We start from the raw sequence: 55,136 nt of genomic DNA on the forward strand, positions 1-55,136 counted from the left end.
CTCTGGGGATAACAGGCTGATACCGCCCAAGAGTTCATATCGACGGCGGTGTTTGGCACCTCGATGTCGGCTCATCTCATCCTGGGGCTGAAGCAGGTCCCAAGGGTATGGCTGTTCGCCATTTAAAGAGGTACGCGAGCTGGGTTTAGAACGTCGTGAGACAGTTCGGTCCCTATCTACCGTGGGCGTTGGAAATTTGAGAGGATCTGCTCCTAGTACGAGAGGACCAGAGTGGACGAACCTCTGGTGTTCCGGTTGTTTCGCCAGAAGCATTGCCGGGTAGCTACGTTCGGATGGGATAACCGCTGAAAGCATCTAAGCGGGAAGCCCACCTCAAGATGAGATTTCCCTAAAGAGCCGTTGTAGACGACGACGTTGATAGGTTGGGTGTGGAAGTGTAGTGATACATGTAGCTAACCAATACTAATTGCTCGTTTGGCTTGACCATACAACACCCAAGTGGTTTTACCCACTGACTGTGTTGATTGGTAATATGTAAGATGAACCTTAATCTTGATTTAGTAACAAACAGACTCATACCGCGTTGTTAATCCTTTTACGCTGACGACAATAGCAAGATGGAACCACCTGATCCCTTCCCGAACTCAGAAGTGAAACGTCTTAGCGCCGATGGTAGTGTGGTTCGCCCATGTGAGAGTAGGTCATCGTCAGCACCTTATTTTAAACCCCTCTTTGCAGAAGCAAAGGGGGGTTTTGTTTGGGGGGTGATAAAGGAATAATAAAAGAATACCTACAATAGACTGATTTTGTAGTACTTAATGAAACCCACTATTTTGTGATCTATTTTTGATCAATCGTGATGGTGCATTTACATAAATCTGACATGGGCATTATTTGTGTTTATTTTTATTATAATTTAGGCTCTGTTATCTCAAATAATACCTTAAAAAATAAAATCAGTTTTTTGTTTTTTATTACTATGAATTGTGTTATATTTAATAAGCTGTGATAAATAGTTAATGTAATAAATTGGTTTTAGATTCAAATAAGGCATGACCCATGAAAAATACCAACAAAACAATGAACAACACACGGCTTGGCACAGCCATTTTATCAATACTCGTTTTATTACTATCGTGGTTGCACACCTCTGCCCATGCAGAGCCAATGGGCATATTACCAAAGGGTGAAGGTGTTATTTATCAAAATGAATTGGGCATTCAAACGGTGCGTAAAACTTTTAGTAAAGACACCCCGATGAAGCGTCATAATCACCCAAACGACATTGTTACCTTGACTGTTACCAATGGTTTGGCACAGGTGTTATTAAATGGTCAAGAAGCACATACGCTGTCTTCAGGTGATGTGCTTATTTTTGATGGCAAGCATGACATTGAAGGCACCTTTTTAGAAACGACAACGGTGGTGGTAACCTTAGTATCCAAAGATAAAACCGCAAACAATCACTTAAATCCAGCACATCACCATCATCACGCTCATTAAAACACACCATAAAAAACAGCAGTAAAAACACGCCAAGCTCATCAAAAGCTTGGCGTGTATCTGTTATGACTGTTTATGGTTTATGAGTGTTTATGGTTTATGAGTGTTATGACCATCATTCAACTGGCTCATCACCATAATACTTAACCCCAATCTTAATGGGTTCTCGTCCTTGGCTACGGCGAAAATTATTGGTATCACGCAGTGAGTAAGCACAGCCACAGTATTCTTGTTGATAAAAATGCTCTCGTTTGCTGATCTCAATCATGCGATTACTGCCACCGCCTTTACGCCAGTTAAAATCCCAATATTCAAGGTCATCATAAGGGGCAGCGGCACGATGACCACAGTCATTGATTTGTGCCATGTTCTTCCATCGTGAGATGCCCAAAGAACTGGTTATCACATTAAAACCATTTTCATGGGCGTATAGGGCGGTGCGTTCAAATCGCATGTCAAAGCACATGGTACAGCGGCGACCTCGCTCAGGGTCTTGCTCCATGCCTTTGGCACGGGCAAACCAGTTATCCATGTCATAATCAGCATCAATGAAAGGAATGCCATGCTTTTGGGCAAAGGCGATGTTTTCGTTTTTGCGAATTTCGTATTCTTTTTTGGGGTGAATGTTGGGGTTATAAAAATAAATGGTAAATTCAATGCCACTGGCAAGCATCGCCTCCATGACCTCACCTGAACAAGGGGCACAACATGAGTGCAGCAGCACTTTTTTATGTCCATTTGGTGGGGTTAAAATGGGGCGGTCAATGGGGGTGAGTGTTGGATAATCACAGGCTTTAGCAATTGCCACAGGTGTGTCTGTTTTCATGTCAATAGTACTCATTGATGTGTGTGATTGGTTTTGTTTGGTTTTTTAGCGATTGTAAATTTGGCTTTTTATTTAGCATTATGGGTCTATTATGCTGGTTTTTTACCGATTAAGCAAGACTTTATCATTCGTATTGTCTTGGGTGTTGATTTATCACAGACCCCAAATGATCATACAACATAAAGCGATCAATTGACCAGTTTGGTTTGTCAAAGTATGTGGCTAACTATGATTTGGCTTGAGGGTTGTTGTGGTGTTTAAAATAGTCACTTTAATCTGACAAAACTGTTTTGATTTATCGTGAAACTATATAAAAATATTGTTTTTGGCTGTCGTTTTTGGAAGGGTGTTTAATTTTTATGCTATTTATTCTACCTGCGAATTACCCATAAAATCTGTGAAATTGATGGCGAAACATTGTCAGATAAGGTAAAATATTCTGTTATCTTATTTTATTTTCTTTTGATAAGCGCTTTATATGACTGCAAAAAAACCAACCGATATCTCTCATATTCGTAATTTTTCTATCATTGCTCATATCGATCATGGTAAGAGTACTTTGGCCGACCGCTTTATTCAAGTTTGCGGTGGTCTGTCAGACCGTGAGATGCAAGCTCAAGTGCTAGATAGCATGGATATCGAGCGCGAACGTGGAATTACGATCAAGGCACAATCGGTAACTTTGTACTATAATCATCCCAATGGCGAAACATATCAACTCAATTTTATTGATACGCCTGGCCATGTGGATTTTAGTTACGAAGTATCTCGTTCATTAGCGGCTTGTGAAGGTGCGTTGCTTGTTGTTGATGCTGCTCAAGGTGTTGAGGCTCAAAGTGTTGCAAATTGTTATACAGCGGTAGAACAAGGGCTTGAGGTTTTACCTGTTTTAAATAAAATTGATTTGCCCCAAGTTGAACCTGAGCGAGTGATTGAAGAGATTGAAGATATTATTGGTATTGAGGCTGTGGAAGCACCAAGGGTATCTGCTAAAACAGGGGTTGGTATCGAAGAATTATTAGCAACATTGTGCGATGTTATTCCTGCACCGACAGGAGATCGCGAGGCACCGCTACAGGCTTTGATTATTGACTCTTGGTTTGATAATTATTTGGGTGTCGTGTCATTGGTGCGCGTGCGTGAAGGTCAGGTCGCCAAAGGAGATAAAATCTTCATCAAATCGACTGGTGAAACACACATTGTCACCTCGGTTGGGGTTTTTACCCCAAAATCCCTAGAAACGGATGTGCTGCATGCAGGCGAAGTAGGTTTTGTGATTGCAGGGATTAAGGACATCCAAGGCGCTCCTGTGGGCGATACCATTACGCATGCCAAAACACCAGATGTAGAAAATATTCCAGGATTTCAAAAAGTTACGCCTCAAGTCTATGCAGGAATGTTCCCGATCGATTCCAGTGATTTTGAAAAATTTCGTGAGGCTTTACAAAAGCTTCAAATTAATGATGCAGCGCTATTTTTTGAGCCTGATACTTCTGAGGCCCTGGGATTTGGTTTTCGCTGTGGATTTTTGGGCATGCTGCACATGGAAATCATTCAAGAGCGGCTTGAGCGTGAATATGATCTTGATTTGATTACGACAGCACCATCGGTCATTTATGAAATTGTCAAGAAAAATGGTGATATTATTTATGTGGATAACCCATCCAAACTACCTGATACAGGTGTCATTGCTGAGTTTCGTGAGCCGATCGCTCGTTGCCATATCTTGGTACCTCAAGAATATTTAGGCAATGTCATTACCTTGGCGATTGAGCGTCGAGGTGTACAAGTGGATATGAAATTTATGGCACGGCAAGTGCAGGTTATATTTGATATCCCAATGGGTGAGGTTGTGATGGATTTTTTTGATAAATTAAAATCTGCCAGCCGTGGTTTTGCATCGTTAGATTATGGTTTTGAGCGTTATGAAGCGGATAAATTGGTGCGTGTTGATGTGCTGATTAATGGTGAGAAAGTCGATGCGCTAGCGATGATTTGCCATCAAGAACATGCACGCCGCCGTGGTAATCAGTTGGTTGAAAAAATGAAAGAGCTGATTCCTCGTCAAATGTTTGATGTGGCGATTCAGGCGGCGATCGGCAGCCAAATCATTGCCAGAAGTACGGTTAAAGCCATGCGTAAGGATGTTTTGGCAAAGTGCTATGGTGGCGATGTCAGCCGTAAGAAAAAATTGCTTGAAAAACAAAAAGCAGGTAAAAAACGCATGAAGCAGGTCGGCAGCGTCGAAATTCCACAAGAAGCATTCTTGGCTGTTTTGAAAGTTGACAGTTGAGTTTTTGATCGTGTATCGCTGCATAAAGCTTGGCATAGTTGCCGTAGGAGAATTTGGTGAATTTTGACATTAATTTAATAATCGTACCGATAACTTTGGCGTTTTTGGTGATTTGGCTGGTGGATAAGCTTGCCCTAAAACAACATCTCGCCGTCAAGCAGCATGACAAAGCAGTCAAATTTGCCGAAACTCAATTTTCAATGCATCAGCAAAGGCTTGAGTCGGCTTTGGCAAGTCATGGCATGCGTGCCGATGCCCAAAGTTATACGCCTGACGCTCACGCCCCAAGTGATGTGCAAGCAGCTTATCAGGATTATCAGGCAAGCCGTGTGAAGCTTGCCACCTTACAAGGCAATCCTGCCGGCGAAACAAAAGTGGTGCGCTGGGCTTATGAGTTTTTGCCTGTTTTATTGGCGATTGTGATTGTACGTGCATTTATTGTTGAGCCGTTTAATATTCCATCATCTTCTATGGTACCAACTTTATACACAGGCGATTTTATTATTGTCAATAAAGCAGCTTATGGGCTTCGTTTGCCAATTACACATACTAAGATTTTGGATACGGGTAGCCCTAAACGAGGCGATGTTGCCGTTTTTCGTTATCCTGTGAATGATAATATTTATTTTATTAAGCGCGTGATTGGCTTGCCTGGAGATACGGTAAGCTTTAATCGTGGGGTGTTGTCGATTAATGGTGAAAAAGTAGGAAGTGCAGCCGCAAATTATCAAATGCCAAGTGCGTTATTGGATAAAATGATGCCTAATATGATTCATGGTCAACTGCTTAGCGATGTAGACCGAGCAAATTGGGGGCGTCAAGAAGAACATTTGGCACGCTATCAAACCGAAAATTTGGGCGGTCATACTTATACGGTCAGATATTTGGCTGATATGAATTCGTCAGCACAAGCACCATTTTTGATGGCGCATTCTAAAGAATTGGCTGCTTCTGGTGGCGAGCGTTGGTCGATTGAGGTACCTAAAGGGCAGTACTTTGTGATGGGTGATAATCGCGATCGTAGCGATGATGGGCGTTTTTGGGGCTTTGTGCCAGAATCCAATCTGTCGGGCAAGGCAACTTATATTTGGATGCATAAAGAGCCAGGTTTTAAGTTGCCAAATTTTGAGCGTAATGGTGCCATTGATTAAATGATCCGGAATTGACTGTGAATAACAAAACCTCAAAAATCACCAAAGCACCAAAATCAGCTACTAAGACGCCTGATCAGCTACCATACTTTACCAACTTTGAGCAAGGATTACCCGTGCTTTGCGCTAAGCTTGGATATCAGTTTGTAGATAGCTCGCTGCCACGCCGCGCCTTGACCCACCGCTCGTATGACCCCAAACAAAGCTATGAGCGACTGGAGTTTTTGGGAGATGCGCTTTTGAGTTTGATTATTGCAAAAGCATTATTTACACAGTATCCTGAGCATGATGAAGGCAAACTTACGCGGATGCGGGCGACTTTGGTGCGCCAAGAAACGCTCGTTCAAATCGCTGATCGTCTTGAGCTGTCGCGGCACTTGATTTTGGGCGTTGGTGAGCGTAAAGGCGGCGGTCGCCACCGGGCATCAATTTTGGCGGACGCAGTCGAGGCGCTCATTGCTGCTGTGTATTTGGATAATTTAAAAAGTGATGGTGAGGATGTCGTCAATCGCATGGTGATGGATTGGTATAAAGATTTGATCACAGAAGTGGGTCAAGAGCAGGTGCTCAAAGATGCCAAATCCCGCCTACAAGAGCTACTTCAGGGCAATCGCTTACCATTACCAACCTATGAACTTATCCAGACCCTAGGCAGCGCACCTAATCAAGTCTTTGTGGTGCAATGTCGCTGCGCCGTGGCAGATGTCAGTCCAATCACAGAAACGGGCGCCAGCCGCCGCATTGCTGAACAAAAATGCGCTGAAAGAATGATTAATCAGTTAAATAAATTATCACTTAACAATTAAATTTGCTTTAAGCAGGTTAATTGAAAAGCAATCATAAGGAAAAATATGTCTGACGATACTAAAACTCACAACAATGAAGACACCATCTCGGCGTTTTTTGAAGGTCAATCAACGCCGAAAAATGAGTCTTTTAAGGCGGGTTTTGTCGCGATTGTTGGGCGTCCCAATGTCGGCAAATCGACGCTCATGAACCATCTGCTTGGACAAAAGCTGTCCATTACTTCTAGAAAGCCGCAGACAACCCGTCATCGCATTCATGGCATCTTAACCGATGAAAACATGCAGATTGTGTTTGTTGACACCCCGGGCATTCATAGTAAAGAAGTGCGCGCCATCAATGAGCGGATGAATAAAGCAGCAATCTCTGCGCTGTCAGATGTGGATGTGGTGCTGTTCGTGGTCGATGGGCTTCAATGGCGAGAAGACGATCTTTTGACGCTTGAGAAATTGTCTGCGACCAATTTGCCAGTTATTTTGGTAATTAATAAGGCAGACACGATCAAAGATAAAGCCCAGCTACTGCCCGTGATCGAAAGCTTTAGTGAAAGTTTTGAGTTTGTAGATATTATCCCTGTTTCTGCGCTTCGCCACCATAATCTTGATCGCTTGCAGTCTGTCATTGGCGAATATCTGCCGGTCAGACCTGCAATTTTTGATGCTGAGCAAATCACTGACCGTTCAGAGCGTTTTTTGGCATCGGAGATCATCCGTGAAAAAATCATGCGTGCTTCGGGTGATGAAGTGCCTTATGATTTGACCGTACAGATTGATACCTTTAAGGATGAGCCTGCGCACCGCGATCCAGAAACGGGCAAATGGCGTAAGGCGGTCACATTCATTGATGCCACAATTTTTGTAGAAAGAGCGGGTCAAAAGTCGATCGTCATTGGAGATAAAGGCGCTCGTATCAAACAGGTGGGTATTGACGCTCGTAAAGATATGGAAGTGCTGTTTGATCGCAAGATCATGCTCACGCTTTGGGTAAAAGTGAAGCGTGGCTGGAGTGATGATGAGCGTGCGCTGAACAGTTTGGGCTATTAAGCCAAACTAAGCCAAACATTTTGAGACAGATTTATGCGTGCCACTGCGCTTAATGGTTATTTGATTCATCAGCGCCCCTATCAAGAAAAGCGAGCGATTTATCAATTTTTTTCGTATGAGCAGGGGGTGGTGCATGGTGTTGGTGCGCGTGGTATGCCTTTATTTGCGCCAATTTGGCTGATGTCAAGTGGCGCAAAATCATTAAAAAGTTTTAGTCAAATCAGCTTGGGATTTTCAGGCGAATTTGCGCAGCAGCTAAAAACGCAGTCAAGTGAAGACACTTGGAATCAGGCAAGTTATGGCTTGACCACGGGGCGAGTCCAGTATGCGCTTTTATATATGAATGAAGTGCTTTATAAGCTGCTTGATACCGAAAGTCCTTGCCCTGAGCTGTGGCAAGTGTATCATGCCAATACTGCCAAACTTCACGCACTTGATCGGCTGTCATTGTCACTGGCAGATGAGATGCAAGCCATGAAGCTTTACTTACGAAGCTTTGAAAGGGCGCTATTTTCAGAACTTGGAGTGGGGATGGATTTTTATGTTGATGGGCATGGGGCACCGATCAATGATGATGCCATTTATTACTATATCCCTCAAATGGGCTTTGTTTTGGATCACATTGCACTGACTCAGACCGATCGCCAGATTAAGGTCGGTGGCGCTTGTTATACAGGCGCCCAGATTTTACAGATGGGTGCTGCGATAGATGATCCAGAACTTGCCTTGCGTTTTTTGAATCAATTTAGCCAAATTCAAAAGGAGCTTTTGGATGATTTGTTGGGCTATCAGCCCTTGCACAGCCGTACATTGTGGCAACAAAGTATCCAGTATTTGCAATAGCGATTAAATTTATTAAGGAATATGATGAACGAACCATTATTAGGCGTTAATATTGACCACATTGCCACATTAAGAAATGCGCGCGGCGTGGATTATCCTTGTCCTATTGAAGGGGCACTCATCTGCGAGCAGGCGGGCGCATCGGGGATCACATTACACCTGCGCGAAGATCGTCGGCATATCCGTGATGCCGATGTGTATGAAATGGCTCAGCGGCTCAAGACTCGCATGAATCTTGAGATGGCGGTGACGGAGGAGATGCTTGGTATCGCACTTAAAGTGCGTCCGGCGTGGGTGTGCCTTGTTCCCGAAAAACGCCAAGAGCTCACCACCGAAGGCGGGCTTGATGTTGTCAATTTACCAAATTTTCAAGCATTCATACACAGCCTTCAGCAGGCAGGCATTCAGGTGTCTTTATTCATCGATCCAGATTTGCATCAAATTGATGCTGCAATTGCTTTGGGTGCCAATGCCATCGAGCTGCATACCGGCACTTATGCCCATGCCACTTTACAAAATGATCAAACCAAGATTGACCATGAGCTTGAGCGCATTAAACAAGCAGCCGCCTACGCGCAAGCAAATTCTTCGCTATTGGTTAATGCCGGTCATGGCTTAACGCGTGCTAATGTTGCAGCCATTGCTCAAATTGATGGTATCCATGAGCTAAATATTGGCCATGCATTGATTGCTGATGCCGTGTTTATGGGTCTTGAGAGTGCAGTGAAGGCGATGAAGGCAGCCTTTACGGAAGGTAAAATGATAAATAATTAACCCTTTAGAAAGAAAATCGTAAACAATGATGATTGTTGTGTAATATTATGTATTTTTATTCAAAAAAAGGTTGTAAATAAATTCATTTACCATTAAGCTAAGCCTACAAGCCACAATAAATACCTATTAGCAGCGTGACTCATTGGTCGCCCAGAATCTGCAAAATTTTGTAACAGATTATTGGCAGGTGCTGGATAGCTATGCTAAAATAGGTGCGGTAATCTTGAAAAACCAACCATTCCTTGGAGGAATTTATGAAATTTAACAAAATCGCTCTTGCGGTAATCGCTGCAGCTGCAGCGCCTGTTGCTGCTCAAGCTGGCGTAACTGTTAGCCCATTACTACTTGGCTATCATTACACTGACGAAGCTCATGATGATCAACGCGAAATCTTACGCACTGGCAAGAAGCTAGAAGATGGCAACGCACCAGCCAACGGCGGTGTAGCACTTGACAGTGAGTTATGGACTGGTGCTGCGATTGGTATCGAACTTACACCATCAACTCAGTTCCAAGTTGAATATGGTATCTCTAACCGTGATGCACAGTCTTCAGACAAGTCTGCACATCGTTTTGATGCAGAGCAAGAAACCATCAGCGGTAACTTCTTGATCGGTACTGAGCAGTTTACTGGTTATAACCCAGCTAATAAGTTCAAACCATACGTATTGATCGGTGCTGGTCAATCTAAAATTAAAGTAAATGCAATCGATGGTTATACAGCAGAAGTAGCCAATGGGCAAAACATTGCACAAGCTCAAGTTGTAAAAGCAGGTCAAGAAGTTGCTGAGTCTAAAGACACCATCGGTAACTTAGGTCTTGGCGCTCGTTACTTAGTAAATGATGCCCTTGCGTTCCGTGGTGAAGCTCGTGCCATCCATAACTTTGATAACAAATGGTGGGAAGGTTTGGCTTTGGCTGGTCTAGAAGTCACTCTAGGTGGTCGTTTGGCACCTGCAGTACCAGTAGCGCCAGTGGCAGAGCCAGTTGTTGCTCCAGCACCCGTGATTGTTCCTAAACCAGCACCAAAACCTGAGCCAGTTGTGATTGAAGATATTGTTGTTGACTCAGACAGAGATGGTGTGCCTGATCATCTAGATGCTTGCCCAGGAACTCCAGTAAACACTGTTGTTGATGCACGTGGTTGCCCAGTTCAAGTTAACCTAGTAGAAGAGCTACGTCAAGAGCTTCGCGTTTTCTTCGATTACGATAAATCAGCGATCAAGCCACAATATCGTGAAGAAGTTGCTAAAGTCGCTGCTCAAATGCGTGAGTTCCCGAATGCAACAGCAACCATCGAAGGTCACGCTTCACGTGACTCAGCACGCTCAAGTGCACGTTATAACCAACGTCTATCTGAAGCTCGTGCAAATGCTGTTAAGTCAATGCTATCTAACGAGTTTGGTATTGCTCCAAATCGTCTGAATGCTGTAGGTTATGGCTTCGATCGTCCGATCGCTCCAAACACCACTGCTGAAGGCAAAGCAATGAACCGCCGTGTAGAAGCTGTGATCACTGGTAGCAAAACTACTACTGTAGATCAAACTAAAGATATGGTTGTTCAACCATAATCTAAAAAGTTGCTTGTAGTATGTAAGCAGCATAACAAAAAGCCACCCATTACAGGTGGCTTTTTGTATTTGGTGGTTAAATCTTTTTTAGTTATACAAACTGAACTTATGTTATAATAAACAGTTTTCTTAGCTTTAAAAATTGGGTTATTGTGCCCAAAAATTGGCTTTTCATTACATCGGGCAAATCGCACGATCATAATTTATATGAGTATATATGGCAAACGACATTAAGCACTTGCGTAATATCGCAATTATCGCTCACGTTGACCACGGTAAAACTACCTTAGTTGATAAACTTTTACAACAATCAGGGGCGCTGGGTGAGCGCTCTGGTGAAATTGAACGCGTAATGGACTCAAACGCCCTTGAGTCTGAACGAGGGATCACTATCCTAGCAAAAAATACCGCTATCCGATGGACAGATAAGCGCACTAATACCGAGTACCGTATCAACATCGTCGATACCCCAGGGCACGCCGATTTTGGTGGTGAGGTTGAGCGCGTCATGTCGATGGTTGACTGCGTACTGCTATTGGTAGACTCACAAGAAGGTCCCATGCCACAAACGCGATTTGTGACTCAAAAAGCATTTGCTCGTGGGCTTAAGCCGATTGTTATTATTAATAAAATTGACAAACCAGCGGCTCGTGCAGATTGGGTAATTGATCAAGTATTTGATTTGTTTGACAGCCTTGAGGCAACTGATGAGCAACTGGATTTTCCTATTGTGTACGCATCAGGCATCAATGGTATCGCAGGACTTGAGCCAGATAATCTTGCCGAAGACATGACACCATTGTTTGAGACGATTGTGGACATTGTTGAGCCGCCTAAAGTTGATGTTGATGGACCATTTCAAATGCAGATCTCAAGCCTTGACTACAATAGCTTTGTTGGGGTGATTGGGGTTGGTCGTATTCAAAGAGGGTCAGTCAAAACAAATACACCCGTTGCAATCATCGATAAAGATGGTAATAAGCGAAATGGCCGCATTTTAAAAATCATGGGCTATCATGGCCTTGAGCGTGTTGATGTTGAATCCGCTCAAGCAGGGGATATTGTCTGTATTACAGGTATCGATGCTTTGAATATCTCTGATACGATCTGTGATCCACAGCATGTTGAAGCGCTGCCGGCACTGTCTGTTGATGAGCCGACGGTCTCGATGACTTTTCAGGTCAATGATTCACCGTTTGCCGGTAAAGAGGGTAAGTTCGTGACTTCGCGTAATATCCGTGAGCGACTTGATCGTGAATTGATTCATAATGTTGCGCTGCGTGTCGAAGATACAGACAGTCCAGAAAAATTTAAAGTTTCAGGTCGTGGCGAGCTGCATTTGTCAGTATTGATTGAAAATATGCGCCGCGAAGGCTTTGAGCTTGGCGTTTCTCGCCCGCAAGTGATCATGAAAGAGATTGATGGTGTCATGTGCGAGCCGTTCGAAAATGTCACTTTTGATGTTGAGGAGCAGCATCAAGGTGCGGTCATGCAGGAGATGGGCAACCGTAAGGGCGAGCTGACCAATATGGAAGTTGATGGTAAAGGTCGTATTCGCATCGAAGCGACTGTTCCTTCTCGCGGCTTGATCGGTTTTCGTTCAGCCTTTTTGACCATGACGTCAGGTACAGGTATCATGACTTCTAGCTTTAGCCACTATGGTCCTGCCAAAGAAGGCACGGTGGCTAAGCGCCAAAATGGTGTTTTGGTATCGATGGTAACAGGTACCTGTTTGGCTTATGCGTTATTTAGCTTACAAGAGCGCGGCCGTTTATTTGCTAAGCCGCAGCTTGAAGTGTACGAAGGCATGATTATTGGCATCAATTCACGCTCAGATGATATGGTAGTGAACCCAACCAAAGCCAAGCAGCTGACCAATATTCGAGCTTCAGGCTCTGACGATGCGATCATTTTGACGCCGGCGCTGGATTATACGCTTGAGCAGGCGCTTGAGTTCATCGAAGATGATGAATTGGTTGAAGTGACGCCCAAATCGATTCGCATTCGTAAACGTTATTTGACTGAAAATGAGCGTAAGCGCTTTAGTCGTAAAAAAGATTGATAGCCTTGGCAGCGGTGTTGAAGTTCAGCGCCGCTGTGGATGACTTTATTGTCTACTGTGTGCATGCGATTTTAGACCGGTTGTATGGGTTTGGATGGTCGGATGCGCTTATTTTAATTGATATTTGAGTATATATCATGAGTTTAGTTCAAGAATTTAAAGAATTTGCCTTAAAAGCAATGTGATGGATTTGGCGGTCGGTGTAATCATCGGTGCGGCTTTTGGTAAGATCACCACATCATTGGTTGAAGATGTGATCATGCCGATCATTGCATTCATCATGGGTGGTGAGTTCGACTTTAAAAATATGTTCATCTTGCTGGGTGATGCGTCAGCTGGCGTGCCGATGACATATGAAGTGCTTAAAGAAGCAGGCGCACCGATGCTGGCTTATGGCAGCTTTATTACAGTTGTTATCAACTTCATCATTTTGGCATTTATTATCTTTATGATGGTCAAGGCGATGAACAAATTACGCCGTAAGGCAGAAGAGCCCACAGCGCCAGAAGAGCCAGCAGAGAAGATTCTGCTGCTGCGTGAGATCAGTGCAAAACTTGGCGAAAAAAGATAAGCTTTTTTCCATCATAAATGCCGCTAAACTTAGCGGCATTTATTTTTGATTAAGTGGCATGGACCAAATATTCAGTGGTCATCATTTGGTCTTTTTAGTAGGGCGAGACCAACCTGTGATGGTGGCTTGTTTTGTTCTGGCTAAGGTCAAAGCATTATCTTTAGCATCTTTGGTGATGACCGATCCTGCGCCGATCGTCGCATCACTGCCGATCGTCACAGGAGCGACTAAGCTTGAATTACTGCCAATGAAAGCACGGTCACCAATTGTCGTGGTAAACTTATTTACGCCATCATAATTACATGTAATCACACCAGCGCCAACGTTCACATCTTGTCCGATGATACTGTCACCAGCATAACTGAGATGATTAATCTTACTGCCTACACCGACGGTCGTTTTCTTAGTTTCAACAAAATTACCAATTTTGACATCATCTGCCAGTACGGTTTTTGGTCTTAGATGGGCAAATGGTCCAATAGCCACATGTTGACCAATCATACTATCATCAATGACACAGTTGGGTTTAATGTGTGTTTGTTTGCCAATATGACTATTTGTAATGACATTGCCTGCATCAATCCGCACGCCTTCGCCCAAATGGACATCACCGACAAATACTGTATTAATATCAATAAAAACATCTTGATCACAGGTCAATGTGCCACGAATATCGACACGATTTGGGTCGGCGAATTGTACGCCAGCCAATTGTAGCTGATAAACTTGGTGTGATTGAAAGGCTCGCTCAAGATTAGCAAGCTGAATGCGATCATTGACGCCCTCAATCTCAAAGGCAAACTCAGGTTCAATGGTCGCAATCTCAATGCCATCATCAACAGCCAATTTGACAATATCTGTCAAATAATATTCGCCTTGGGCATTGTCATTAGTGAGCATGGGTAGGTACTTGTGTAGGAGTGCATTGTCCATACAATAGATACCGCTGTTAATTTCTGTGATTAGCTTTTGTTGGGCATCGGCGTCTTTTTCTTCGACGATGGCAACGACCTTGCCCTGATCTCGGACAATCCGCCCCAAACCAAATGGATGCTCAACATTCAAAGTCAGCATCGAAATACCGCTGGTATTGGCTTTGACAAGGTTTTGTAAGGTGTCGGCTTGAGTTAGGGGTACATCGCCGTACAAGATAAGGCTCTTGCCTTCTTTTGGCATATGGGGCAGTGCCATCTTGACCGCGTGACCTGTGCCTAGCTGCTGAGTTTGTTCAGCAAAGGTGATCGGATAGGCAGACAGTGCCTCTTTGACCATCTCACCGCCAAAGCCATAAATCAAAATCGTGCCATCTGCTTGAATTTGTGTACAGGTATCTAACACATGCTGAACCAAAGCCTTGCCTGCCAAGGTTTGCAAAACTTTGGGTCGGCTAGATTTCATGCGCGTGCCTTTTCCAGCAGCCAAAATAATGGTATGTAATGTCATAAGTCTTCCTAAATTAAATCGGTGGATTTGGATTCACCACAGGCGGAATATAGCGTTTATGGCGATTAACATGGCGCTCAAATTGGCGGAAAATGAATAAAAATACCCAACTGATCACCAAATAAATCACGCCAGCGGCAAAAAATATCTCCAAATTAAGATAAGTGATGGCAATGATGTCTCGCGCCTTATGCGTCAGTTCAACCACCGTAATCGATGCTGCCAAAGCGCTCCCCTTGAGCATGAAAATCACTTCATTGCTATAAGCAGGTATCATGATACCAAAGGCACGCGGCATAGTGACGCGGCGCAATTTTTGCAGTCTCGACATGCCAATGGCGTCGGCAGCTTCCAGCTCTCCGGCAGGCACGGCCATAACTGCACCGCGGACGATTTCACCGATATAGGCTGAAGTGTTTAAGGTAAAGGCGATGATGGCGCACCAGTAGGCTTGGCTAAAAATTGGATCCCAAAGAAAAGACTCTTTTAGGGCGGTAAACTGCCCCAAGCCATAGTAAATTAAGAAAATCTGAACCAGTAAAGGCGTGCCGCGAAAGAAAAAAATGTAAGCTGCTGGAATGGCTCGAAGCCACAATATTGGAGAAAGTCGCCACAGACCAAGAATGACGCCAAACACAAGACCCAAAGCGCAAGACAGCACCACAAGCTCAATGGTGGTGACCGATGCAGCGAGCAAATCTGGAAAATATTTAATAATTGCTTGCCAATTCCAGTTCATGATCGACCCCCTGAGTGTTTGTGAAGCAGCTTAGCATACCGCGCAGCAGGGTTGGCGCGAGATTCGCACCACATGGTAAAAAGCGTAATCACTGACGTCAAAGCCAAATAGATGAAAGCAGCAGCCAAATAGAAGGTAAAAGGTTTTTGGGTGGATTGCGCGGCACGCTGTGAAAAATACATCAAGTCTTGTAAACCAATCAACGAAACCAAGGCGGTGTCTTTAAGCAGTACCAAAGTTAAGTTACCAAGACCAGGCAATGCCACCATCCACATTTGGGGTAGGATAATGCGCGTCAAAGTCTGTATTGGCGTCATGCCAATGCTTTGAGCGGACTCCCATTGCCCTTTGGGGATATCCTGAATCGCCATGCGAAAAACTTCGGTCGCATAAGCACCAAACATGATGGATAGGGCGGCAACCCCTGCCCAAAATTGACTCACATCAATGCGCCCTGTGTAGCCCATTTGTCTTGCGATGGCGGCCAAAATGACACTACCGCCAAAGAAGATGAAAAAAACCATCAAAAGCTCAGGGATACCGCGGACAATCGTCGTATAAGCATTGGCAATTTTTTGTAATATCCAAACGCCAGAAAGCTTGGCAAGCGCACCAAGCAAACCAAATAACAGACCAAACACCAAACTGGCAAGTCCAAGTTTTATGGTCAAAATTGTACCTTGCAATAAAATGGGGCCGTAGCCTTGTAAGTCAAACACGCCAGTACCTTAAATTAAAAAATACCATCAGTTGATCGCTGAGATTGATTGGTTTTGGTTAAACCACTCAGCCAATCATCAAAGGATGGTTTAGCAAAAATCAAATTGCCATACAAAAAGCAACTTTCGGCGATGGGTTTTACCGCCGAAAGCGCAGAGTTTTTTTATGACTTCTTAGAAGCCTTATTCAATGTTGTTTGGCATACCTGCTTCGCCAAAGTGCTCAATGACAATCTGTTTGTAGGTGTCGTCAGCCTTGATTGCAGCCAAAGCCTCATTGAACTTTTGTAATAATGCGGTGTTACCTTTATCGACAGCGATTGAGATTTTGTCGTCGATATCGATATCCTCACCTTTGATCTCAAAATTTTGACCCAAATCTGAGCTAAGCCAAGTCAGTGCTGGCAGCTTATCAGAAATCATCGCATCAGCACGCTCATTACCCAAGTCAATAAAAGCATTGTCCAGCGTATCATACAGCTGCGGCTTACTGTCTGGATAAGTTTGGGTCAACCACTGGCTTGAGATGGTTGAACGCTGAGCGACGATCTTGGCAGCATTGATCGCGTCTGCACTGGTTGGATCAAAATCTGAGCCTTTTTTTGCCAAAAATACCAAAGAGTTGATAAAGTAAGGCTCACTAAAATCCACTTGCTCGCTACGCTCAGGGGTCACTGACATTGCCGCAACGATGGCATCAAACTTGCCTGTTTTTAGAGATGGTATGATGCCATCCCAATCTTGAGCGATGATTTCACATTTGGTTTGCATTTTTTCGCATAAGGCATTAGCGATATCCACATCAAAGCCGCCCAAACTACCGTCTGGATTGGTGTAGTTAAACGGTGCATAAGCGCCTTCGGTGGCAATACGCAGGGTGTCACCACTGCCCGCTGAGCTTTGTTCATTTTGACCGCTACAAGCTGAGATACTAAATGCGCCAACAATGGCTGCCATCAGTCCAAATGTTTTAAATTTCACAATCTACTCCTTGATTTGGTGTTACTGAAATTCTCGATGGCACCGCTTTGAACCACCTCAAAGCGACAGCGTCATTAGCCAAACTTATTGACTTACCGCTTGGCTATCAAAGTATTTGGCAACAATTTCATCATATTTGCCGTTGGTTTTTAGGCTGGCAAGTGCAGCGTCAAAGTCTGCTTTTAGGCTGCTGTCTTTACGCACAGCGATCCCAACTTTATCGCCGATGTCAATGGGTGCGCCTTTGATTTCAAATTCAGAACCAGCATCAGTGGTCAACCAGTCGGCGGCAGGCACGACATCAGACAGCATGAATTCAGCACGACCAGCAGTCAAATCAAGATAAGCATTGTCTTGTTTATCATAAGTTTTGATGATAGCGTCTGGATAATGTTTTTGAAGATATTCAGCTGAAACGGTTGCTTGCTGTGTTGCAACCGTTTTACCAGCGATGTCATCGATGGTGGCAGTATTGCCTTTTTTGCCAATCAGCACAAGCGTATTATCAAAATAAGGCTCGCTAAAATCCACCGCATTTAGGCGCTCTTCGGTGATCGACATGCCTGCCATGATGGCGTCAGATTTATTGGTATTTAAACTTGGAATCAGGCTGTCCCAGTCTTGGCTTACGATTTGACAGTCGGCTTGCATCTGCTCGCACAGCGCATTTGCCAAATCAATCTCAAAGCCCACCAGTTGACCTTGATTGTCCAGATAGCTGAATGGCTTAAAGCTAGATTCAGTAGCGATGATCAATTCTTTTTGGGTGGTTGAACTGTTAGATGTAGCAGCAGTTTTGGTATTGGTCGTAGGCTCATTGCTACAAGCAGTAAGTAAAGAAACACAAAGTGTGGCTGCGGTAAATTTTAACAGTGTTTTCATGATAACCCCTTAATACGCTTAATATGCAAGAATGGATAACCAGCGCATTCAAAAAAAGATGCGCCAAACCTAAAAATCAGCTTATTGAAAGTGCGCTTTTTCAATTTCTGCCAATTTACCGCTTTCTTTGATTTTGGCTAAGGCTGCATCAAATTCAGCTTTTAGGCTATCGCCTTTGCGCACAGCGATACCCAAGTGGTCGTTATTGTCAATCTCTTCACCGATTAAGCCAAACTCACCATTGTCTTCTTGCTTAAGCCAATCGGCAGCTGAGACTTTTTCAGCCATGACCGCATGATTGCGTCCTGCTTTCATATCCAAATAAGAGTTGGTGTAGGTGTCATGTAGCTGAACACGGTTGCCATCTTTGCCATCATATTTTTCGGTGATGTAGGCAGCGCCAGTGGTACCGCGCTGACTGGCAAGGGTTTTGTTGGTGATGTCATTTGGATCAAAGCTGCCGTCATTTTTGGCAAGCCAAACGATGGTATTTGAAAAGTAAGAATCCGAAAAATCCACCTGCGCCTGACGCTCAGGAGTAATAGACATGCCTGCGATGATGGCGTCATATTTGCCTGCCAATAAGCTTGGGATCAAGCCGTCCCAATCTTGAGCGATGATTTGACAGTCAGCATTCATCTCGGCACACAAGGCATTCATCACATCCACATCAAAACCGACAATCTTACCACTGGCATCGGTGTCATTAAATGGAGGATAGGCAGCTTCAGTTGCGATGACAATGCTTTTTTGGGCTTGTTCGGCAGGCGCCGCTGTTTGGGTGTTGGCTTCTTCTTTGGTGCAACCAACCAAAGCAACACAGGCAACAGCTGCCAAAGTGGCAAATGGTTTCATCATGATAAATTCCTTGGATTAATAAAAATTTGGCAAAAATAAAATTAGCGGTGCGATGCCATAAATTCGCGTACGCGCGCTGATTTTGGGTGGTCAAACACTTCTTCAGGCGTGCCAATTTCTTCAATGCGACCTTGATGTAAGAACACCACTTTGCTTGAGACTTCACGAGCAAAGCGCATCTCATGCGTGACGATGAGCATGGTACGACCTTCGGCAGCCAACTCACGCATCACCGACAGCACTTCATTGACCAACTCAGGATCCAGTGCAGAGGTTGGCTCATCAAAAAGCAACACTTGTGGATGCATCGCAAGCGAACGAGCGATCGCCACGCGCTGACGCTGACCGCCTGACAAGTTGTCAGGATAGGCATCCTTTTTATCCAAAAGCCCGACCTTAGTCAAAAGGCGCTCGGCGTCTTTGATGGCATCGGCTTTTGAGATGCCAAGCACTTGGGTGGGACCTTCGATGATATTTTGTAAAATGGTTTTGTGCGGCCACAAATTGAAGTTTTGGAACACAAAGCCGATTTTTGAGCGAAATTTTTCAAGCTGTTTATTATCGGCAGCGACCAATTCGCCTTTGTGCGATTTAAGTTTTAGTTCTTCTTGACCGACGATGATTTTGCCAGACGTTGGCTTTTCAAGCAGATTGATGCAGCGCAGTAAAGTGGACTTGCCAGAGCCTGATGAACCCAAAATACTGATCACATCGCCATCGTGCGCAGTCAAAGACACACCTTTTAACACCTCAAGTGAGCCATAGCTTTTATGAATGTCTTGTAAATCCAGGGCAATGGGGTGTGAATCGGTCATGAAAAATCCTAAAACAGGTGAAAATCAGCACAAAAGGCCAGCAAATATCTATACAATTTCATCAAAACAAAATTTAGCACTATAATTTTACCCCAAAAAGCCATAAAGACAAAATATTTTTCGCAATTTTTTCTGTATTTATTGAGATTTGCAATCATTCGGGGTGGTATTTTGATAATTTTATGCTTACAATTGATGGTTGTCACTGTTATTGGGGAAAGATTATGACTGCTCAATCGTTTGATGTTGCTGCTTATATGCAATCGGTCGGCACCAAAGCTAAGCAGGCTTCTGCTGTGTTGGCGGCGGCTGATACTAAAACAAAAAATCACGCACTGACCGCCATCAAATCAGTGCTACTCAATCAAAAAGATCACGTGCTGGCTGCGAATGCCATCGATGTCCAAAATGGAAAAAATAATGGGCTTGATGCTGCTTTATTGGATAGGCTGATCTTAAACGATGTGCGTTTTGAGGGCATGATCGCTTCTTTGGATGATGTGATCACGCTGCCTGATCCAATTGGGGAGATCAGCGATTTGACCTATCGCCCATCGGGCATTCAGCTGGGTAAGATGCGTGTACCGCTTGGTGTGATTGGCATGATTTATGAATCTCGTCCTAATGTCACGCTTGAGGCGGCAAGTCTTGCCATCAAATCAGGCAATGCCATCATCCTGCGCGGCGGCTCAGAGGCTTATCACTCAAATCAAGCGATCGCCTCGTGTATTCACGAAGGCTTGGCAAAGGTCAATCTGCCTACTGACATTGTGCAGGTGCTCACCACCACAGACCGCGCGGCAGTCGATAGCCTGATTACCATGAAACAAACGGTCGATGTCATCATTCCGCGCGGCGGTAAAGGTCTGATTGAGCGGATCAGCCGCGGTGCGACAGTGCCTGTGATTAAGCACCTGGATGGTAATTGCCACACGTTCATTGATAAAGATGCTGACCTAAAAATGGCGATCGAGGTATCCGTGAACGCCAAGACATCTCGGTATGCGCCTTGTAATGTTATGGAGACGCTGCTGGTGCATGAAAAAATCGCCGATCAAGCGCTGCCTAAGATTTTGTCTGCCATGCATGCTGTCAATGATGCCATGGAATTTCGAGTGTGCGAGCGATCGTTTGCGCTGTTAAAAGATGCCCAGCTTAATTTGGTTCAAGCCACACAAGAAGATTGGTACACCGAATATCTTGCGCCGATTTTGGCGGTGAAAGTGGTTGATGATTTATCGGCGGCGATTGCTCACATCAATCATTACGGTAGCCACCATACGGATGTGATCATCACCGAAAATTACCGCGCTGCCAATACATTTATCCGCCAAGTCGATTCCTCCAGTGTCATGGTCAATGCCTCAAGCCGCTTTGCGGATGGCTTTGAGTACGGTTTGGGTGCAGAAATTGGCATTTCTACCGATAAAATCCATGCGCGTGGTCCAGTAGGCTTACACGGCTTGACGAGCGAAAAATGGGTGGTCTTTGGACATGGGGAAATACGCCCTTAAGATATTTGATATTCATTTTAATCAATAAGGAAATGACATGAGTAGTATCAATGATAAAAACAGCACTTATCAAAATGGCGTGGCAGTGCGCAAGCAAGTGATGGGCGAGGCGCACGTTGAGCGTTCGATGGGACAGGTGACGCCTTTTAATGAGCCTTTACAAGATTGGATCAATGAGCACGCGTGGGGCTCGACTTGGCAACGCGGCGGCATTGATAAAAAAACACGTTCGTTGGTGACGATGGCGTTTTTGATTGCTCAAAAAAGCCCAACCGAGCTCAAAGGTCATATTCGCGGAGCGGTGAATAATGGCGCAAGCCTTGAAGAAATCCAAGAAGTGCTGCTACACAGCTTGCCTTATTGCGGCGCGCCTGCCACTCAAGAGGCTTATCGTGCGGCAAATGAAATCTTGACCGAGATGGGTCTGTTGCCTAAGCCCTAAATGATCGATGGGCTTGTCTACTCATATTAAAGATGGCTGAAGAGTAAGACTATTGTGTGTCGATCAGCCGCCTAAGCTTGTTAAATAAGGCGTGGCTTTATTTGACAAGCTGCAAATGTTTGGCTAATTGAATCAAATTCGCTATAATAGACAGTTATGTCAAATATAAGACGCCCATCGCCTGCCGACGAGTCATCATGAGTAATCTATTTCAAAATCCGACCATTACCCGTCTCATGGGTAAACTGCCAACCATCAAGCAACTGATTTTTAGTATCTTTGGTATTGTATTGTTGGTATTTTTATTTTTATCGCTGCTGTCTTATGATCCGACGGATTCGGCATGGTCGCATGTTGGCAGTCATTCGACCATTAATAATGTCGGTGGACCGCTCGGTGCGTGGGTGGCGGATATTTTGCATACCTTATTTGGTTTTGGTGCGTGGGTGGCTGTGCTTGTGCTGGCGTATGAGCTGGTGCGGCTGTGGTGGACGCATGTTAAGCTATTTTGGGTCTTAAGATTATTTGCTTATGGGCTGTTGATATTGTTTGTCAGTGCATTGCTTGCTTATATCGGCGAAATTATGGATGCTTTACTTGCTACGCGGATGGGTGGGGCGATTGGATTTGAGCTTCAAAAAAGTCTTGCTGCCATCTTTGGTGAGACGGTGACAGCTCTACTTTTGGTTGGTATGATTGTCATCATATCTTTGCTAAGCTTTGAGATTCGTTGGCGTCATCTGATGGGTCTGGCGTTTCAGTGGATTGGCGGCGATAAACATACCCCTATAGCAGAATCAGAGCCTAAGCCAAAGCATGCAGACGACGCCATGTTGGATGAAGAGATAAGCCCTGCAGCGCCAGCCGTGGTGAGCACGCCGCATAATCATGACGGTGCACTTGAGAGCTTTTTACGCCATTCTGGACTGCGTGATGAGCTGATCGCTGAGCGTGAGAATGAAGCTTATAAACAAGCTGCCGAGGCAGAAGTAGAAAACATTCACCAAGAAACGCAACAAGCAGCTACAACTGACCCGATAAAGTATCGTCATCATAAGTCAGATGACGAAAATCTTTTGGGTGAGTCAAATGGGTCGTCCGACCAGACAGTCATTAATAACAATCCATCAACCGTAGAGCGATTTAAAACAATTCAAAAAGTTAGCCCTAACTTTGATGAAAATCAGGCGACTGAAGTTAAAATAGCTAAGGACACTAAGCCTACCCAAGAGCAGACACCCAAACCAAAACAATCCCCAGCGCCTGTACAGTCTCGTGCGATGGATACATTAAGCTATCGTTTGAGCTTGACGCCGATTCCTGAGCTGGATTTATTGGATAAGCCCAATTTATCCAACAAGCCCAAGGTTAGTGAGGATGAACTTCAGCAAGCCTCAGAGCTTTTGGAGATCAAGCTTCAAGAATTTAATATCCAAGCCCAAGTGATTTCGGCGATGGTGGGTCCTGTGGTGATACGCTTTGAGGTTGAGCTTGCGCCAGGGGTCAAGGCAAGCCGAGTCACGCGCGTATCTCAAGATTTGGCACGCTCGATGTCCAAAGCATCTTTGCGTGTGGTTGAGGTGATTCCAGGCAAGCCCTATATTGGTATCGAGGTACCCAACCAAAAGCGTGAGATGGTGCATCTGATTGAGCTATTGGACACAGAAGATTATAAAAGCCCAAATAACCAAATCGCCATCGCTGTCGGTAAAGACATTAGCGGTAAGCCTGTGATTGCTGATTTGGCAAAAGCGCCTCACATGCTTGTGGCAGGCACGACAGGATCGGGTAAATCGGTGTTGGTGAACTCATTTTTATTGTCAATGCTGCTAAAATATACGCCCGATGAGCTGAAGCTTGTACTTATTGACCCAAAACAGCTTGAGCTTGCCAACTATGGCGACATTCCGCATCTATTGACCCCTGTCATCACCGACATGAAAGATGCCGTGGCGGCCCTGACGTGGTGCGTCAATGAAATGGAGCGGCGCTATCAGCTGATGAGTAAGCTGAGAGTCCGTAAAATCAGCGAGTTTAATAAAAAAGTAGAAGCCGCCGAAGCTGAGGGCGAGCCAATTTATGATCCTTTATGGAATATCAATCACAGTGTTAGCCAAGATAAGCCGCCTAAGCTCAAGCCACTGCCAACGATTGTGATTGTGGCGGATGAATTTGCTGATATGATCATGCAGCTTGGCAAAACTGCCGAAGAGCCGATTGTGCGTCTGGCTCAAAAAGCACGTGCCGCTGGCATTCATCTGCTGCTTGCCACACAGCGCCCAACAGTAAATGTGGTGACAGGCTTGATCAAGGCGAATATTCCGTCTCGTGTTGCGCTGCGCGTCAGCTCCAAAGTCGATAGCCGCACCATCATCGAAGAAGGCGGCGCCGAAGATATGCTGGGTCATGGCGATATGATGTTCATTGGACCGGGTAAAAATCATCCTGAGCGTGTGCATGGCGCTTATGTGGATGATGATGAGGTCAATCGAGTCTGTGATGCTTGGCGTGAGCGTGGTAAGCCTGACTATATTGATCTATCTGATAGCTATTCGTTTGAGGGCGAAGGCAGTGGCGATATGGGCGGCGGCATTGATGGCGATGAGCTGTATGAAGCGGCAGCAGCTTTTGTGGTGGAGACCAGAAAGCCATCCATCTCGTCAGTGCAGCGCAAGTTTAGCATCGGATACAATCGCGCAGCGCGTCTGCTTGACCAGATGGAAGAGCGTGGATTGGTCTCATCGATGGATAACAGTGGCAAGCGCCAGCTGCTTTTGTAGGATGGTGTGATGTCATTATCAAGCGGAAGTATCGCTGTTATTGTTGTGCTTGTCGTTGCTGGTTTTTTGGTAGGCAATTTTATGGCGGCGCGACCCAATGCTAATGAAGTGCGAGTGGCTGATTTTCGGCTGATGGCACGCAGTTTTGGCATTTTTCCTAAGCTCATTGCTTGCCCAGCTTGGCTTAAAGGTCGGTATGATGCGCTCAAGCCCGCCAAAAAAGATGTGTATGCTAGAGCTGGCAACACGCCTTTGATTGCCCAGTACACTGTCATCATAGAAGATCTTAGGCTGCCAATGGCTCAATATCATGTCATGGCAGATCGTTGGCAGCTGATAACTCAGCAGTTTTATACACCAAAGATGCTAACGCAGGTGCGCCGCCTTGATGAGCAGCCCATGCATCTGCCCGATCACATCAAGACCCAAGTTTTGGGATTGTCGGTCAAGGCAAATCACATCTCACTGTATTGGCTAGATGATAAATATCAGCACAGCCACAAAGCCTATAAGCTCGATAAAGCAAAAGCCCAAGCCGACCTAAATGACATCAAAACCCAGCTGACAGCTTGGGCAAAATTAATTGATGGCGATATGGCATCTTGATAATCGCGATCGGTCATTTGATAAAACTTTGAGCAAATTTTTATAAAATGATTGACAAAACCACATTTGCACCCTATAAATGCAAATTGATACAGAATCATCCAAAGGAATGTAGGGTGATTTTTCAGACATTTATCACATTTAAATAAAGGCATAATCATGGCAACTTCTAAAAAAATGACCACCAAAGCTGAGGCGGCATCGACCAAAGCCAATGCTAAGGGCAAATCCTTAGTGATTGTGGAGTCGCCTGCAAAAGCCAAAACCATTAATAAATATTTGGGTAAAGATTATGTGGTGCGCTCAAGTATCGGTCATGTGCGCGATCTGCCTGTCAGTGGCAGCACATCCAAAGCCAACAAGACCGAGGATGCGGGACTGTCTCGTGAAGAAAAAGCCCAAAAGGCGCTCGTTCGCCGCATGGGCGTTGATCCTGAGCATGATTGGGCGGCTGTCTATGAAGTGCTGCCCAATAAAACCAAAGTCATCCGCGAACTCAAAGCGCTTGCCAAAGACGCTGATAAAATTTATCTAGCCACTGACTTAGATAGAGAAGGTGAGGCGATCGCGTGGCATTTAAAAGAAGTCATCGGTGGCAGTGATGATAAATACAGCCGCGTGGTATTTAACGAAATTACCAAGTCAGCCATCCAAACCGCCTTTGAGCATCCTGATCAACTAAATATCGATCGTGTCAATGCGCAGCAGGCGCGCCGCTTTTTGGATCGTGTGGTGGGCTTTATGGTGTCGCCGCTACTGTGGGCGAAGATCGCGCGCGGATTATCAGCAGGGCGCGTACAAAGCGTGGCGACGCGCTTAGTGGTGGAGCGCGAGCGTGAGATCCGCGCCTTTGTGCCCGTTGAATATTGGAAAATTCATACCAATAACACCGCAGCAGGCGAGACGCTGAACCTTGAAGCGGTTAAGCACGGCGGTAAAACGCTCAAGCTTGGCAATAAAGATCAAGCTAACGAAGTGGTCTTGGCTTTAGGCTCATCAGACTTTATTGTGTCAGCGATCGAAGAAAAGCCCACTCAGTCGCGGGCATCCGCGCCATTCATCACCTCAACGCTTCAGCAAGCTGCCAGTACGCGTCTTGGTTTTAGTGTCAAAAAGACCATGATCTTGGCGCAGCGTCTATACGAAGCAGGGCATATTACCTATATGCGTACTGACTCGACCTTTTTGAGTCAAGATGCCCTGAACTCTGTGCGTGATTATATCACTGAGAATTTTGGTGACGCTTATTTGCCCCAAAAGCCCAATTTTTATGGTAATAAACAAAACGCCCAAGAAGCACACGAAGCGATTCGCCCCTCAAATGTTTCGGTAAAATCCTCGCAACTGACTGGCATGGAGCGTGATGCTCAGCGACTGTATGAACTGATTTGGCGACAGTTTGTGGCGTGTCAGATGACGCCCGCTCGCTATCAGTCGGTGAATCTGATCGTAACTGCCGGTGATGTGGAATTAAAAGCCAAAGGGCGGACTTTGGTGTTTGATGGTTATACACGCGTGCAGCCACCTGCCAAGACTGACGATGTCTTATTGCCTGCTGTCAAAGTGGGTGAAAAGCTGCCACTGATTGAGATTTTGCCGACGCAGCATTTTACCAGTCCGCCTGCTCGCTACAGCGAAGCAAGCTTGGTCAAGGAGCTTGAAAGCCGTGGCATTGGCAGACCGTCCACCTATGCGTCGATCATCTCAACCATCCAAGAGCGCGGCTATGTGCGACTTGAAAATAAACGCCTATATGCCGAAAAAATGGGCGACATTGTCACAGAAAGGCTGGTGGAGAGCTTTCCTGATCTGATGGATTATGCGTTCACTGCAGGGCTAGAAGATAAGCTTGATGAAGTGGCGGTCGGTGATGAAGATTGGAAAGCGGTATTGGATCAATTTTATCATGACTTTAAGCAAAAGCTTGATAGCGCCAAAGCTTCTGATGGGATGCGCCCAAATGATCCGACCAATGTGCCTGATATTCATTGTGATTTGTGCAGCCGTCCTATGCAGGTGCGCACTGGCTCAACGGGAGTATTTTTGGGCTGTACTGGCTATAATCTACCGCCCAAAGAGCGCTGTAAGGGTACCAAAAATCTGATGCCTGTATCGGCATTTGAGTTTGATGCCGATGATGATTCGGCGGAAGTTAATGCGCTTATGGAGAAAAAACGCTGCCCAAAATGCAATACCGCGATGGATGGCTATATCGTCGATGGCGGACTTAAGCTACATATCTGTGGTAATAATCCTGATTGCGATGGCTATGTGCTTGAAAAAGGCGTGTTTGAAGTAGGCGGTGCCACCAGTGATGCACCGACCATTGATTGTGATAAATGTGACGGTCAAATGGAGCTGAAAACGGGGCGATTTGGGGCATATTTTGCATGCAGAAAGTGTGATAATACCCGTAAAGTGCTCAAAAATGGTCAAGCTGCGCCGCCGCGTATGACACCGATTGATATGCCTAATCTGCGCTCACAAAAATTTGATGATCATTATGTGCTACGCGAAGGGGCGGCGGGGCTGTTTTTGGCAGCATCCAAATTCCCCAAAGTGCGCGAAACTCGTCCGCCTAAGCTTAGCGAGCTGCGCGAGATCAAAGATCAGCTTGAGCCTAAATTCCACTATTTGTTCGATGCGCCAGATGCAGATGAAGCAGGTAATCCGACGATCTTACGATGGAGCCGCAAAAATTCAGAGCAATATATCGGCTCAGAAAAAGACGGCAAGGTGACACGCTTTGCGCTCGTTTGGCGTCAAGGTGCTTGGGTGGAAGAATGACCTTAAATAAAAGTTGTAGGAAATATCGCACAAATATTGACGATTTTGGCGTATTTTCATCATCACGGTTTTATTGCATAATACACCCATAGCAAAGGAAAACCCTGATGGAGCAGGGCAAGGATGAAGTGCTATTCATGGAAGGTTGGTAAGGATACGGATTTTACGGTGGTAAAATCATAGAAAATGGCAAGCTGTATCGGTGACGGTACAGCTTGTTGTTTTTGTGTTGATTACAATTAAACCCTGCCTTGGCTCATATTAAAATTAAAAAAATGTGCGACTGATTGAGCCGCACAGTATGTCTTTTAACCAATCGCTTTAATGCGCCTGATCCCAGTTCTCGCCAATACCGACCTCAACCACGAGTGGCACAGCAAAATCAACTTCCCAGCCCAGCTGCTTGGCGGTGTCGGTCAAGGCATTTTGCATCGCTGTTTTGATCAGCTTGCCGATATCATCCGCCTTGTCAGCATCAACTTCAAAAACCAGCTCATCATGCACTTGTAGTAGCAGTTTTGCGTGCGCTTTAGGTAGTACTTCATCTACAGCAATCATTGCAAGCTTGATAATCTCAGCTGCTGAGCCTTGCAATGGGGCATTAATCGCTGCGCGCTCGGCAGCATCTTTGACCATGCGATTGCTGCTTTGGATGTCAGGCGAATACAGCTTACGTGCCAAAATCGTCTGTACATAGCCCAGCTGTTTTGCCATGGCTTTAGTATTTTCCATATAGCCTGCGATGGCAGGGTAGCGCGCAAAATAGCGCTTGATATACTCTTGGGCAACCGGTCTATCAACGCCAAGCTGCTTGGCAAGCCCAAAAGCGCTCATGCCATACAATAGCCCAAAATTCACCGCCTTGGCAGCGCGTCGCTCGCTTGGCGTAACTTCGCTGATGTCTTTGCCCATGATTTCGGCTGCGGTCGCGGTGTGAATGTCCAAATTGTGATTAAAAGCGCGAATCAAGCTTTCATCGCCACTAAAATGCGCCATCAGTCGAAGCTCGATTTGTGAATAATCCGCTGCCAAAATCACGCGACCTGGCGGCGCAACGAACGCCTCACGAATCAGTCGTCCTGTGTCTGTCCGAATGGGAATATTTTGTAGGTTCGGATCTGACGATGACAGGCGACCTGTGCTGGTGAGCGCTTGGTGATAGCTGGTGTGAACGCGCCCTTGACTGTCGGCGGCTTTTGCCAGTGCGTCGGTATAGGTGCTTTTGAGCTTAGATAGGCTGCGATGCTCAAGCACCACATCAATCAGCGGATGATCAATTTTTGATAAGACGGCTTCTGATGTGGAATATTGCCCTGTTTTGGTTTTTTTGCCACCTGCGATGCCTAATTTTTCAAATAAAATCTTGCCAAGCTGTTTTGGACTTGCCAAATTAAACTGCTCACCTGCGATGCGTTCAGCCTCGATTTGCAGTGCCATAATTTTTTTATCAAATTCATCTGATAATTGCCCCAAAAAATCAGTGTCAATTAAAATCCCATCATGCTCCATTTGCGTCAGAATCTGCGCGGTGGGGATTTCAAGCTGATGTAGTAGCTTGGCGGCAGCGTCATAACGGCTTAGATAGTCGCTAAAGACACTGAACAATCGGAAAGTGACATCCGCATCTTCGCACGCATAGCGACTTGCCACGTCTAAGGCGACTTTGTCAAAGCTAAGCTGCTTGGCGCCTTTGCCTGCGACTTGTTCAAAAGTGGTCGTCTGAATGCCCAAATAATGCTCCGCCAAAGCATCCATGCCATGCCGTGTCGCGGCGGCGTTGATGACATAACTGGCAAGCATGGTATCCATTGCCCAGTGGTTTAGGGTGATGCCATATTTTTTGAAGATATGCGCATCATATTTTACGTGTTGTCCGATTTTACCGATGTTTGGGTTTTCTAAAATGGGCTTAAGAGCGGATAACACTTCATCAATCGGCAGCTGATCATCGATCAATACATCAAAATCTTCTGTATGACCCACAGGAATATAATAACCTTCATAGTTGGCAGTGCTCACCGAGATGCCCACCAGCTTTGCTTGTTGCCAGTCAATATTGGTGGTCTCGGTGTCGATGGCAAAATACGGCACTGAGGCTAACTTATTTACAAGCTGATCAAAGGCAGCTTTCGTTGTGATGGTATGGTAGGACACTTCACCTGAAGGCAGTGTTGGTACGCCGTTTGGTGTATCGGCGCTGTCAGCATCAGATGATAAATCTTCGGTCGGCGGAAGGCTTTTGTCTGCTTGATTATTGGACTGAGTCAGCAGCTTGGCGGTGTCGGCGATTTCTTTTTTAAATTCTAATTCTTGAAAAAGTGTATATAACGCAGGCGCGCGTTTTTGCTCGGCAGCTTGACTGTGATCAAGTGCGATGTCATCAAAACCGATGGCAAGTTCAAGATTGGTGACGATGGTGGCTAGTACGCGATTAAGTGGGATATCGTCTTGATTGTCAGCGATACTTTTGCCGACAGCGCCTTTGATGTGCTCAAGATTGGCTAAGATGCCATCGATGTCGTGATATTCATTGAGCAGTTTGGCGGCGGTTTTTTGACCGACCTTGGGGATGCCAGAGATCCCATCGGACGCATCGCCCATCAGGGTCAGATAATCGGCGATCTGCTCACTGGTGACACCAAATTTCTCAACCACACCAGCTTTATCGGTCAGCCTGCCAGTAAAACTGTCTTCAAGTATCACACAGTCATTGACCAGCTGCGCCATGTCTTTATCGCCTGTCGAGATGACCACAGGATACCCATTTTGGCAGGCTTGGCGAGCGAGTGTGCCGATGATGTCATCTGCTTCAAAGCCATCGATCTTGATAAGTGGAATGCCCAGTTTTTCGATCATGTCATGGATATAAGGAATCTGCACGCGCAAATCGTCATCCATCGGCGGACGATGTGCCTTATAAGCTTCAGATAAATCGTGGCGAAAAGTGGGCACTTTGGTGTCAAATGCAACCGCCATGTAGGTAGGATTGTATTTTTTGATGAGTTTATTGAGTGCATTTAGGACGCCGCGAATGGCATTGGTCGGCAGTCCTTGGGAGTTCGATAGAGGCGGCAGACCATGAAAGCAGCGAAACAGATAATAAGAGCCATCCACCAAAATCACAGGTGGTCTTGAGCGGTCAATGTGATCAGTTGGCAGCTTGGCAAGGTTTGGAATGTCAGCGATGTTTGGATAAATGAGATTTGTCATGGTCGTATTTGAATGAGAATTTAAACTATTATAACCAAAAAACCATCGCTTGGGGCATCAGATGTCAAAAAGCCCACCGCTTGGGTGGGCTTTGACTTAGGATTATTTATACTCGGTGCATTCGATATAGTCATCGCGGCAAAACATTTCATGATGAGCGGCGGTGCATTTTTTCTTGGCAGCCAAGCGTGCTTTACCTCGGCTTTCATGTTCAGCGGTAAAAGTGTCTGTGAACGCCTTGATTTTACACACATGGACACTGTTTTTTTCTGTGTCTTTTTTGTCGGTCGTGTTGGTTTTGTCGTGGATGATGACAGGCACGCCTACTGGCACAGGGATAATGACGGTGCCATTGGGCTCATCCATCGGCGCCACGCACGCAGACAGACCCAAAGTGGCGGCGATGACAAGGGCGAATTTATTCATAACATAACCTTAAGTTTCAATGAAACATGATAAAAAAGTTGCGGTATTATATAAGCCAATTACAACATAAGTTTTTGTAATATGTGTCAAATTGTAACAAAATTCATGCAAAAGATAATAATGGTACAGTGCTTAATTTATTGGGGCGTGTTGAACATTGAGAAAGAAAATTTTGCCAAAAAAAATAGCGAGATAGTACACTTTAAGCTCTGAACCAAAAAGAGAACTACTCGCTATGACTAAGCCCAGACTCATGCTAAATGATAAGCGCTAAATGATAAGCAATGGAAAAGACTTAAACCCATTTCACTTGAAATTGGATTATATGACAAACCCAACTTACGAAAGACAGTAGAAGGTGTATTGTATCGAATGCAATTAGGCTTACCATGGCGAGACCTACCCAAATATTTTTAGAAACACAATACAGTTTACAAAGCCTTCAACCGTTGGTCAGCCAATAACAAGCTCATTTTACTGTTTAACAAAGTAATAGACCAACCAGACATGGAATGGGTCTTTATTGATGATAGCCACATCAAAGCCCATCAACATAGCAGTGGAGCAAACCCTAAAGACCAAGCGATTGCTAAAAGTCGTGGGGTAATACAACTAAAATACATTTAGCCGTTGATGCTCATGGTAATCCAATGACCATATGGACTGGTATTTATATAAGTTTCGACATTTAGTCGAAAACGCTTTTTGCAAAATTAAAGATTATCGAGCGATTGCCACACGCTTTGATAAGCTAAAAAGAAACTTTGAAAATAATGTGGCTCTAGCCTTTGCTTATCAATGGCTTAAGATATGAATGTTCAACAGAACCTAATGTGTTTAAATGACAATTTTTTGAGGCTGTAGTAGATGAATACTTCTGCTATACTGCTAATATGGAAACAACTTGTTTTAAAAAATAGCAAATAAAAATGCTTGAATTTTTTACCTATGTTAGCACCAGACAACCAGTAATTTACTATATATTTATCCAAACTTGGCACATTTATTTTTATTATAAAGTCAAGCACGTAATAGAATGCAATCTTGGTCTTGAAATCCACGCTTAGTTTGGTCTTTTAAAGCGTAACGACAAAGTATTTATGGTTAAAAAGATCTCAAACAAAATACGCCATTAGGTAGCACCTGAACAAACTTTTCAATAAAAGATGAAGGCTATATTTAACAATGTGTTGGTTGAAATGTTTGTTTTAAAAAATACGGCTAATAGCCGTATTTTGGTCATTATGTAGCATCTGTGCAAAATAAAATTTCTTAAAAACGGAACCATTCAAAATTCTGCGTCAATCCTGTAAACTACACCCAATGCAAGGATCGACCTGATGCAACAATTTGATCTCAACGAAGCGTTAAAAGCAATTCAAGCAGGCAAACCAATTAATGGTCATGATGGCGTGCTTGCCTCTTTGGTCAAACAACTCACCAAAGCTGCTCTGAATGCTGAAATCAATCACTATTTTGAGTAAGATCTCACCCCTAATGGCAATCGTCGTAATGGCTATACCAAGAAAATGGTTAAATCAGCGGTTGGTAGTTTTGAGATTGAAACACCTCGGTGACAGAAATGGTGAATTTGACCTACTTTGGTCAAGAAGCATCAAGCTACATTGACACCTGAAATAGACAGCCGTATTCTATCGCTATATTCACATAGCTATAAGGCGATCAAAGAGCATATTGCTGAGATTTACCAACTTGAGATATCTCAAGTCGCCATAAGCAGCATCACCGATGAACTGATTGCCAGACTTTAAGCCTGGCAATCTCGCCCACTGGATGGTGTTTATCCTTTTGGATGGTTAGATGTCATTTATTATAAAGTCAAAGAAGAAGGTCGTTATGTCAACAAAGCCATTTATACATTCTTAACACTCAATTGTGATTGTACCGGTACAGACAGCTACAAAAGTTACCATGTCCTTGATATAGAATGATGTAAAGATTTTTAGTATTAAACACCCAGAAGAGTTTGTGCATGACTATAATCATATCAATGGTGTTTCAAAATTCTGTCTGCAAGCTAAGCGAATTCTAAGACAGTATAACGTCATTAGTAAAACACACTGCAATCTTTTTTATTCAAGAATGCAAGTTTGGATTAACTACGGCATATCATCTGATCGGCTTACAGGATTGGCAAAAATGGTGTGGGATTTATGATTTATCTACTACAGTTCCAATCATTAAATTGCATTAATATTTTAAAAAATATCTTTACATTGCTTTCAAAGGTTGAGCTTATTCTTGTGGAATTGTTCAATGGTTGCCATCAAATCAGAGAATTTTTGACCTTGAATAACTACATGTGATCTAAGCAAGGTTTCTGTACGAGCCTCATCATTAGCAAAAATTGCTTCAAGGATTGCTTGATGCTCAGCAAAGGATTTCTCCATACGATTACCTACTCTTAGTTGCAAACGTCTATATGGATGAAGTCTTTTATGTAAAGCAATAGTTTGATCAATTAGAAAGTGGTTATGGCTGGCCTGGTAGATTGCTTCATGAAATAGGCGATTAGCCTCATAGTAGCTTTCAGAGTCTCCCGATTGCATGTAATCGCGACAAGATTCATGCAATTGTAAAATTGCCTGTGTTTGCTCAGGGGTAATCCGACGGCAAGCCAGTCGGCCGCACATAGCTTCAAGTTCTGCCATGACTTCGAACATTTCAAATAGCCGCATAGGATCAGCGGTTGGTATAACAGCTCCGCGGCGTGGGCGTATCTCCACTAAGCCCTCTGATGCAAGTAATTTAAGAGCCTCTCTAATTGGTGTTCGAGATACGCCGTAGCGAGCGCAGAGTTCTTTTTCATCTAATTTGTTACCAGGAGAAAACACTCCATAGATAATATCATCTTCAATACGTTTACTGATTTGTAGAGATAGTGGTAGTTGACTGATAGTACTCATGTATTACACTAATAAAAATTGTATACAAAATTGTTGATCAAAAAAACAATTTAGGGTATATTAAATACAGCTTCAAGCTAGTTAACTGGCAAGAAGTCTCTGTGACAGACATCATTGGCTTAATCGGAACAAATGTGTGTCATATTTTAAGGAGTTATTATAGCAAATTTATCCCTAGGATGGTTGCTATATGTTAGCCAAGGATTATAAAGGGAATGTAATATGTTTATATACGGAACCGCCATACTGGCAGTCTGCCATCTGCTCGGCTCATATCTAGGTAACACACTTGGCACCTTGCTTGGTGTCAAGGCCAACGTCGGCGGTGTGGCTATCGCCATGATTTTGCTGATTATTTCCAAAGAACTTCTTATCAAGCGGGGCGCATTGCCGCAGTCCACGCAGTTTGGCGTGCTGTATTGGTCTGGCATGTATATTCCGATTGTTGTCGCTATGAGCGCAGGACAGAACGTCGTGGCAGCATTGAGCGGCGGTATGGTGGCGGTCGTCGTCTCGGTCGTGTCGCTGGGTGCGACGGTATTCGCCATTCGCTATCTCAACAAAATGTCCAACGACTACGATACTTATGAATGGGAAAGTGACAGTAAACCTGCCGTCTGATTTGTACAAGGAATGTTAATATGGAAGCTATCATTACCGTACTTACCAAAAATGCCCTAGTGACCGCACTTGCCTTCACGGGCTTGTTGATGTACATCTCGCATCTTTTGTCAAAATATCTGACCAAGGGTAAGCTGCAAGGCTCTGCCATCGCCATTACGCTTGGGCTGGTGCTGGCGTACTTCGCTGGCATCTATACCGGCGGCGAAAAAGGTGTTTCTGACATTGCCATTTTCTCAGGATTTGCGTTGTTGGGTGGTGCCATGTTACGTGATTTGGCGATTGCGTCCACCGCCTTTGAAGTGGATGTCAAAGAAGTCAAAAAAGCAGGCAAAATCGGACTGATCGCCCTGGCTTTGGGCTGTGTCGTGCCGTTTGTTGCGGGGGCGGCGATTGCATGGATTATGGGGTATAAGGACGCTGCATCGATGTCCACCATTGGGGCAGGAGCGATGACCTACATCGTCGGGCCTATCACCGGCTCGGCGGTGGGTGCAAGCTCAGAAATCATCGCCTTGTCTATCGCCATTGGACTGGTCAAATCTGTGTTTTTTATGGTGGGCACGCCTTTGTTTGCCAAATTTATGCAGCTCAAAAGCCCACGCTCTGCCATGATATTTGGTGGCTTGGCAGGCACGACCAGCGGTGTGGCGGCAGGACTTGCGGGCACGGATGTGCGTCTGGTGCCTTATGGGGCGCTGGTGGCGACGTTTTATACAGGGCTTGGCTGTTTGCTGGCGCCGTCGGTGTTTTTCTTAATCCTAAACCTGTTTTTTTAAGCTTGGTTTGTATCCTGCCAAATCGTCAAAGTCTTTAAAAAGTTTTTAAAAGGTAATCACTTATGACCACATGGAACCAAAAGCAGCAGCGCAAAGCGCAAAAACTTGCCAAAGCCTGCGACAGCGGTTTTGACAAATATGTGCCACACGAGCGCATCATCGCCCTGCTCGAGACCGTCATCGACCGTGGCGACAGAGTCTGCCTAGAAGGCAACAACCAGAAGCAGGCGGATTTTTTGTCCAAAAGTCTTAGCAGCTGCAACCCCGACATCGTCAATGGCTTGCACATCGTGCAGTCGGTGCTGGCGCTGCCCAGTCATATTGATGTGTTTGAGCGGGGGATTGCATCGAAGGTGGATTTTTCGTTCGCTGGCCCGCAGAGTCTTAGGCTTGCCCAGCTGGTCCAAGCCCAAAAAATCACCATAGGGGCGATTCATACGTATCTTGAGCTGTATGGGCGTTATTTTATCGACCTAACGCCAAACGTGGCGCTCATCACCGCTCATGCTGCGGACAAACGGGGCAATCTATACACAGGCGCTAACACCGAAGACACGCCAGCGATCGTCGAAGCGACCACCTTTAAAAGCGGCATCGTCATCGCGCAGGTGAATGAAATCGTCGATGAGCTGCCACGAGTGGACATTCCGTCTGACTGGGTAGACTACTACACTCAAAGCCCCAAGCACAACTACATCGAGCCGTTATTCACCCGTGACCCTGCGCAGATTACCGAGATTCAAATCTTGATGGCGATGATGGCGATCAAAGGCATCTATGCGCCTTATAAGATCAATCGCCTAAATCACGGTATCGGCTTTGATACCGCTGCCATTGAGCTTTTGTTGCCCACTTATGCTGAGTCATTGGGGCTCAAGGGCGAGATTTGTACGCATTGGGCGCTCAATCCGCATCCGACGCTCATCCCTGCCATTGAGAGCGGCTTTATCCACTCGGTGCATAGCTTCGGCTCAGAGGTGGGTATGGAAAATTATGTCAAAGCGCGCAGTGATGTTTTCTTCACGGGGGCGGATGGCAGTATGCGTTCTAATCGTGCTTTTAGCCAGACTGCTGGACTGTATGCGTGTGATTTATTTATTGGTTCAACGTTGCAGATTGATTTGCAAGGCAACAGCTCCACCGCCACCGCCGACCGTATCGCAGGCTTTGGCGGTGCGCCAAACATGGGCTCAGACCCGCACGGTCGTCGCCATGCCAGCTATGCTTATATGAAAGCAGGGCGTGAAGCGGTCGATGGCAGCCCAATCAAGGGGCGCAAACTGGTCGTGCAGATGGTCGAGACTTATCGAGAGCATATGCAGTCGGTGTTCGTCAATGAGCTTGACGCCTTTAAACTACAACAAAAAATGGGTGCTGACTTGCCACCTATCATGATTTATGGCGATGATGTCACGCATATCGTCACCGAAGAAGGCATCGCCAATCTGCTGCTGTGCCGCACGCCTGATGAGCGGGAGCAGGCGATTCGTGGTGTGGCGGGCTATACGCCGATTGGGCTGGGTCGTGATGATACGATGGTGGCTCGCCTGCGTGAGCGTAAAGTCATCCAACGCCCTGAAGATTTGGGCATTAACCCTATGCACGCAACCCGTGATTTGCTTGCCGCTAAGTCGGTCAAAGATTTGGTGCGCTGGTCGGACAGGTTGTATGAGCCACCAAGCCGCTTTAGAAACTGGTAGGAGAAAGACATGCAGACACTACATTTTACACTCAGCTCTGCCGCTGCCCCCCAGCGTGATGATGACATCATCTGTGGCGTGGTCGGCTCAGGCAACCTAGAAGTACTCATCACTCGCCATGATGCCCCAGAATGCACCATGACCGTCCACACGTCGGCAGAAGGTTTTGATAAAGTCTGGCAAGCGGTGCTTGATGATTTTAGTCAGCGCTATGCTGTCGGCGGACTGAACTTTGAAATCAATGACATGGGGGCGACCCCTGCGGTGGTCAGCCTACGACTCAGCCAAGCGATGACGATGCGACAAGGAGAGACGTCATGATAAAAAACAGCTTTTATGAAAAAACCGCCCGAGAGCGCATCGCTGCCTTGTGCGACGCTGGCAGTTTTGTTGAAATCCTAAAACCAGCCAGCATCGCCAAAAGCCCACATCTGACAAGTCTAGGCATCACAGGCAGCTTTGATGACGGGGTCATCATCGGCACCGCCAGCATGAACGGTCAGCCTGCGCATGTCATCGCCCAAGAAGGTCAGTTCATGGGTGGGGCAGTCGGTGAGATTCATGGTGCCAAAATCACAGGGCTGCTGCTCAAAGCAATCGCTGACGGCTCATCGGCAGTCATCCTGCTGGCGGACTCAGGCGGCGTGCGCCTACATGAAGCCAATGCAGGACTGATTGCAATCTCTGAAATCATGCGCGCGATGCTACAGGTGCGCCAAGCGGACATTCCAGTAATCACCGTGATCGGCGGTATCTGCGGAGCATTCGGTGGTATGGGTATTAGCAGCTGTCTAAGCAGCCACATCATCATGAACGAAGAAGGTCGCCTTGCTTTGTCTGGCCCTGAAGTCATCGAGACGGTCAAAGGTGTGGCAGAGTTCGATGCCAAAGACCGTGCGCTGGTGTGGCGGGTGACTGGCGGCAAGCACCGCTATCTCATGGGTCATGCGGATACGCTGGTCGAAGACGACATCGAGCAGATGCGTGCTGCGATCGTGCATGCCATGAGCCTGCCTGTGGTAGCACTCGATTTGGCGACGCTACAGCAGGCACAGCATGAGCTACATGCCCAGCAGGACACATGGTTTGGACAAAAAGACGGTCGTGACATCTGGGCTGGCATGGGCATCGCTGACGCCGATAAAATCCCCATGCTCTCTGCCGCTGCCGTCACCAAGCTAAAAGCTGAGCTTACCAAGGAGAATCACGCATGAGCACACCCACACACGATACCAAGGCGCACTATGCCGCCACCGAAAGCCTACTGGGGCAGCTGCTGCCCAATGGCTTGACATATGACATTGATGGACACATCATCACAGGCCATGCCGACACATCGGCAGGGCGGGTGCGCCTGCTCGGCACGGTGCATGGGGCTGCCATGAATCATCAGATTGCCATACGGCTGGCAGATGAGATTTTGGCACTCATCGCCGACGGTGACAAAACCCCTGTGGTCTTCGTCGTCGATACCCAAGGGCAGGATTTGTCCCGCGCAGATGAGCTGCTGTGCCTAAACCACAGCTTTGCCCACTTAGCCAGCTGCGTGGAGCTTTTGCGGGTGTCAGGTTATGCCAATCTGGCGATTATCTTTGGGCAGGCGGTGAGCGGTGGCTTTTTGTCCTATGGGCTTATGGCGAACGAAGTCTACGCCTTTGATGATTCGCAGGTGAAAGTCATGGATTTGAACGCCATGGCTCGAGTGACCAAAATCCCCGTCGAGCGCCTACAATCGCTGTCGCAGACATCGGCAATTTTCGCCCCTGGGGTAGAAAACTACTACAAAATGGGCGCAATCAAAGACATATGGACGACACCTGTCACTAGCGATGTCATCGGCGATGCGCTCGCTCGTCAGCAGGCGGACATCAGCGCTGTCAGCATGGATAAGCGCCGCACGCTTGCCCAAGAGCGGCAAGGCAGGCAGCTGTGCGCTGACATCGTGCAGGCGGTATTGTCAGCCTAAAAAACGCTGGGGTAAGCTCGCCCCAGTACTTCGCTCCCAAAAAGTCACCGATGATGCGCACGTGTCTGGGTGGCGTGTGGGACTTTGTTGGTGTGCTGTGGCGATGTGCTATGCCGATTTACCATGCTCAAGTTATCATGCCTAAGCTGCCATACCTAAGCTACCATGTCTGAGTTACCATGCCAAATACTTGCCCATACACAAGGGTGGACAGAGTGTGTAAAACTTGGCTGTTGGTGCCATAAGAGCGTGCTTATGCTTGATAGGCTTGCATGGATAGGGCTATGATAGCTGTCGGGTTTGCCAAAAAGTGAGAAGGACAAAGATAAAAAGGACGAAAAAAATGCAGCGACACGACCTTGTACATATCGCTAATGCAGCTTGGGTGCAGCCATGCGCTGACAGCTTACCTGATATGGCTGTTGCCAAGTTTTTTGCGCTGCTTGGTCAGGGGTTGCCATTGACCGTCACTCGCCAGCCTAGCTGTGATGACGGGCGCATCTGTCTTGCCATGAATGTGCTGACACATCAGGGCAAATACCGTGTGGCATGTCATACCCCGATGACCAATATCACCGACATCAGTCCACCGCTGCCAGTGATGCAGGCGGCAAGTCTGTTTGATGCGTGGTCAGCGCAGCAGCTTGGCGAGCTGGTCAGCAGACTGCAGGCGTGTGGGTGTGCAGTGCATGTCTATGGCTCCTATGCTTATCAGCTGCTGACTGGTGAACCTTATGTCACGCCATTGTCTGATGTGGATTTGTTGTTTGTGCTTGATGATTGGCGGCAGCTGTCGGCGGTCATGATGCAGATTGCGGATTTTCGGGCGGTGTTTGAGCGGCGTATTGACGGAGAAATGAGCGTGCGCCTGCCTGATGTGGCAGAAGTGGTGCAGTTTTCGTTTAATGAATATTTGACGCTGACAACCAACCCTGCCTGCGCCCAAATCATCATCAAAAGCTTGCATGATGTCAGACTGTATCATGCCGCTGGACTGTTGGGCTTGGCACAAGATACGCCACCAAAATCATCGCTGGCATTGTCACAAGGAGAGACATCGTGAAGCGCTTAGATTATCACTTTTTTTATCCAGCACATGCCAGCACGCTTGGCGCAGATATGTGCCATGCCATAGATGCGCTGGCGCGTGATGCGCTGACTGCCGAAGCTGCCTTAGAGCATAAGCCGGGGCTAGTCTGCCCAAGCAGTAATAACAGTCACCCTGACATGGATTTTGCGCTGTTTTGTCGCAGTATCGATGCGCTGACGGGGTATTTTGCTGATATGGTGTGGTTTGGCTATGCGCAGGTGGATTTTGAGAGCATCAGACAGCGTGCGATACAGGCTGAGACGCTTATGCTGCAGGCGACAGGTGGCATCAATACGCACCGTGGGGCGATTTTTAATCTGGGGTTTATGTGTTTGGCGATCGGGCGACTGCTGGCGCAGGATGAGCCTTTGAGCGCTGATAACATCTGTACGGCAATCATCACGCATTGGCAATACGACCTGCTACACACCCTACCACGCAAGGCGGACAGCCACGGACAGCAGATGCGCCAAGCCTATGGCATCAGCGGAGCTATCGAAGAAGTGGCATCTGGATTTATGAGCATACGCCGTCATGCTCTGCCTTGCCTACAACACGCCAAAGCGCTGATGAGCGGCGATGCCAGCGCTGAGCAAGCGCACCTACAGACGCTGCTGACGCTCATCGCCCACATCAGCGACAGCAACATCGTCTGGCGGGGCGGTATGGCAAGGCTACAACAGGCGCAGGCGCTGGCGCAGGATTTTTTGCGTATGGGCGGCATGTATCAGCCCGATGCTTATGCAGCATTGCAGCGCATTCGTGATTATTTTAGTGAGCAAGGCTTAAGCGCTGGGGGCAGCGCCGATTTGCTCGGAGCGACGATATTTTTGGATAAGGTGGTGCACGATGAGTATCGCAGTTATCTTTAGTGGGCAAGGGCTACAAGCGCAGGCACACATCGATGAGCTGCTCGCTTGGGCGACCGAGACAGACCAGCTGTCGGTGCTACAGACGCAGCTGCCAGAGTTGTTCACTCGGGCGGATGAACCGCTTGATGCGTGGTTTTATGACAATCTGGTGGCGCAGCCGTTTTTGTTGGCTCTGCAGTACAGCCGCTGGCAGTATCTGACGGCGCAGGGCGTGACGGCAGATTATTTGCTTGGCTACTCGCTGGGTGAGCTGACGGCGTTTTGTATCAGCATTGGGCTGGAGCTATCCACGGCGATGACGCTGGCGCGCACCCGAGCCAGCCTAATGAGTGCTGCCTGTGCCGACAGTGCAGGGCTGGTGTCGGTGCAGGGCGTGCATCACAGTGAGTTATTGCCCATACTTGCCCAGACAGATACGCATTTGTCCATTGCCTTATCAGCGGTGGGGCATATCGTCGGAGGCAGGCAGGATGACCTAGCTCAGCTGGTGTGGCAGCTGGGTGAGCTCGGTTATCGGCAGCTTAAGTACCTAAATGTCTCTATCCCGTCACACACACCGCTGATGCATGTGGCGATGCTGCCATTTCAGGACGCACTCATCCCATATCAGACCCATAGGCTTGCGTTGCCGATCATCAGCGGCACACGGGGGCGCATTGCCTACCAAGCTGCCGATGCCGCTCGGCACCTGACCCACCAGATAGACCACCACATTGACTGGCATACCACCATGCAGATGCTGGCAGAATATCAGCCGAGTGTCGTGCTGGAGATTGGCGCTGGCGGTGCGCTATCTAAGCTGGCAGGCGAGCAGTTGCCTAATGCTAAGGTACGCTCTGTCGATGACTTTGGGCATATCGATGATGTGCTGATGTGGTTGGCTTAGAGTGGCTGGATTAGGCTTGTTTGGACTCGTTCCACCAATCCCTGATAATATTCAACCTTTCTGTTCGTATCGCTCACTTTTGCGGTAGTTTTTGCACTGCTTTTTACGGTATAATACCCCCCCTTTTTTTTATTTTGATAGACTGATTATGACCGATTTTCACGACCACATCAATTCTCGCCGCACTTTCGCCATCATCAGCCACCCCGACGCTGGTAAAACCACCATGACCGAAAAGCTACTACTTTGGGGCAAGGCAATTCAGGTAGCAGGCGAGGTGCGTGGACGCAAAGCCGACCGCCACGCCACATCCGATTGGATGAGCATGGAGCAAGAGCGTGGCATCTCTATCACCACATCGGTCATGCAATTTCCCTATAAAAATCATGTGGTTAATCTGCTAGATACCCCAGGACACGCCGATTTTTCAGAAGATACCTACCGCACACTGACCGCTGTGGACTCTGCCCTTATGGTGATTGACGGTGCTAAGGGCGTTGAGGAGCGGACGATTAAGCTTATGGAGGTGTGTCGCATGCGTGATACGCCCATCATCTCATTTGTCAATAAACTTGACCGTGAGATTCAAAATCCGCTTGCCTTGCTTGATGAGATTGAAAGTGTCCTAAAAATCAAATGTGTGCCATTTGCTTATCCCATTGGTATGGGTCAGGACTTTGTGGGGGTATATAGTTTTGTGGATAACAAGACTTACTTTTATAAAAAAGGCTTTGGTTCACAAATTGTAGAGATTGAGAGTAAAGATGGCTATGACCATGCTGACATTAAGGACAGGCTTGGGCAGATTTTGTGGGATGAATTTATAGAAAACATTGAACTTGCCCAAATGGCGTATGAAGATTGGGATGAGCGTGAATTTTTGGCAGGTCGTCAAACGCCTGTGCTGTTTGGTACGGCGTTAGGCAATTTTGGCGTAAACATGATTTTGGATGTGCTGACCCAATACGCACCGCCCCCAAAAGACCATGTGGCAATAGAGCGGACGGTAAAAGCGGACGAACCTGCCTTTACAGGTTTTGTCTTTAAAATTCAAGCCAACATGGACCCTAAGCACCGAGACCGTGTCGCCTTTATGCGAGTGTGTTCGGGCAAATACGAGCGTGGCATGAAAATGAACCATGTGCGTCTTGGCAAAGAAGTGCGAGTGTCGGACGCTCTCATGTTTTTGGCAGGCGACCGTGAGACGCTAGATGAGGCGTATGCTGGTGATATCATTGGTCTGCACAATCATGGCACGATACAAATTGGCGATAGTTTCACGAGTGGCGAGACCCTAAATTTTACAGGCATTCCGCACTTTGCCCCTGAACTGTTTCGCCGTGTGGTGCTAAAAGACCCGATGAAATCCAAGCAATTACAAAAGGGCTTACAACAACTTTCCGAAGAAGGGGCAACTCAGGTGTTTATGCCCCAAATCAACAACGATTTGATTTTGGGGGCGGTGGGCGTGCTACAATTTGAGGTGGTGGCACACAGATTATTAGAAGAATATAAAGTACAATGCACCTTTGAACCGATTAGCATTGCAACGGTGCGATGGGTTTACTCTGATGATAAAGTCGCTTTTGAAAAATTTAAGAAAAAAGCCCACGACCAGCTGTCGGTAGACGGCGGTGGTTATCTGACTTATCTTGCCCCCAGCCGTGTCAATTTACAACTCATGCAAGAGCGGTATCCTGAGGTTGAGTTTAGAAGTACAAGGGAGCATTAGTCGCACGATAAGATCACATGAAAATTACCCAACATGCCGATACAGGCTCGGTCATAGGTTCACTTTGGATGGTAGTCGGTGCTATTGGTTTTAGCATCATGGGACTGCTGGTCAAGATGACAGGCACACGCTTTGAGATGCATGAATATGAGTTGGTTTTTTGGCGTGTTGTTTTTGCTGCAACTGTTTTAGGTCTGCAAGCTGCACTGACAAAAAAACAATTTTCAACACGCTATCCACAAGCACACTTTTGGCGTTCTTTGGCTGGTACAATCAGCTTATTTATGTTCTTTTTTGGTTTGGTGCATTTGCCGCTGGCAACTGCCATTACCTTTAGCCACACATCAGCGATATTTTTGGCAATTTTTTCAGTCATTCTTCTGAAGCAATTCCCCAGTCGCCTAACTTGGTTTGCACTCATGCTGGGTTTATGTGGCATTATGCTAATTTTAAGACCCAGTATTCTTGGACATGGGTTATTGCCAACGCTCATTGGGCTGACAAGTGGTGCAATGGCAGGCTATGCGTATCTACAGGTGCGTGAGCTGTCTTTATTGGGCGAACCTTCTTGGCGAATTGTGTTTTATTTTGCACTACTTGCAACACTCATTTCAGCGATTGCCAGTACAGTGGTAGGATGGACACCCATACAGCCCCAAATGTTACCTTATTTATTTGGTATTGGTCTATTTGCGATGATAGGGCAGTTATCGCTGACACATGCCTACAAGGTTGGGCGTAAATTCATGGTATCGGCATTGGGCTACTTGGTGGTGGTACTCTCGATGCTGTATGGGGTCATATTTTTTGATGAAGTCTTACCCGTCATGGCGATGGTTGGTATCGTACTTGTGATTGCAAGTGGCATTTTGGCAGGTAAAAAATAAGTGTCTGACCTAAGCGTCGTGATCCCACATTGCTTAAGCCTTTTGTTTATTGATAACTGTGTTAAACTATCTGCCACATTCCTTAATTCTTAATACCATGCTTATCTGTCCAATTTGTCATTTATCGCTAAATTTTACAAATAAAACCTACCAATGTGCCAATCAGCACAGTTTTGATGTCGCCAAAGACGGTTATGTAAACTTACACTTAGTGCAACATAAAAAAAGTAAACATCCTGGTGATACGCCTGCTGCTGTGCAAGCACGGCGTGCATTTTTATCAGCGGAGCATTATCAACCGCTCAAATCAGCCATTGTAAACATGATTGGAAATATTCGCCCCAAAACGATACTTGATATCGGGTGTGGTGAGGGTTATTATACCCAAGCTTTGGGCAGCATTTGTGATCATGTGATTGGGCTTGATATTGCCAAATCAGCCATTCAGACTGCTGCCAAAGCTGATGGGTCAAACCAAATCACTTGGGTAGTGGCAACAGGGTCTGTATTGCCTATTGCTGATAAGTCCATAAATATGTGTACCAGCTTTTTTAGTCCGCTACCAAAAGATGAAATACGGCGAGTGCTTTGTGATGGTGGCTACTTGATGGTGGCATCTGCTGCTCCCAATCATTTGTATGATATGCGTGCAGCGTTATTTGAGACGGTAGTTGCACATCACCCCAACAAATCCATACAAAGGCTTGCACCTGAATTTTGTTTGGTTGACCAAGCATATATTACCGCACCGATGCACTTGGATAATACGGCTCTTAAAAACTTAATTGCCATGACGCCTTATGCCTATAAGGCAAAATCTGAGCGTCGTGCTGCACTTGAATGCTGTGAGAGCTTTTTTGTACAAGCTGAATTTTGTCTATTTTTATTTAAAAAATTACAATAATTTATCCCACTCTCAACTTGAAATAAGCAACTCAAACTGAAGCGGGGGATTACCTAGTGTTTATTAATCACAAAGCAGAAGTTATAAGCCAATATTTTACGCATAAATCTGTGAGACAAATGCCATAAATCTCTAGCTCTAATAAAGTGGATATTGTCTTGCCCATGCTGTTGTATCAAAGTTTTTACCTGTAACAAATTAACGCACTGCTTGGCGAAGTTTGGGTATGAGCCTAGATTGGGAAACCATGCTTGCCAATGCTGTTTAAAATACTGATGGATTTATGAGTTGGTGTCCATTTGTAAAAACTCACCCACTAACTCCATGGTGATGATTTCACTGTCAGTGAGCTTGGGTGCATATCCGCCTTGTCTTAGGCGGTTTGTTACAATTTTTTTATAATAGTCATCTACCATTAGATAGATTTTAATGATAAATTCGTCAATGGGCATGGCTTATCCTCTAATCTTTTTGGTCTTTGATTAAAGTTTAAGTTCATACCTTCTTTGTTTCAATCTCTCTTAAAGGTGTTGAGAGTGGGGTTAATTTTATTCCAAGATAACCTACTGACATCAAAGTAATTTTTAATAACGATAGGCTTTTTATCGTGGCAATTGTTGAGAAAATCTAACTTATTGAAGTTCTTACTCATATCTGCATTATTTAGAAAATAACATAAACCAATGCCAACCATTTTCATAAAGATAAAATGAAGCCACAATACACCCCATACATACTAAACACATATAAGCTCTAAAATTGTGGTTTTCAAAATTAAACATTTTTTCTATGGATGTGCAGGTGGTATAAAAAATCAAGCCGAATACAACAGCTGAAATTAAAATAAAAACCGTTTGATTCATTATATTTTTATCTGATTTGAATTGGATTTATTGGTAGTTTGTGCCAGCTTTGTCTTGAGATATTTTTACAGCCGCTTGGGTAAAACCATTAATACTACCTGATACAGCACCAGTACCCATTGCTGCTCTCACAGAATTTGTGGAGAAGTTAGACATGATTTTTTTTTGCCCCTGTTACGGTAATATTTGCCCCCCCCTAGCAACTACACCAACACCTGTACCCATTACTGCACCTTCAACAACAGCTCCTGCAAATCCTGCTTTATCCATTTGGTTGCCTGCTAAGGTATTGGATACGACATAATAAGTAGCACCAGCAACAGCTCCTGCTCCACCACTTACCATACCAATCTCACTTAAAGATAATTCGCGCATCAATCTTCCTTTTCTTGAATTAAAGGAAAAATTATACGAGAGAAATTTAAGGCAGTCAAGCCTAATACACCCCCATAACTTGCCTAAAATAATGTCTTACCATCGGATTTTTGTAGGCGGTGTTACTTACCATATCTTTATCAAAAATTGACTGCATAACAGGGTTAATCAGCTTTTGAACTTCGCTAACAATGCAATTTTGTTCATCTTGGGGGTAAGCTCTCAAAATACGCAATAAACGACCTATTCTCACTTTCTTGGCGTTGTTTTTCTGCTTGCTCTGCTAGTTTGGCTTGTTTTTCACGCTCCGCTTGCTCCTTGCGTGCTAGGCGTTCATTTTCGGCTTTTTGTAACTGCTCATAATATTCATCAAGCCCCCAACGGTCGGCAATGGCTTTTTGCTCAATGTTTTTTCTATGAAAATCGTTCACTAATTCGCCCTTACTCTCCAAATGGACGATATAGTCAGCGACTTTTTGGTGGACGATAGCAAGTTCTTTGTCGGTCAAACCATGTAAAATGCTTGGGATGTTGGGGTCTTTATCTTTGCTTTCAATTTGTGCTTTATTGGGTCTTTTATCTTTGATTTTTACGATTAAGTGTGTGATTATTTTGCCTAGTTTTTGTTGTTCAAGGGTTAATTCAAAATCCCCTTGTTTATTTACCCCCTTAATCGCAGGTTCAATAACCCATCTTTTGAATTCAGCAATTTTGCCATATTTATCAGATAATCCAAAGAAGTGTCGCCAATCGTCCACGCTTTTTTTGCAATAACCAATTTTTACCCACTTACAAGCCATTTCATACATTCGCTTCATGGGTGTAATATTCATGTCTATGGTTTTATCGTAAGGATAAGCTGTGTAATCAATCTCACTATTATCAATCAAATACATCACATCATCGCTAAATCGAAAATAGACAAATGACCCCTCTTCGCTGTAACCCACTCTATCCACTAGTTTGATATGGAGTTTCATTTTGGCATAATTGCCGTGCTTTGGCTTAGTACCAATAATCACATTTGAATGGTATCTGTCAGAATTTAGGGCTATATCTGTTCGTTGTTCCTGTGTTAGCCGTGAAGTAGCATTGAAGTCATAATACGCATCGCAACGGATAGAAGCGTTTTCAAGCTCCAAAACAGCCTTTAGATAGATTTTAATGATAAATTCGCCAATGGGCATGGCTTATCCTCTAATCTTTTTGGTCTTTGATTAAAGTTTAAGTTCATGCCTTCTTTGTTTCAATCCCTCTTAAAGGTGTTGAGAGTGGGGTAATAATTTTGCCATTGCTATGACAAATATAAAAGGCAGGTTCGGATTAATAAATAAAAACCGCCAATTTTGCCCAAGCGGTCTTAAGATGGCTTGGGCGGTGAAATGGTAGCGTTATTCACTGTCTTTTTGAAGCTTTGTCATCTGCGATACTTTGCCAAAGCCTTTTGGCAAGGCGCTACCACGGCTGGCACGATGTGCAATATAATTGGCGATATCGCTGGGCTTGAGCGTTAAAGTACGCTTACCTGCGGTGATGATCAAGCTGTCAGAGTCAGACAAAGCTGTGATGGCAGTGATGGCTTCGCCTTGTTTTAGATTGGCAAGTTTATTGCCTTTACCCTTGGCAAGCTTAGGCAGCTCATCACGCCCAAACACTAGTAAATTACCATTAGACAGACTGACCGCCACCAAGGTATCATCATCTTCCATCGTTACAATGGGGAGCAGTGCGCCCTCGCCAAGATTGATACTGGCTTTACCTGCTTTTTGGGCGGTATCCAAATTACTTAACTGATTAATAAATCCATAGCCTGCACTACTTGCCATCAAAATATTTTGATCATTACTAAAGTGCAGCTGATCAATCTTTGCACCTGCAGGCAAGTTTAATAAACTGGTGATTGGGTCGCCTTGGGTACGTGCCGAAGGCAGGTGCACGCTATCAAGCCCATAGCTGCGACCAGTATTATCAATCAAAATAAGCCGATCGGTGGATTTGCCAAGCGCGTGTGTTAGATAGCCGTCGCCTGCACGGTAATTCATCTCGGCAGGGTCTGTGTTATGACCTTTGGCAGCACGAATCCATCCTGCTTGAGATAAGATGGCGGTAATTGGCTCACTGGCAATCAAATCCACTGCTTTTAGGCTACTGGATTCTGCTCGCTGTACCACAGGTGAGCGACGAGCATCGCCATGCGTTTTGGCATCGGCTGTCAGCTCATCAATGAGTAGCTTGGTGAGCATTTCAGGGTTATTTAGCTGCTCACTGATCAGCGCACGCTCGGCGTCTAGGCGATCACGCTCAGCATTGAGCTCGATTTCTTCGAGCTTGGCAAGCTGACGCAACCTGATGTCTAAAATTGCATCGGCTTGGATTTGGGTCAGCCCAAAACGCGTCATCAGCTCAAGCCTTGGATCATCTTCTTTACGAATGATGCGAATCACTTCATCGATATTTAAATACGCAATTAATAAGCCTGTCAAGATATGTAGCCGCTTATCAATTTTATCTAAGCGGTGCTCTAGGCGGCGAGTCACCACGCTTCTACGCACCGACAGCCATTCGGTTAGGATGGTTTTTAGGTTTTTGACTTCAGGCTTACCGTTGACACCGATCATGTTCATATTGACTCGATAGCTCGTCTCAAGATCGGTATTGGCAAACAGATGACTCATGATTGTATCAATGTCAAGCTTGCCTTTTTTAAGCTCAATGACAATACGGCAAGGGTTCAGGTTATCTGACTCATCACGGATTTCGGTAACCCAAGGCAATTTTTTATCTATCATCAGTTTGGCGATTTGTTCGACGATTTTATTACCTGAAACTTGATAAGGCAGAGCATTGACAATGATCCAGTTTTTTTGTTTTGGGTCAATTTGGTAAGTGGCACGCATTTTATAGCTGCCTTTGCCCGTTTCGTACATGGCGATCAGCTCATCTTTGGGCGTGATGATCTCAGCCGTTGTTGGTAAATCAGGTGCAGGCAGGGTTTGTACAAGCTGTTTGATGGACAGCTCTGGGTTTTTTAATAGGCGAATACAGGCTTTGACAACCTCGTGTAGATTATGCGGTGGAATGTCTGTTGCCATGCCCACGGCAATGCCTGTTGTGCCATTTAATAAAATATTAGGCAGGCGGGCGGGCAATGTGACAGGTTCGGACAATGAGCCATCAAAATTATCTTGCCAATCCACCGTGCCTTGTTCAAGCTCGCTTAATAACGTGTTGGCGTAATGGCTCATATTAGCTTCGGTATAGCGCATTGCAGCAAAGGATTTTGGGTCATCAGGACTGCCCCAGTTGCCTTGTCCAGTAATCAGCGGATAGCGGTAACTAAAGGGCTGTGCCATTAAAACCATGGCTTCATAGCAGGCACTGTCGCCATGTGGGTGATATTTGCCCAACACATCGCCGACCGTACGAGCGGATTTTTTGGGCTTGGCGGTATGTTTTAGCCCAAGCTCGCTCATGGCATAGACGATGCGTCGCTGGACAGGTTTTAGTCCATCAGCAATGTGTGGCAATGCCCTATCCATGATGACATACATGGCATAATTTAGGTAAGCGTATTCAGTAAAGTCGCTCACCGAACGAGTATCAATCTGTGTTGTCATAAACTGCTTTATTATTGCTCAATCAAAATGTATCGGCTATGATACCAAGATTGGTTGTAAAAAAGCAATGGCACACCGCTTGGCATCTGAAAGAAGGCGGTTTGTTTCAAAAATGATTTGGGTGAAATTAGGCAGCAAAAGCACTTTGCATCCGCTTGGCTAATTGGACATCACGGCTTTGAACGGCATGTTGGTCAGCTGTACCGATGCGTACCAAAATGCTGGTGTGATTATTTTCCCAAATGGGGTAGTGTTCTAGTATTTCGGCATAAAATGCCACACGCACCATAAAGCTTATGGCATCAGCAAAGCTTTCAAAATGATAAGTTTTAACCAGGCTATGACCATCAAGCGACCATCCTGGTAAGCTATCAAGTTGAAGGGCGACCTGATCGGCGGTAAGGCTACTCATATGAACTCCAAAATAAGCAAGATTATGGCACAAGTTTAGCATATTCTTTAGCAGATGTATTAACTATTTATTGATGACTGTATTGATTAAGCAATGTACGAAATGTACTAATGGATGTATTGCTTAATTGTAAGCGATACTAAGCTTTTTTTCTTGATTGGCAAATTAAAGCGTGCAATAATACGCTATTGGCTTGCTTAATTTTTCTTAACCAACCTTGGTTGATTGATTATTTTTTATTTAATCGCCAGCACAAGCGTCCAAGATAATTAAAGCAATTAAAGCGATAAATGATAAATGATAAATGATGATATCAAGATGCAGACAAAACCAGTCATTTAAATTTATTTTAATTGAGCATTGATTATACAATCTCTGAAAAACTTAATTTAATCCCTTTAACTTAAAAATACCCCTATTTTGTTGGCAAAAATTTACCAAATTTACCCGATATTGGGTGGATTTTGATGGATAAGCCAAAAATTTAACATCATGGAGATGATATAAAATGAACCAAGTTCCCCCCCAATAATTTAGCAAATATCAATAAAAAACCCAGTATTTTTTTGCGTTTTTGGTATTGGCTGACTTTAAAAGTGTACTATGATAAGCTTTTAACCAAAGGGGCAGCGAGTTATTTGACCATTATCTCAGTTCTTGTTTTTATGGCTGCATTTGCTGAGGGTTTTGCATGGGGGCATTTGGGGAGCACTTTTACTCATGATAATCCATGGCTGGGTAGAATTGGTTTGGGCTGCTTTGTTGGCTTTGCGTTGCTATTTTTTGATCGGCAAATGATTACAGCCGATTTTTTAGAAGATAAACATAAAAGACAGTTATTACCACATCTTCACAATATTGAAAAGACTCAAGCGTCTTCTGGTTTTGTGGGTAAAGTGCAGGGTTTTTGGTATCATTTAAGAAGCCTTAAAATTTATTTATTCTTGGTGTGCCGTTTTGCCATCATTCTTGGCTCTTTGTATGTTACCGCACCATTTTTAACACAAATTTTATTTAAAACCGACATTGAACAAAAACAGTTTGAGCAATACGAACAGAGTATTGAGTCTACTAAAAATGAGATCATCGGTAAAATTGATGATGAAATTCGTGCCAAAAAAGAGAAAATTAATAGCCTGCGTGTCAAATTGGATACCGAAATTAGTGGTGGGCGTGGTACGGGTCGAGGCAAAGGTCCTATTGCCCAAAATTTGGAAAATGAAATCCTTGAGCATAAAGCAGAATTAGAGACACTCATCAAAGATCGTAATGACAAAGAAAAGAAAATCGAGGATGTTATCATTGGGTATAATGACAAGACATTAGATGAAGGTGCATTAACAGCACTTGGGATTAAGGTTGCCAAAGACAGTCCATTATTTCGTGAGCGAGCCATTGAGCAGTTAGAAAAAGACTCCGCCTATCAAAAAGTTAAACAAGCAGTGGATTTTTTCTTACTGGGTTTGGGTTTAATTTTGATTTTAGGTAAGTTTTTTCAGACCAAATCTGTACAGCTTTATTTTTCAGAAATTCTACAAGAAAAATGGCTAAAATACGAGCGAGGGGTTTTTGATGAATATTTAAATCCTACCGAGCGAAGCAGTAGCCTTTTACCTACCACAACAGCATTCCCTGCTGAATTTGAAGCCATGATGGTCAGGTATAACAACAATATTTCTGAATACGAATCTCAAGAAAAACAAAAACGAGATCAGGAAAAATCTGACCACATTGCTCAGCAAGCTTATTTTTTGGGGCGTGCCAAAGAATATAAAGACTCAAATACAGAGTTTCATAACCGTGCGTATAATCAAGAAGTAACAGAATTGGCATTGGCAGAAATAGATGCACAAGAGCAGGCTTATTTGGCAAAGTATGGTAAAAATTATTATAAATGGAGTCATGAAAAACAGGCGTTAAGTGATGAGTTACAAGCCATCGATAAAGAATACAAAAGCAAGCAAAATGGTCGTCATGAATATGAAGAAGAACGGCTTGCTAAGCTTGAACAAGTTCAAAAGGATTTGGATATTTTAAGGGTTAAGGTTGCAGGATCAGAGCGTGATTATACGCTCGAGGGAACAAAAACCTATGAGCATATCCAAAAGTCTATTGCTTATCATAAGCAGCAAATCAAAGCGTTGGAAGATGCTCATTTGGAGTATGATGAAAATTTGGTTAAATTGGCAAAACAGATGACCTATTTGACCCAAGAGATTGAGGAGCTGAACCTTAAACTTGAACCTTATTATGATAAGCTGGCAGAGTTTGAGCAGTATCGTGAGGGAATTTATCAAAAACGCCTTGATTATATGTCTGATCATATCAAACACAACCCTTATGATGATTATAATACAGAAGAGGATTTGGCGTATTATGCAAAGCATCTACAACAAGAAGCCAAAAATAGCAAAAGTGGTTTACTGGGTGCACGCACCCGCTGGCAGCGAGTACCGAGCGACCCTCAAGTAAAAACACCGTCTCATCAGGCACAAACGCCATCTCATGAATCACAAGATAGTGATAAGATACCCACAATTAAGCACTCGGATTAAGGTGAATTATGTCTACTTTTGCACTTTTGTTTGATGCCATCACGGCACCCATTAATATGGCATTTTTATTGGTCATGTTAGTGTTATTTATCATAGGGTGGGTTGCTGTCGGTCGTGATGATGGTCATAAACCTAGGCATTTTATCGACAGTATTCCCACATTGCTGACATCCATCGGCATTTTGGGAACTTTTTTTGGTATTGTATTGGCTTTACTTGCCTTTGATGATAGTGATATCAAATCTCATATCAATGACATCATCTCAGGCATGAAAACCGCCTTTATTACGAGCGTGACGGGGTTATTAAGTAATCCGCCAAATTAATGTTATGATATTATCAACTACCCATCATAACATTAAACACAAATGAAAATCAGCACCATTGAACTAACAGACACTCAAAAACAAGCACTTGAGCAAGGCTACAAACTAGGCGAAACAGCAGTCTATCGACAACGATGTCATCTCATTCTACTCAAAAGCCAAGGCTACAAAGCTAAAGATATAGCAAACATACTAGACACCAACATCCAAAGTGTCTATAACTGGATCAAACGCTACCGAGAGCATGGCATACAAGGACTACAAACCAAACTAGGACAAGGCAGAAAAGCCATACTCACCCATGAGCATGAACAAATCGTCAAAGACTGTATTAGCCGAGAACACCAACGAGTTAAACTCATTATGAATGAACTCACTGAGCAAACAGGTAAACAATTTAGCCAACGCACCCTTGAGCATTTTTTAAAAGTCTTGGCTACACCTACAAACGCATCCGAATGCGACTAAAAGGGCAATGTCACCTAAAACTATACCAACTTAAAAAACAGCAACTTGCCATACTTGAGAACTTAAGCCAAAACAACCACATCGACCTATACTACGGCGATGAAACCAAAATCAGTCAAACAGGCTATGTACCCTATGGTTGGCAACACAAGGATGAAAACATCAGCATTTCTGTGCAACGGGGTAAAGATATTAACTGTTTTGGTCTACTCTCAAGAACCATGCAGTTTCATTACCAACTAAGCGAAACGAATATGACGGCTAATGATATACTTACCTTTATTGATGAGATATCATTAAAAATTAACAAATACACGGTACTTGTATTAGATAATGCCAGAGTCCATACTGCCAAAGTGATTCAAAAGCGGTTAAAGATTTGGCAACAGCGTGGTTTGTTTATCTTTTATTTACCGCCTTACAGTCCACAGCTTAATATTATTGAGCGTTTATGGAAAGAGGTAAAACAAGGCTGGCTTAGACCGTGTGATTATGTCGATTTCGATTCACTGCGTTACGGTGTAAATCGTGTTTTTGCTAATATCGGTTCAA

At 45.0% G+C, this 55,136-nt stretch carries 48 protein-coding genes, 2 rRNA genes and 4 pseudogenes; 38 read left to right on the forward strand and 16 right to left on the reverse strand.

Annotated features, from left to right (window positions below):
• The 3 genes from AO382_RS02560 to AO382_RS10975 form a co-directional block, all read left to right on the forward strand.
• A 23S ribosomal RNA gene (locus AO382_RS02560) occupies positions 1-448 on the forward strand; the annotation flags it as partial.
• 112 nt (positions 449-560) lie between these two features.
• Positions 561-674: ribosomal RNA gene (gene rrf, locus AO382_RS02565) — 5S ribosomal RNA — on the forward strand.
• A gap of 346 nt (positions 675-1,020) precedes the next feature.
• A complete protein-coding gene (locus AO382_RS10975) occupies positions 1,021-1,464 on the forward strand; it encodes a hypothetical protein (protein WP_227513608.1) in 444 nt (147 codons plus the stop codon).
• 115 nt (positions 1,465-1,579) lie between these two features.
• Here AO382_RS10975 and AO382_RS02575 read toward each other — a convergent pair whose 3' ends face one another.
• Positions 1,580-2,290 carry an epoxyqueuosine reductase QueH gene (locus AO382_RS02575; protein WP_064617934.1) on the reverse strand — a complete coding sequence of 237 codons (711 nt, stop codon included), beginning with the start codon at positions 2,288-2,290 and terminating at the stop codon, positions 1,580-1,582.
• A 478-nt stretch (positions 2,291-2,768) separates the two neighbouring features.
• On the opposite strand from AO382_RS02575, the gene lepA reads away from it, so the two are divergent.
• The 9 genes and pseudogenes from lepA to mscL all read left to right on the forward strand — a co-directional run bounded on the left by lepA (position 2,769) and on the right by mscL (position 13,402).
• A complete protein-coding gene (gene lepA, locus AO382_RS02580) occupies positions 2,769-4,583 on the forward strand; it encodes a translation elongation factor 4 (RefSeq protein ID WP_064617935.1) in 1,815 nt (604 codons plus the stop codon).
• Positions 4,584-4,639: 56 nt separating this feature from the next.
• Entirely contained in the window at positions 4,640-5,734 is a 1,095-nt protein-coding gene (gene lepB, locus AO382_RS02585) for a signal peptidase I (RefSeq protein WP_064617939.1), read from the forward strand.
• 17 nt (positions 5,735-5,751) lie between these two features.
• Complete coding sequence (gene rnc / locus AO382_RS02590) at positions 5,752-6,540, forward strand: ribonuclease III (RefSeq protein ID WP_064617998.1); 789 nt, start codon at positions 5,752-5,754, stop codon at positions 6,538-6,540.
• A 45-nt stretch (positions 6,541-6,585) separates the two neighbouring features.
• Positions 6,586-7,581: a GTPase Era gene (era, locus tag AO382_RS02595; protein ID WP_064617941.1), complete on the forward strand. Its 996-nt coding sequence runs from the start codon at positions 6,586-6,588 to the stop codon at positions 7,579-7,581.
• A gap of 33 nt (positions 7,582-7,614) precedes the next feature.
• Complete coding sequence (gene recO / locus AO382_RS02600) at positions 7,615-8,424, forward strand: DNA repair protein RecO (protein ID WP_064617942.1); 810 nt, start codon at positions 7,615-7,617, stop codon at positions 8,422-8,424.
• Positions 8,425-8,448: 24 nt separating this feature from the next.
• On the forward strand, positions 8,449-9,198 hold the full coding sequence (gene pdxJ, locus AO382_RS02605; protein WP_064617944.1) for a pyridoxine 5'-phosphate synthase: 750 nt from the start codon (positions 8,449-8,451) through the stop codon (positions 9,196-9,198).
• 254 nt (positions 9,199-9,452) lie between these two features.
• Positions 9,453-10,769, forward strand: a complete 1,317-nt coding sequence (locus tag AO382_RS02610; RefSeq protein ID WP_064617945.1) for an OmpA family protein — start codon at positions 9,453-9,455, stop codon at positions 10,767-10,769.
• Positions 10,770-10,986: 217 nt separating this feature from the next.
• Positions 10,987-12,831, forward strand: a complete 1,845-nt coding sequence (typA, locus tag AO382_RS02615; protein WP_064610679.1) for a translational GTPase TypA — start codon at positions 10,987-10,989, stop codon at positions 12,829-12,831.
• 137 nt (positions 12,832-12,968) lie between these two features.
• A pseudogene (gene mscL, locus AO382_RS02620) lies at positions 12,969-13,402 on the forward strand (large conductance mechanosensitive channel protein MscL).
• An 81-nt stretch (positions 13,403-13,483) separates the two neighbouring features.
• Here mscL and glmU read toward each other — a convergent pair.
• From glmU to AO382_RS02655, 7 genes are all read right to left on the reverse strand, one after another.
• Entirely contained in the window at positions 13,484-14,845 is a 1,362-nt protein-coding gene (glmU, locus tag AO382_RS02625; RefSeq protein ID WP_064617947.1) for a bifunctional UDP-N-acetylglucosamine diphosphorylase/glucosamine-1-phosphate N-acetyltransferase GlmU, read from the reverse strand.
• Between the two features lie 13 nt (positions 14,846-14,858).
• A complete protein-coding gene (locus tag AO382_RS02630) occupies positions 14,859-15,584 on the reverse strand; it encodes an ABC transporter permease (protein ID WP_064617949.1) in 726 nt (241 codons plus the stop codon).
• Positions 15,581-16,303: an ABC transporter permease gene (locus AO382_RS02635; protein ID WP_064617951.1), complete on the reverse strand. Its 723-nt coding sequence runs from the start codon at positions 16,301-16,303 to the stop codon at positions 15,581-15,583. Before AO382_RS02635 ends, AO382_RS02630 begins: the two co-directional genes overlap by 4 nt.
• A gap of 183 nt (positions 16,304-16,486) precedes the next feature.
• A complete protein-coding gene (locus AO382_RS02640; protein WP_064617953.1) occupies positions 16,487-17,284 on the reverse strand; it encodes a transporter substrate-binding domain-containing protein in 798 nt (265 codons plus the stop codon).
• A gap of 84 nt (positions 17,285-17,368) precedes the next feature.
• Positions 17,369-18,166: a transporter substrate-binding domain-containing protein gene (locus AO382_RS02645; RefSeq protein ID WP_064617954.1), complete on the reverse strand. Its 798-nt coding sequence runs from the start codon at positions 18,164-18,166 to the stop codon at positions 17,369-17,371.
• Between the two features lie 81 nt (positions 18,167-18,247).
• Positions 18,248-19,024, reverse strand: a complete 777-nt coding sequence (locus AO382_RS02650; protein WP_064617955.1) for a transporter substrate-binding domain-containing protein — start codon at positions 19,022-19,024, stop codon at positions 18,248-18,250.
• 41 nt (positions 19,025-19,065) lie between these two features.
• Complete coding sequence (locus AO382_RS02655; protein WP_064611211.1) at positions 19,066-19,839, reverse strand: ABC transporter ATP-binding protein; 774 nt, start codon at positions 19,837-19,839, stop codon at positions 19,066-19,068.
• 224 nt (positions 19,840-20,063) lie between these two features.
• On the opposite strand from AO382_RS02655, the gene AO382_RS02660 reads away from it, so the two are divergent.
• From AO382_RS02660 to topA, 5 genes are all read left to right on the forward strand, one after another.
• Positions 20,064-21,353: a glutamate-5-semialdehyde dehydrogenase gene (locus tag AO382_RS02660; RefSeq protein ID WP_064617956.1), complete on the forward strand. Its 1,290-nt coding sequence runs from the start codon at positions 20,064-20,066 to the stop codon at positions 21,351-21,353.
• Between the two features lie 37 nt (positions 21,354-21,390).
• Positions 21,391-21,795, forward strand: coding sequence for a carboxymuconolactone decarboxylase family protein (locus AO382_RS02665; RefSeq protein WP_049236961.1), 405 nt, complete (start codon positions 21,391-21,393; stop codon positions 21,793-21,795).
• A gap of 197 nt (positions 21,796-21,992) precedes the next feature.
• Positions 21,993-24,575, forward strand: a complete 2,583-nt coding sequence (locus tag AO382_RS02670; protein WP_064617957.1) for a DNA translocase FtsK — start codon at positions 21,993-21,995, stop codon at positions 24,573-24,575.
• Positions 24,576-24,584: 9 nt separating this feature from the next.
• Positions 24,585-25,181, forward strand: a complete 597-nt coding sequence (locus AO382_RS02675; RefSeq protein WP_064617958.1) for a hypothetical protein — start codon at positions 24,585-24,587, stop codon at positions 25,179-25,181.
• Between the two features lie 159 nt (positions 25,182-25,340).
• Positions 25,341-27,968: a type I DNA topoisomerase gene (gene topA / locus AO382_RS02680; protein ID WP_064617959.1), complete on the forward strand. Its 2,628-nt coding sequence runs from the start codon at positions 25,341-25,343 to the stop codon at positions 27,966-27,968.
• 321 nt (positions 27,969-28,289) lie between these two features.
• Here topA and polA read toward each other — a convergent pair whose 3' ends face one another.
• Both polA and AO382_RS02690 read right to left on the reverse strand, forming a co-directional pair.
• Positions 28,290-31,178 (reverse strand): DNA polymerase I, encoded by a 2,889-nt coding sequence (gene polA, locus AO382_RS02685; RefSeq protein WP_064617960.1) that lies wholly within the window; start codon positions 31,176-31,178, stop codon positions 28,290-28,292.
• A 102-nt stretch (positions 31,179-31,280) separates the two neighbouring features.
• The gene (locus AO382_RS02690; protein WP_064611225.1) at positions 31,281-31,604 is read right to left on the reverse strand and encodes a hypothetical protein; all 324 of its coding nucleotides are present in this window, start codon (positions 31,602-31,604) and stop codon (positions 31,281-31,283) included.
• Positions 31,605-31,907: 303 nt separating this feature from the next.
• On the opposite strand from AO382_RS02690, the pseudogene AO382_RS02695 reads away from it, so the two are divergent.
• From AO382_RS02695 to AO382_RS11420, 4 genes and pseudogenes are all read left to right on the forward strand, one after another.
• A pseudogene (locus AO382_RS02695) lies at positions 31,908-32,418 on the forward strand (transposase).
• 526 nt (positions 32,419-32,944) lie between these two features.
• Positions 32,945-33,088 (forward strand): hypothetical protein, encoded by a 144-nt coding sequence (locus AO382_RS10620; protein ID WP_154806250.1) that lies wholly within the window; start codon positions 32,945-32,947, stop codon positions 33,086-33,088.
• 141 nt (positions 33,089-33,229) lie between these two features.
• Positions 33,230-33,376 carry a hypothetical protein gene (locus AO382_RS10625; protein WP_154806251.1) on the forward strand — a complete coding sequence of 49 codons (147 nt, stop codon included), beginning with the start codon at positions 33,230-33,232 and terminating at the stop codon, positions 33,374-33,376.
• 12 nt (positions 33,377-33,388) lie between these two features.
• Positions 33,389-33,556 (forward strand): annotated as a pseudogene (locus tag AO382_RS11420) (hypothetical protein); the annotation flags it as partial.
• Between the two features lie 291 nt (positions 33,557-33,847).
• On the opposite strand, the gene AO382_RS02705 reads toward AO382_RS11420, so the two are convergent.
• Complete coding sequence (locus AO382_RS02705) at positions 33,848-34,531, reverse strand: GntR family transcriptional regulator (RefSeq protein WP_064617963.1); 684 nt, start codon at positions 34,529-34,531, stop codon at positions 33,848-33,850.
• A 222-nt stretch (positions 34,532-34,753) separates the two neighbouring features.
• Between AO382_RS02705 and madL the strand changes: the two genes are divergently transcribed.
• The 13 genes from madL (at position 34,754) to AO382_RS02765 (ending at position 45,968) form a co-directional block, all read left to right on the forward strand.
• Complete coding sequence (madL, locus tag AO382_RS02710; protein WP_064617965.1) at positions 34,754-35,152, forward strand: malonate transporter subunit MadL; 399 nt, start codon at positions 34,754-34,756, stop codon at positions 35,150-35,152.
• A 20-nt stretch (positions 35,153-35,172) separates the two neighbouring features.
• Entirely contained in the window at positions 35,173-35,931 is a 759-nt protein-coding gene (gene madM, locus AO382_RS02715; RefSeq protein ID WP_064617967.1) for a malonate transporter subunit MadM, read from the forward strand.
• A gap of 62 nt (positions 35,932-35,993) precedes the next feature.
• Positions 35,994-37,631 (forward strand): malonate decarboxylase subunit alpha, encoded by a 1,638-nt coding sequence (mdcA, locus tag AO382_RS02720; protein WP_064617969.1) that lies wholly within the window; start codon positions 35,994-35,996, stop codon positions 37,629-37,631.
• Between the two features lie 9 nt (positions 37,632-37,640).
• Positions 37,641-37,952 carry a malonate decarboxylase acyl carrier protein gene (gene mdcC, locus AO382_RS02725; RefSeq protein WP_064617971.1) on the forward strand — a complete coding sequence of 104 codons (312 nt, stop codon included), beginning with the start codon at positions 37,641-37,643 and terminating at the stop codon, positions 37,950-37,952.
• The gene (locus AO382_RS02730; RefSeq protein WP_064617972.1) at positions 37,949-38,845 is read left to right on the forward strand and encodes a biotin-independent malonate decarboxylase subunit beta; all 897 of its coding nucleotides are present in this window, start codon (positions 37,949-37,951) and stop codon (positions 38,843-38,845) included. Before mdcC ends, AO382_RS02730 begins: the two co-directional genes overlap by 4 nt.
• Entirely contained in the window at positions 38,842-39,597 is a 756-nt protein-coding gene (locus tag AO382_RS02735) for a biotin-independent malonate decarboxylase subunit gamma (RefSeq protein WP_064617974.1), read from the forward strand. Before AO382_RS02730 ends, AO382_RS02735 begins: the two co-directional genes overlap by 4 nt.
• Positions 39,598-39,647: 50 nt before the next feature.
• Positions 39,648-39,770 carry a hypothetical protein gene (locus AO382_RS11285; protein WP_258865258.1) on the forward strand — a complete coding sequence of 41 codons (123 nt, stop codon included), beginning with the start codon at positions 39,648-39,650 and terminating at the stop codon, positions 39,768-39,770.
• Between the two features lie 170 nt (positions 39,771-39,940).
• Complete coding sequence (gene mdcG, locus AO382_RS02740) at positions 39,941-40,660, forward strand: malonate decarboxylase holo-[acyl-carrier-protein] synthase (protein ID WP_064617976.1); 720 nt, start codon at positions 39,941-39,943, stop codon at positions 40,658-40,660.
• Positions 40,657-41,559, forward strand: a complete 903-nt coding sequence (mdcB, locus tag AO382_RS02745) for a triphosphoribosyl-dephospho-CoA synthase MdcB (RefSeq protein WP_227513609.1) — start codon at positions 40,657-40,659, stop codon at positions 41,557-41,559. The genes mdcG and mdcB overlap by 4 nt, the downstream gene beginning before the upstream one ends.
• Entirely contained in the window at positions 41,537-42,445 is a 909-nt protein-coding gene (locus AO382_RS02750) for an ACP S-malonyltransferase (protein ID WP_064617978.1), read from the forward strand. The genes mdcB and AO382_RS02750 overlap by 23 nt, the downstream gene beginning before the upstream one ends.
• A 148-nt stretch (positions 42,446-42,593) precedes the next feature.
• Positions 42,594-44,177, forward strand: a complete 1,584-nt coding sequence (locus AO382_RS02755; protein WP_064617980.1) for a peptide chain release factor 3 — start codon at positions 42,594-42,596, stop codon at positions 44,175-44,177.
• 17 nt (positions 44,178-44,194) lie between these two features.
• Positions 44,195-45,064 (forward strand): DMT family transporter, encoded by an 870-nt coding sequence (locus AO382_RS02760; protein ID WP_064608652.1) that lies wholly within the window; start codon positions 44,195-44,197, stop codon positions 45,062-45,064.
• A 97-nt stretch (positions 45,065-45,161) separates the two neighbouring features.
• Positions 45,162-45,968: a putative RNA methyltransferase gene (locus AO382_RS02765; RefSeq protein WP_064603016.1), complete on the forward strand. Its 807-nt coding sequence runs from the start codon at positions 45,162-45,164 to the stop codon at positions 45,966-45,968.
• A 140-nt stretch (positions 45,969-46,108) separates the two neighbouring features.
• Here AO382_RS02765 and AO382_RS10365 read toward each other — a convergent pair.
• The 5 genes and pseudogenes from AO382_RS10365 to AO382_RS02795 all read right to left on the reverse strand — a co-directional run.
• Positions 46,109-46,420: pseudogene (locus AO382_RS10365) on the reverse strand (IS982 family transposase); the annotation flags it as partial.
• Positions 46,421-47,005: 585 nt separating this feature from the next.
• On the reverse strand, positions 47,006-47,206 hold the full coding sequence (locus AO382_RS02780) for a hypothetical protein (RefSeq protein WP_064617987.1): 201 nt from the start codon (positions 47,204-47,206) through the stop codon (positions 47,006-47,008).
• A 203-nt stretch (positions 47,207-47,409) separates the two neighbouring features.
• Complete coding sequence (locus tag AO382_RS02785) at positions 47,410-48,393, reverse strand: replication initiation protein (protein ID WP_064617989.1); 984 nt, start codon at positions 48,391-48,393, stop codon at positions 47,410-47,412.
• Between the two features lie 204 nt (positions 48,394-48,597).
• A complete protein-coding gene (parC, locus tag AO382_RS02790) occupies positions 48,598-50,823 on the reverse strand; it encodes a DNA topoisomerase IV subunit A (protein ID WP_064617990.1) in 2,226 nt (741 codons plus the stop codon).
• Between the two features lie 127 nt (positions 50,824-50,950).
• Positions 50,951-51,235: a 4a-hydroxytetrahydrobiopterin dehydratase gene (locus AO382_RS02795; RefSeq protein ID WP_064608661.1), complete on the reverse strand. Its 285-nt coding sequence runs from the start codon at positions 51,233-51,235 to the stop codon at positions 50,951-50,953.
• A 566-nt stretch (positions 51,236-51,801) separates the two neighbouring features.
• On the opposite strand from AO382_RS02795, the gene AO382_RS02800 reads away from it, so the two are divergent.
• The 4 genes from AO382_RS02800 to AO382_RS02815 form a co-directional block, all read left to right on the forward strand.
• On the forward strand, positions 51,802-53,790 hold the full coding sequence (locus AO382_RS02800; protein ID WP_064617992.1) for a DUF4407 domain-containing protein: 1,989 nt from the start codon (positions 51,802-51,804) through the stop codon (positions 53,788-53,790).
• A gap of 8 nt (positions 53,791-53,798) precedes the next feature.
• Positions 53,799-54,116, forward strand: a complete 318-nt coding sequence (locus AO382_RS10370; RefSeq protein WP_081261346.1) for a MotA/TolQ/ExbB proton channel family protein — start codon at positions 53,799-53,801, stop codon at positions 54,114-54,116.
• 42 nt (positions 54,117-54,158) lie between these two features.
• On the forward strand, positions 54,159-54,584 hold the full coding sequence (locus tag AO382_RS02810) for a helix-turn-helix domain-containing protein (protein WP_064617994.1): 426 nt from the start codon (positions 54,159-54,161) through the stop codon (positions 54,582-54,584).
• Positions 54,575-55,136: IS630 family transposase (locus AO382_RS02815; RefSeq protein WP_154806252.1), on the forward strand; the 562-nt coding region annotated here is incomplete at its 3' end. The genes AO382_RS02810 and AO382_RS02815, both read left to right, overlap by 10 nt.

The organism is Moraxella catarrhalis (assembly GCF_001656295.1).
Classification (GTDB): Bacteria; Pseudomonadota; Gammaproteobacteria; order Pseudomonadales; family Moraxellaceae; genus Moraxella; species Moraxella veridica.

What these genes read in the sequence shown, in the direction of transcription:
- AO382_RS02760 (WP_064608652.1), top strand. Translation starts at nt 44,195, where the DNA reads ATGAAAATTACCCAACATGCCGATACAGGCTCGGTCATAGGTTCACTT.
- lepA (WP_064617935.1), top strand. Translation starts at nt 2,769, where the DNA reads ATGACTGCAAAAAAACCAACCGATATCTCTCATATTCGTAATTTTTCT.
- madM (WP_064617967.1), top strand. Translation starts at nt 35,173, where the DNA reads ATGGAAGCTATCATTACCGTACTTACCAAAAATGCCCTAGTGACCGCA.
- pdxJ (WP_064617944.1), top strand. Translation starts at nt 8,449, where the DNA reads ATGAACGAACCATTATTAGGCGTTAATATTGACCACATTGCCACATTA.
- AO382_RS02730 (WP_064617972.1), top strand. Translation starts at nt 37,949, where the DNA reads ATGATAAAAAACAGCTTTTATGAAAAAACCGCCCGAGAGCGCATCGCT.
- AO382_RS02665 (WP_049236961.1), top strand. Translation starts at nt 21,391, where the DNA reads ATGAGTAGTATCAATGATAAAAACAGCACTTATCAAAATGGCGTGGCA.
- AO382_RS02660 (WP_064617956.1), top strand. Translation starts at nt 20,064, where the DNA reads ATGACTGCTCAATCGTTTGATGTTGCTGCTTATATGCAATCGGTCGGC.
- typA (WP_064610679.1), top strand. Translation starts at nt 10,987, where the DNA reads ATGGCAAACGACATTAAGCACTTGCGTAATATCGCAATTATCGCTCAC.
- AO382_RS02705 (WP_064617963.1), bottom strand. Translation starts at nt 34,531, where the DNA reads ATGAGTACTATCAGTCAACTACCACTATCTCTACAAATCAGTAAACGT.
- AO382_RS02810 (WP_064617994.1), top strand. Translation starts at nt 54,159, where the DNA reads ATGAAAATCAGCACCATTGAACTAACAGACACTCAAAAACAAGCACTT.
- AO382_RS02780 (WP_064617987.1), bottom strand. Translation starts at nt 47,206, where the DNA reads ATGCGCGAATTATCTTTAAGTGAGATTGGTATGGTAAGTGGTGGAGCA.
- parC (WP_064617990.1), bottom strand. Translation starts at nt 50,823, where the DNA reads ATGACAACACAGATTGATACTCGTTCGGTGAGCGACTTTACTGAATAC.
- polA (WP_064617960.1), bottom strand. Translation starts at nt 31,178, where the DNA reads ATGACAAATCTCATTTATCCAAACATCGCTGACATTCCAAACCTTGCC.
- glmU (WP_064617947.1), bottom strand. Translation starts at nt 14,845, where the DNA reads ATGACATTACATACCATTATTTTGGCTGCTGGAAAAGGCACGCGCATG.
- AO382_RS02755 (WP_064617980.1), top strand. Translation starts at nt 42,594, where the DNA reads ATGACCGATTTTCACGACCACATCAATTCTCGCCGCACTTTCGCCATC.
- AO382_RS02650 (WP_064617955.1), bottom strand. Translation starts at nt 19,024, where the DNA reads ATGATGAAACCATTTGCCACTTTGGCAGCTGTTGCCTGTGTTGCTTTG.
- recO (WP_064617942.1), top strand. Translation starts at nt 7,615, where the DNA reads ATGCGTGCCACTGCGCTTAATGGTTATTTGATTCATCAGCGCCCCTAT.
- AO382_RS10620 (WP_154806250.1), top strand. Translation starts at nt 32,945, where the DNA reads ATGCAACAATTTGATCTCAACGAAGCGTTAAAAGCAATTCAAGCAGGC.
- mdcG (WP_064617976.1), top strand. Translation starts at nt 39,941, where the DNA reads ATGCAGCGACACGACCTTGTACATATCGCTAATGCAGCTTGGGTGCAG.
- AO382_RS10370 (WP_081261346.1), top strand. Translation starts at nt 53,799, where the DNA reads ATGTCTACTTTTGCACTTTTGTTTGATGCCATCACGGCACCCATTAAT.
- AO382_RS02795 (WP_064608661.1), bottom strand. Translation starts at nt 51,235, where the DNA reads ATGAGTAGCCTTACCGCCGATCAGGTCGCCCTTCAACTTGATAGCTTA.
- AO382_RS11285 (WP_258865258.1), top strand. Translation starts at nt 39,648, where the DNA reads ATGATGCGCACGTGTCTGGGTGGCGTGTGGGACTTTGTTGGTGTGCTG.
- topA (WP_064617959.1), top strand. Translation starts at nt 25,341, where the DNA reads ATGGCAACTTCTAAAAAAATGACCACCAAAGCTGAGGCGGCATCGACC.
- AO382_RS02575 (WP_064617934.1), bottom strand. Translation starts at nt 2,290, where the DNA reads ATGAAAACAGACACACCTGTGGCAATTGCTAAAGCCTGTGATTATCCA.
- AO382_RS02645 (WP_064617954.1), bottom strand. Translation starts at nt 18,166, where the DNA reads ATGAAAACACTGTTAAAATTTACCGCAGCCACACTTTGTGTTTCTTTA.
- AO382_RS02675 (WP_064617958.1), top strand. Translation starts at nt 24,585, where the DNA reads ATGTCATTATCAAGCGGAAGTATCGCTGTTATTGTTGTGCTTGTCGTT.
- AO382_RS02670 (WP_064617957.1), top strand. Translation starts at nt 21,993, where the DNA reads ATGAGTAATCTATTTCAAAATCCGACCATTACCCGTCTCATGGGTAAA.
- mdcA (WP_064617969.1), top strand. Translation starts at nt 35,994, where the DNA reads ATGACCACATGGAACCAAAAGCAGCAGCGCAAAGCGCAAAAACTTGCC.
- AO382_RS02750 (WP_064617978.1), top strand. Translation starts at nt 41,537, where the DNA reads ATGAGTATCGCAGTTATCTTTAGTGGGCAAGGGCTACAAGCGCAGGCA.
- AO382_RS02690 (WP_064611225.1), bottom strand. Translation starts at nt 31,604, where the DNA reads ATGAATAAATTCGCCCTTGTCATCGCCGCCACTTTGGGTCTGTCTGCG.
- mdcC (WP_064617971.1), top strand. Translation starts at nt 37,641, where the DNA reads ATGCAGACACTACATTTTACACTCAGCTCTGCCGCTGCCCCCCAGCGT.
- madL (WP_064617965.1), top strand. Translation starts at nt 34,754, where the DNA reads ATGTTTATATACGGAACCGCCATACTGGCAGTCTGCCATCTGCTCGGC.
- era (WP_064617941.1), top strand. Translation starts at nt 6,586, where the DNA reads ATGTCTGACGATACTAAAACTCACAACAATGAAGACACCATCTCGGCG.
- AO382_RS02765 (WP_064603016.1), top strand. Translation starts at nt 45,162, where the DNA reads ATGCTTATCTGTCCAATTTGTCATTTATCGCTAAATTTTACAAATAAA.
- AO382_RS02655 (WP_064611211.1), bottom strand. Translation starts at nt 19,839, where the DNA reads ATGACCGATTCACACCCCATTGCCCTGGATTTACAAGACATTCATAAA.
- AO382_RS02630 (WP_064617949.1), bottom strand. Translation starts at nt 15,584, where the DNA reads ATGAACTGGAATTGGCAAGCAATTATTAAATATTTTCCAGATTTGCTC.
- AO382_RS02785 (WP_064617989.1), bottom strand. Translation starts at nt 48,393, where the DNA reads ATGCCCATTGGCGAATTTATCATTAAAATCTATCTAAAGGCTGTTTTG.
- AO382_RS10975 (WP_227513608.1), top strand. Translation starts at nt 1,021, where the DNA reads ATGAAAAATACCAACAAAACAATGAACAACACACGGCTTGGCACAGCC.
- AO382_RS02610 (WP_064617945.1), top strand. Translation starts at nt 9,453, where the DNA reads ATGAAATTTAACAAAATCGCTCTTGCGGTAATCGCTGCAGCTGCAGCG.
- AO382_RS02735 (WP_064617974.1), top strand. Translation starts at nt 38,842, where the DNA reads ATGAGCACACCCACACACGATACCAAGGCGCACTATGCCGCCACCGAA.